Annotated in this window: 50 protein-coding genes, 1 pseudogene, 1 riboswitch and 1 other annotated feature (1 of these 53 cut by a window edge); of the genes and pseudogenes, 28 read left to right on the forward strand and 23 right to left on the reverse strand. The window is 68.4% G+C overall.

Features of this window, described 5'->3' with window-relative positions; all coding sequences use genetic code 11:
- The 7 genes and pseudogenes from C8N38_RS21640 to C8N38_RS10495 form a co-directional block, all read right to left on the reverse strand.
- A pseudogene (locus tag C8N38_RS21640) lies at positions 1 to 197 on the reverse strand (IS3 family transposase); the annotation flags it as partial.
- Positions 123 to 239, reverse strand: a sequence feature (AL1L pseudoknot). It overlaps the preceding pseudogene by 75 nt.
- On the reverse strand, positions 194 to 550 hold the full coding sequence (locus C8N38_RS10470; protein ID WP_108027075.1) for a hypothetical protein: 357 nt from the start codon (positions 548 to 550) through the stop codon (positions 194 to 196). Its footprint overlaps the feature before it by 46 nt. The pseudogene C8N38_RS21640 and the gene C8N38_RS10470, both read right to left, overlap by 4 nt.
- Before the next feature lie 417 nt (positions 551 to 967).
- Positions 968 to 2,086: an ABC transporter permease gene (locus C8N38_RS10475; RefSeq protein WP_108027077.1), complete on the reverse strand. Its 1,119-nt coding sequence runs from the start codon at positions 2,084 to 2,086 to the stop codon at positions 968 to 970.
- Positions 2,087 to 2,090: 4 nt separating this feature from the next.
- Entirely contained in the window at positions 2,091 to 4,832 is a 2,742-nt protein-coding gene (rbbA, locus tag C8N38_RS10480) for a ribosome-associated ATPase/putative transporter RbbA (protein WP_108027079.1), read from the reverse strand.
- Between the two features lie 3 nt (positions 4,833 to 4,835).
- On the reverse strand, positions 4,836 to 5,888 hold the full coding sequence (locus C8N38_RS10485; protein ID WP_108027081.1) for an HlyD family secretion protein: 1,053 nt from the start codon (positions 5,886 to 5,888) through the stop codon (positions 4,836 to 4,838).
- A gap of 156 nt (positions 5,889 to 6,044) precedes the next feature.
- Positions 6,045 to 7,682 carry an MFS transporter gene (locus C8N38_RS10490; protein ID WP_108027314.1) on the reverse strand — a complete coding sequence of 546 codons (1,638 nt, stop codon included), beginning with the start codon at positions 7,680 to 7,682 and terminating at the stop codon, positions 6,045 to 6,047.
- A 138-nt stretch (positions 7,683 to 7,820) separates the two neighbouring features.
- Entirely contained in the window at positions 7,821 to 9,683 is a 1,863-nt protein-coding gene (locus C8N38_RS10495; protein WP_108027083.1) for a c-type cytochrome, read from the reverse strand.
- A 208-nt stretch (positions 9,684 to 9,891) separates the two neighbouring features.
- Between C8N38_RS10495 and C8N38_RS10500 the strand changes: the two genes are divergently transcribed.
- On the forward strand, positions 9,892 to 11,559 hold the full coding sequence (locus C8N38_RS10500) for an FAD/NAD(P)-binding protein (RefSeq protein WP_158272337.1): 1,668 nt from the start codon (positions 9,892 to 9,894) through the stop codon (positions 11,557 to 11,559).
- Here C8N38_RS10500 and betA read toward each other — a convergent pair.
- Genes betA through betI form a run of 4 tightly spaced genes read right to left on the reverse strand, consistent with a single transcriptional unit; the run spans position 11,528 to position 16,728 of the window.
- The gene (betA, locus tag C8N38_RS10505) at positions 11,528 to 13,183 is read right to left on the reverse strand and encodes a choline dehydrogenase (RefSeq protein ID WP_108027086.1); all 1,656 of its coding nucleotides are present in this window, start codon (positions 13,181 to 13,183) and stop codon (positions 11,528 to 11,530) included. The genes C8N38_RS10500 and betA overlap by 32 nt on opposite strands.
- Complete coding sequence (betB, locus tag C8N38_RS10510; RefSeq protein ID WP_108027088.1) at positions 13,183 to 14,640, reverse strand: betaine-aldehyde dehydrogenase; 1,458 nt, start codon at positions 14,638 to 14,640, stop codon at positions 13,183 to 13,185. The genes betA and betB overlap by 1 nt, the downstream gene beginning before the upstream one ends.
- Positions 14,641 to 14,653: 13 nt before the next feature.
- Entirely contained in the window at positions 14,654 to 16,159 is a 1,506-nt protein-coding gene (betC, locus tag C8N38_RS10515) for a choline-sulfatase (protein ID WP_108027090.1), read from the reverse strand.
- Positions 16,156 to 16,728 carry a transcriptional regulator BetI gene (gene betI / locus C8N38_RS10520; protein WP_108027092.1) on the reverse strand — a complete coding sequence of 191 codons (573 nt, stop codon included), beginning with the start codon at positions 16,726 to 16,728 and terminating at the stop codon, positions 16,156 to 16,158. Before betI ends, betC begins: the two co-directional genes overlap by 4 nt.
- A gap of 102 nt (positions 16,729 to 16,830) precedes the next feature.
- Between betI and choX the strand changes: the two genes are divergently transcribed.
- From choX to C8N38_RS10555, 7 genes are all read left to right on the forward strand, one after another.
- Complete coding sequence (gene choX / locus C8N38_RS10525; protein ID WP_108027095.1) at positions 16,831 to 17,745, forward strand: choline ABC transporter substrate-binding protein; 915 nt, start codon at positions 16,831 to 16,833, stop codon at positions 17,743 to 17,745.
- A gap of 96 nt (positions 17,746 to 17,841) precedes the next feature.
- Positions 17,842 to 18,678 carry a choline ABC transporter permease subunit gene (gene choW, locus C8N38_RS10530; RefSeq protein ID WP_108027097.1) on the forward strand — a complete coding sequence of 279 codons (837 nt, stop codon included), beginning with the start codon at positions 17,842 to 17,844 and terminating at the stop codon, positions 18,676 to 18,678.
- A complete protein-coding gene (gene choV / locus C8N38_RS10535; RefSeq protein WP_108027099.1) occupies positions 18,675 to 19,703 on the forward strand; it encodes a choline ABC transporter ATP-binding protein in 1,029 nt (342 codons plus the stop codon). The genes choW and choV overlap by 4 nt, the downstream gene beginning before the upstream one ends.
- A 473-nt stretch (positions 19,704 to 20,176) precedes the next feature.
- On the forward strand, positions 20,177 to 21,199 hold the full coding sequence (locus tag C8N38_RS10540; RefSeq protein ID WP_108027101.1) for a TRAP transporter substrate-binding protein: 1,023 nt from the start codon (positions 20,177 to 20,179) through the stop codon (positions 21,197 to 21,199).
- A 217-nt stretch (positions 21,200 to 21,416) separates the two neighbouring features.
- Entirely contained in the window at positions 21,417 to 21,974 is a 558-nt protein-coding gene (locus C8N38_RS10545) for a TRAP transporter small permease (protein ID WP_215731129.1), read from the forward strand.
- 3 nt (positions 21,975 to 21,977) lie between these two features.
- A complete protein-coding gene (locus tag C8N38_RS10550; protein WP_108027104.1) occupies positions 21,978 to 23,273 on the forward strand; it encodes a TRAP transporter large permease in 1,296 nt (431 codons plus the stop codon).
- Between the two features lie 19 nt (positions 23,274 to 23,292).
- Positions 23,293 to 23,730, forward strand: a complete 438-nt coding sequence (locus tag C8N38_RS10555) for a universal stress protein (RefSeq protein ID WP_108027106.1) — start codon at positions 23,293 to 23,295, stop codon at positions 23,728 to 23,730.
- Positions 23,731 to 23,740: 10 nt separating this feature from the next.
- On the opposite strand, the gene C8N38_RS10560 is transcribed toward C8N38_RS10555, so the two are convergent.
- Both C8N38_RS10560 and C8N38_RS10565 read right to left on the reverse strand, forming a co-directional pair.
- A complete protein-coding gene (locus C8N38_RS10560; RefSeq protein WP_108027108.1) occupies positions 23,741 to 24,439 on the reverse strand; it encodes a histidine utilization transcriptional repressor HutC in 699 nt (232 codons plus the stop codon).
- Positions 24,440 to 24,441: 2 nt separating this feature from the next.
- Positions 24,442 to 25,812: a formimidoylglutamate deiminase gene (locus C8N38_RS10565; protein ID WP_108027110.1), complete on the reverse strand. Its 1,371-nt coding sequence runs from the start codon at positions 25,810 to 25,812 to the stop codon at positions 24,442 to 24,444.
- 72 nt (positions 25,813 to 25,884) lie between these two features.
- Here C8N38_RS10565 and hutI point away from each other — a divergent pair, with 72 nt between their 5' ends.
- From hutI to C8N38_RS10620, 11 genes are all read left to right on the forward strand, one after another.
- Positions 25,885 to 27,075, forward strand: a complete 1,191-nt coding sequence (gene hutI, locus C8N38_RS10570) for an imidazolonepropionase (protein ID WP_108027112.1) — start codon at positions 25,885 to 25,887, stop codon at positions 27,073 to 27,075.
- Positions 27,069 to 28,589 carry a histidine ammonia-lyase gene (gene hutH, locus C8N38_RS10575; RefSeq protein WP_108027114.1) on the forward strand — a complete coding sequence of 507 codons (1,521 nt, stop codon included), beginning with the start codon at positions 27,069 to 27,071 and terminating at the stop codon, positions 28,587 to 28,589. Before hutI ends, hutH begins: the two co-directional genes overlap by 7 nt.
- Positions 28,586 to 29,380: an N-formylglutamate deformylase gene (gene hutG, locus C8N38_RS10580; protein WP_108027116.1), complete on the forward strand. Its 795-nt coding sequence runs from the start codon at positions 28,586 to 28,588 to the stop codon at positions 29,378 to 29,380. The genes hutH and hutG overlap by 4 nt, the downstream gene beginning before the upstream one ends.
- Positions 29,377 to 30,573 (forward strand): CaiB/BaiF CoA transferase family protein, encoded by a 1,197-nt coding sequence (locus C8N38_RS10585; protein ID WP_108027118.1) that lies wholly within the window; start codon positions 29,377 to 29,379, stop codon positions 30,571 to 30,573. The genes hutG and C8N38_RS10585 overlap by 4 nt, the downstream gene beginning before the upstream one ends.
- The gene (locus C8N38_RS10590) at positions 30,566 to 31,708 is read left to right on the forward strand and encodes an acyl-CoA dehydrogenase family protein (protein WP_108027120.1); all 1,143 of its coding nucleotides are present in this window, start codon (positions 30,566 to 30,568) and stop codon (positions 31,706 to 31,708) included. The genes C8N38_RS10585 and C8N38_RS10590 overlap by 8 nt, the downstream gene beginning before the upstream one ends.
- 21 nt (positions 31,709 to 31,729) lie before the next feature.
- On the forward strand, positions 31,730 to 33,424 hold the full coding sequence (hutU, locus tag C8N38_RS10595) for a urocanate hydratase (protein WP_108027128.1): 1,695 nt from the start codon (positions 31,730 to 31,732) through the stop codon (positions 33,422 to 33,424).
- Positions 33,421 to 33,969, forward strand: coding sequence for a HutD/Ves family protein (locus C8N38_RS10600; RefSeq protein ID WP_108027130.1), 549 nt, complete (start codon positions 33,421 to 33,423; stop codon positions 33,967 to 33,969). Before hutU ends, C8N38_RS10600 begins: the two co-directional genes overlap by 4 nt.
- Before the next feature lie 101 nt (positions 33,970 to 34,070).
- Positions 34,071 to 34,883 (forward strand): transporter substrate-binding domain-containing protein, encoded by an 813-nt coding sequence (locus C8N38_RS10605; protein WP_108027132.1) that lies wholly within the window; start codon positions 34,071 to 34,073, stop codon positions 34,881 to 34,883.
- Between the two features lie 76 nt (positions 34,884 to 34,959).
- Positions 34,960 to 35,607, forward strand: a complete 648-nt coding sequence (locus C8N38_RS10610) for an amino acid ABC transporter permease (protein ID WP_108027134.1) — start codon at positions 34,960 to 34,962, stop codon at positions 35,605 to 35,607.
- The gene (locus tag C8N38_RS10615; protein WP_245895674.1) at positions 35,607 to 36,269 is read left to right on the forward strand and encodes an amino acid ABC transporter permease; all 663 of its coding nucleotides are present in this window, start codon (positions 35,607 to 35,609) and stop codon (positions 36,267 to 36,269) included. The genes C8N38_RS10610 and C8N38_RS10615 overlap by 1 nt, the downstream gene beginning before the upstream one ends.
- A 3-nt stretch (positions 36,270 to 36,272) precedes the next feature.
- On the forward strand, positions 36,273 to 37,067 hold the full coding sequence (locus C8N38_RS10620) for an amino acid ABC transporter ATP-binding protein (protein WP_108027136.1): 795 nt from the start codon (positions 36,273 to 36,275) through the stop codon (positions 37,065 to 37,067).
- 57 nt (positions 37,068 to 37,124) lie between these two features.
- Here the strand turns inward: C8N38_RS10620 and C8N38_RS22135 are convergent, their stop codons facing one another.
- Both C8N38_RS22135 and C8N38_RS10630 read right to left on the reverse strand, forming a co-directional pair.
- Positions 37,125 to 38,465 (reverse strand): calcium-binding protein, encoded by a 1,341-nt coding sequence (locus C8N38_RS22135; protein ID WP_108027138.1) that lies wholly within the window; start codon positions 38,463 to 38,465, stop codon positions 37,125 to 37,127.
- A 358-nt stretch (positions 38,466 to 38,823) separates the two neighbouring features.
- Positions 38,824 to 39,177, reverse strand: coding sequence for a cysteine-rich small domain-containing protein (locus C8N38_RS10630; RefSeq protein WP_108027140.1), 354 nt, complete (start codon positions 39,175 to 39,177; stop codon positions 38,824 to 38,826).
- Positions 39,178 to 39,356: 179 nt separating this feature from the next.
- Positions 39,357 to 39,553: riboswitch (cobalamin riboswitch) on the reverse strand.
- Positions 39,554 to 39,674: 121 nt separating this feature from the next.
- Between C8N38_RS10630 and C8N38_RS10635 the strand changes: the two genes are divergently transcribed.
- Positions 39,675 to 40,718 (forward strand): succinylglutamate desuccinylase/aspartoacylase family protein, encoded by a 1,044-nt coding sequence (locus tag C8N38_RS10635; protein ID WP_108027317.1) that lies wholly within the window; start codon positions 39,675 to 39,677, stop codon positions 40,716 to 40,718.
- A gap of 18 nt (positions 40,719 to 40,736) precedes the next feature.
- Here the strand turns inward: C8N38_RS10635 and C8N38_RS10640 are convergent, their stop codons facing one another.
- Genes C8N38_RS10640 through C8N38_RS10650 form a run of 3 tightly spaced genes read right to left on the reverse strand, consistent with a single transcriptional unit; the run spans position 40,737 to position 43,022 of the window.
- Positions 40,737 to 42,092, reverse strand: a complete 1,356-nt coding sequence (locus tag C8N38_RS10640; RefSeq protein ID WP_108027142.1) for an MATE family efflux transporter — start codon at positions 42,090 to 42,092, stop codon at positions 40,737 to 40,739.
- Positions 42,085 to 42,594, reverse strand: a complete 510-nt coding sequence (locus C8N38_RS10645; protein WP_108027144.1) for a PaaI family thioesterase — start codon at positions 42,592 to 42,594, stop codon at positions 42,085 to 42,087. Before C8N38_RS10645 ends, C8N38_RS10640 begins: the two co-directional genes overlap by 8 nt.
- Complete coding sequence (locus C8N38_RS10650; RefSeq protein ID WP_108027318.1) at positions 42,591 to 43,022, reverse strand: PaaI family thioesterase; 432 nt, start codon at positions 43,020 to 43,022, stop codon at positions 42,591 to 42,593. Before C8N38_RS10650 ends, C8N38_RS10645 begins: the two co-directional genes overlap by 4 nt.
- A 440-nt stretch (positions 43,023 to 43,462) precedes the next feature.
- Here C8N38_RS10650 and C8N38_RS10655 point away from each other — a divergent pair, with 440 nt between their 5' ends.
- From C8N38_RS10655 to C8N38_RS10680, 6 genes are all read left to right on the forward strand, one after another.
- On the forward strand, positions 43,463 to 43,831 hold the full coding sequence (locus C8N38_RS10655) for a MerR family transcriptional regulator (protein WP_108027147.1): 369 nt from the start codon (positions 43,463 to 43,465) through the stop codon (positions 43,829 to 43,831).
- A 121-nt stretch (positions 43,832 to 43,952) separates the two neighbouring features.
- Positions 43,953 to 44,354, forward strand: a complete 402-nt coding sequence (locus C8N38_RS10660) for a MerR family transcriptional regulator (RefSeq protein WP_108027149.1) — start codon at positions 43,953 to 43,955, stop codon at positions 44,352 to 44,354.
- Between the two features lie 36 nt (positions 44,355 to 44,390).
- Positions 44,391 to 46,169: an acyl-CoA dehydrogenase C-terminal domain-containing protein gene (locus tag C8N38_RS10665; protein ID WP_108027151.1), complete on the forward strand. Its 1,779-nt coding sequence runs from the start codon at positions 44,391 to 44,393 to the stop codon at positions 46,167 to 46,169.
- Positions 46,170 to 46,595: 426 nt separating this feature from the next.
- Entirely contained in the window at positions 46,596 to 47,231 is a 636-nt protein-coding gene (locus C8N38_RS10670; RefSeq protein ID WP_108027153.1) for a glutathione S-transferase family protein, read from the forward strand.
- A gap of 20 nt (positions 47,232 to 47,251) precedes the next feature.
- Positions 47,252 to 48,463, forward strand: coding sequence for an acetyl-CoA C-acetyltransferase (locus tag C8N38_RS10675; protein ID WP_108027155.1), 1,212 nt, complete (start codon positions 47,252 to 47,254; stop codon positions 48,461 to 48,463).
- Positions 48,464 to 48,474: 11 nt separating this feature from the next.
- A complete protein-coding gene (locus C8N38_RS10680) occupies positions 48,475 to 50,664 on the forward strand; it encodes a 3-hydroxyacyl-CoA dehydrogenase NAD-binding domain-containing protein (protein WP_108027157.1) in 2,190 nt (729 codons plus the stop codon).
- Here C8N38_RS10680 and C8N38_RS10685 read toward each other — a convergent pair.
- Entirely contained in the window at positions 50,652 to 51,386 is a 735-nt protein-coding gene (locus C8N38_RS10685; protein WP_108027159.1) for a Hint domain-containing protein, read from the reverse strand. The genes C8N38_RS10680 and C8N38_RS10685 overlap by 13 nt on opposite strands.
- Positions 51,387 to 51,741: 355 nt before the next feature.
- On the opposite strand from C8N38_RS10685, the gene C8N38_RS10690 reads away from it, so the two are divergent.
- The gene (locus C8N38_RS10690) at positions 51,742 to 53,373 is read left to right on the forward strand and encodes an AMP-binding protein (RefSeq protein WP_108027162.1); all 1,632 of its coding nucleotides are present in this window, start codon (positions 51,742 to 51,744) and stop codon (positions 53,371 to 53,373) included.
- A gap of 122 nt (positions 53,374 to 53,495) precedes the next feature.
- On the forward strand, positions 53,496 to 54,512 hold the full coding sequence (locus tag C8N38_RS10695; RefSeq protein ID WP_108027164.1) for a hypothetical protein: 1,017 nt from the start codon (positions 53,496 to 53,498) through the stop codon (positions 54,510 to 54,512).
- 25 nt (positions 54,513 to 54,537) lie between these two features.
- Here the strand turns inward: C8N38_RS10695 and C8N38_RS10700 are convergent, their stop codons facing one another.
- The 4 genes from C8N38_RS10700 to C8N38_RS21895 all read right to left on the reverse strand — a co-directional run.
- The gene (locus tag C8N38_RS10700) at positions 54,538 to 55,065 is read right to left on the reverse strand and encodes an SPOR domain-containing protein (protein WP_108027166.1); all 528 of its coding nucleotides are present in this window, start codon (positions 55,063 to 55,065) and stop codon (positions 54,538 to 54,540) included.
- A gap of 63 nt (positions 55,066 to 55,128) precedes the next feature.
- Positions 55,129 to 55,761: a uracil phosphoribosyltransferase gene (gene upp / locus C8N38_RS10705; protein WP_108027170.1), complete on the reverse strand. Its 633-nt coding sequence runs from the start codon at positions 55,759 to 55,761 to the stop codon at positions 55,129 to 55,131.
- Positions 55,754 to 56,737, reverse strand: coding sequence for an adenosine deaminase (locus tag C8N38_RS10710; RefSeq protein ID WP_108027172.1), 984 nt, complete (start codon positions 56,735 to 56,737; stop codon positions 55,754 to 55,756). The genes upp and C8N38_RS10710 overlap by 8 nt, the downstream gene beginning before the upstream one ends.
- Positions 56,734 to 57,235, reverse strand: partial view of a phosphopentomutase gene (locus C8N38_RS21895; RefSeq protein ID WP_108027174.1) — the end only. The gene runs 710 nt beyond the window's last position; only the last 502 of its 1,212 coding nucleotides appear in the window; its start codon lies beyond the right edge, outside the window — the gene reads right to left on this strand; it ends in the stop codon at positions 56,734 to 56,736. Before C8N38_RS21895 ends, C8N38_RS10710 begins: the two co-directional genes overlap by 4 nt.

Genomic DNA, 57,235 nt, shown 5'->3' on the forward strand with positions numbered 1-57,235 from the left:
TGCCGGCCCCGGCTGTCATCGAAGGCCGTCCTGATGGCGGCCATGTCCAGCCGATCCTGCCTGGCGCGATCCGATGCCAAGTCCGGATCACGCTCCACGGCCTTGAAGGCGTAATACGTCGAAGGTGCGATCCCCAGACCCCGGCAGATCGGCCCGACGCCAAAGACGCCACGTTGGCCTTCGAGAAATGCGATCACTTGCGAAACGGGCGATCGAGCTCCGCCGCCGCGAAATATGCGCTTGCCCTCTTCAGGATCTCATTGGCTTGGCGCAGATGACGAACCTCCTGCTCCAGCTCCTTGAGCCGATCCTTCTCGGCACTCGTCGGGCCAACTCGCTGCCCGGCATCGCGCTCGGCCTGCTGAGACCTGACACGAAGGCTGTCGGGCGAACAGCCAAGCTTGGGCGCGATTGCACGGTATGCCGCGCTGTCACTGGCATAATCAGCGCGGTTCTCCCGAAACAGCCGAACGCCACGCTCGCGTAGCTCAGCCGCATAGGCGGGGTGAATCGTCTCGTCGTCATAGGGCTCATCCTTTGAGTGCTTCACTCTCCGCTAAACCCGGGGCGGTTCAGTCCGGATCTTGCCCCCAGACTTCGCGTTCCGCCATAATCGCCTCCGATCGCAGTTCGGATGCAGACTGGCAGACGAGAAGCGATCAAGTTGAGAGGGCAATCAGGGGGGCAGATGCAACGCTTGCGACCGGGCGCCACCGCGTCCTTCGAAGACCGGAGCCGGGGGCGGCCGGAAATGTGGCAAGCTTGAGGGACGGCATTTGCCGCACGGCGCAGACGACAAGCTCGACGATCCTGGGATTGGGATCGCGGGCGATCCGCGCCGCAGTTCGGATCTCAGAGCCCGCCGCGGGATCGGGCAATGGCTTTCCCTGCCCGTCGACGGGCCGGGCAGGCCGGGACGAACGAACCGGGCGCCGGATTTCACCCGGCTCGCGGACAGGGACCGGTTTCAGCCCGCCAGAACCTTGCGGAACCGGACCAGCACCACGGCCAGTGCCACCGCCGCCATCGCCGCCATCCGCAAAAGCTCGCCCGCGACCAGCGCAAGGCCCGCATCGCGGTAAAGGACCGATTGCGCGAAGGCCACGAAATGCGGCGCCGGGCTGACGATGCCGACGGCAACCTGCATCCAGTCCGGCATCGATTCCATCGGCGTCATGCCGCCCGACAACAGCAGCATGACGATGATGACCGGAATGACCAGCAACCCGAACTGGCCCATGTTGCGCGTGAAAGTGGCCAGCAACAGCCCGATACTGCCCACCGAAATCACATAGACCGCAGCGCCCAGCGCATAGAGCCCCAGCGAGTCCGTCACCGGCACCCCAAGCCCCCAATGGATCACCGCCACAAGGCTGGAAATCGAGGCCAGCAGGATGACCAGACCGGTGGCCAGGATCTTCGACAGCACGATTTCGTGCGGGCGGACCGGCATCACCAGCACATGCTCGATGGTGCCCTGCTCGCGCTCGCGGATCATCGCGGCTCCCGAGAGGATCAGGGTCAGGATCGTCACGTTGTTCATCAGTTGCATGACCGAGGTGAACCAGGTTGCGGTCAGGTTCGGGTTGAAGCGGTTGCGGAACACCACATCGACCGGGTCCGAGGCGCCGCCGCCGGGATCGGCATAGCGCTGCAGTTCGTCCGCCAGAAGCCGCTGCAGGAAGGCCGCACCGTTGCCCGCCTGGGCCATGGCGGTGGCATCGACCAGCACCATCAGCGCGGGCGCCTGCCCCGCACGCAGATCGCGCTCGAACCCGGGCGGGATCGACAGCACCAGCACATAGCGGCCCTCTTCCTGGGCGCGCGCCGCCTCGGCGGGGCTCAGCACCTCGGGTTCGGCGAAAAGCGGCGGCCGGATCGCGTCGGTCAGCCGGTGCGACAGCGGGCTGCGATCCTCGTCGACCACGGCCACCGCCAGATCGCGGATCTCGGTCGAGGCCGCGTTCGACACCAGCCAGGTCGCCGCGGTGAAGACATAGATGATCAGGACCACCATGACCCGGTCGCGACGGATCGCGCTCAGTTCTTTCAGGGTCAGGCGCAGGGTGTTCAGAAGGCTCCGCATGAGATCAGGCCTCCTGCTTGCGCAATCCGAGGATCGCGAGCCCCAGATAGGCCAGACAGAACGCCGCCAGCACCGCCGCCGCGGGCGCGACCTCGGCCCAACCGAAGCCCTTGAGGAAGGTCCCCGAGGTCACCTGTTGATACCAGGCCGAGGGAAAGCCCTGCCCCACGGCGCGCCCCGCCGGATCGAGCGAGGAAACCGGCAGGATCAGGCCCGAGAAATTGACCGTCGGGATGATCGCCAGCACCGAGGTGGCAAAGACCGCCGCCACCTGGCTTCGGGTGAAGGATGAAATCAACTGGCCGAAGCCCGTGGTGGCGAAGACATAGAGGAAGGACACCGCCGCCAGCGCCCCGAGACTGCCCGTGAAGGGAACCCCGAAGACGCCGCGCCCGACCGCGAACAGCATCCAGAAACTGACCCAGGCGATGGCCAGGTAGGGCAGCTGCTTGCCCAGCAGGAATTCGGCCCGCGAGACCGGGGTCGCGCGAAAATTGGCAATGGTGCCGGTCTCCTTCTCGCGCACCACGCTGATCGCCGACATGATCGACGGGATCAGCATCAGGATCACCATCATCATCGAGGGCACCATGGCATGGGCGCTCTTGAAGGACTGGTTGAAGAGAAAGCGGGTCTCGATGTTGACGCCGGCTTGCCCCGCACCCGACGCGGCGGCGTAATCCGACAGCACGCCCAGCGCATAGCTGCGCGCGGTCTCGGCCCGGAACGGCATCGCCCCGTCGATCCAGACCGAAATCTCGGGCCGGTCGCCCCGGGTGAGGTCGCGGCCGAAGCCGTCGGGAATTTCGAGCGCCACCGCCAGATCGCCCCTCCCCATCCGGGCGCGCAGATCCGCGATGCCGGTCAGCGGCGGGGTTTCCGCGAATTGCCGGATCGCGGTGAACTGTTCGGCCAGCGCGCGGCTTTCGGGGGTGCGGTCCTGATCGTGGACGGCAAAGCTCAGCCGGTCGACATCGAAGGAGATGCCGTAGCCCATGGTCAGCAGCAGGATCACCGGCCCCGCGAGGGCAAAGAAGACCCGGATCGGATCGCGCGTCAGCTCCAGCATCTCGCGCCAGCATTGGGCCCAGAGCCGGGTCAGCCCGGCCAGCCGCGGCGCGGTCCCGGACGCCCCCGCCACGGGCAGGGCTGCGGGCGCGGCGGCCGGGGCCGGGTCGGGCGGCAGCTCGGCCTCGAGGCACGAGATGAAGGCCGCCTCGAGGCTGTCGGCGCCGTGCCGGGCCACGATCTCGGCCGGCGCCCCTACCTCCAGCACCCGGCCCGCATGCATCAGCGAAATCCGGTCGCAGCGTTCGGCCTCGTTCATGAAATGGGTCGAGACGAAGATCGTCACGCCCTTGTCGCGCGACAGTGACAGAAGCGTGTGCCAGAACCCGTCGCGGGCCACCGGATCGACCCCCGAGGTCGGCTCGTCGAGGATCAGCACCTGCGGGTCATGCAGCACCGCCACGGCCAGCTGCAGCCGCTGGCGCTGGCCCAGGGGCAGGTCCCAGGGCATGCGGTCGGCCAGCGGCGTCAGTTCGAAATCGTCCAGCACCTCGTCGACCCGCGCCTGACGGCGGTCGCGCGGCAGATGGTAAAGGTCGGCATGCAGCGCGAGGTTCTGCCGGACCGTCAGCTCGGAATACAGCGAAAAGCCCTGGGACATGTAGCCGATGCGCATCCGGCTTTCGATATCCGAGGCGCGCAGCGGCTGGCCGAAAAGTTCGGCCTCGCCCTCGCTCGGGTCGAGAAGCCCGGTCAGCATCTTCATCGTTGTGGACTTGCCGCAGCCGTTCGAGCCGAGAAAGCCGAAGATCTCGCCCTCGGGGATGGTGAAGCTGACGTCGTCGACCGCCGTGAAATCGCCGAAGCGCCGGGTCAGGTGGCTGGCCTTGATGGCGGTCCGGCCCCGGCCTGCGTCCAGCGGCCGGATGTCCAGCGGCGGGGCGGCCGGACGGTCGGGCAGCAGCCGCACGAAGGCGTCTTCAAGCGTCGCGGCCCCGGCCCGGGCCTTCAGTTCGGCCGGGCTGCCCGAGGAGATCACCCGGCCAGCATCCATCGCCGCGAGCCAGTCGAACCGGTCGGCCTCTTCCATATAGGCGGTCGCGACCAGCACGCTCATGCCAGGGGTGCCCTCGCGCACCCGGTCGATCAGGTCCCAGAACTGGCGTCGCGACAGCGGATCGACGCCGGTCGTGGGCTCGTCGAGGATCAGCAATTCGGGGTCGTGGATCAGCGCCGAACAGAGGCTCAGCTTTTGCTTCATCCCGCCCGACAACTTGCCCGCCGGACGGTCGGGAAAGGGCGCAAGCCCGGTCGCCTCCAGCAGCATGTCGATCCGGCGGGCGCGGTCGGCCGCACCCTGCCCGAAGAGACGGCCGAAGAAATCGAGGTTCTCGCGGACCGACAGCGTGGGGTAGAGGTTCCGCCCCAGCCCCTGCGGCATGTAGGCCAGCCGGGGCGCGATCTCGCGCCGGGCGGCGGGGTCGGCCATGTCCCGGCCAAGGGTCGAAACCCGCCCCTCCTGCAGGCGCCGGACCCCGGCGATCAGCCCCAGAAGCGTCGACTTGCCGACCCCGTCGGGGCCGATCAGCCCGGCCATGCAGCCCGGGGGCACGGTCAGCTCGATGCCATCGAGCGCCGCCTTGCCGCCATAGCGGTGGGTCAGCCCGGCGATCTCGGCGGCCGCCCGGGGGGGGCCGGGCGGGTTCGGGCCGGGCGGGTTCGGGGAAACCGGCGCCATGGCCTAGTCCGGCACGTTGACCTGAAGGTTTTCGGGCCAGGGCCGGTCCGGATCCGTGCGCACGAATCCCTGCCCGCGGACGCCGGTCTTGACCTTGTCCTCGAACTTCACCAGCAGATCGCGCGGGATGGTCAGCTTGACCCGGAACACCAGATCCTCGCGCTCGGACAGGGTTTCGACGCTTTTCGGCGTGAACTGGCTTTCGGGCGAGATGAAGGTGACCCGCGCCGGCACGATGTAATCGGGGATCGGGTCGAGGATCAGCCGCGCCTCGTCATTGGCCGAAACGAGCCCGACGACCGGCGCGGGCAGGTAGATGTTCATGTAGACATCGGTCAGGTCCAGCAGGGTGACGACCGGCGTGCCCGCGGCCACCACCTCGCCCGGCTCGTGCAGGCGATACAGCACCCGGCCGCGGATCGGGGTCAGGATGGTCAGGTCGTCCAGCGCGATCTGCAGCCGTTCGACCTCGGCATTGCTCGAGGCGATCAGTGCCTCGGCATCGCTGACCTGCGCCCGGGCCGAGGCCAGCGTCGCCTCGGCAGAGGTCAGGGCGTTGCGCGCATCGTCGAAGCTGCTGTCGCTGGCATGGCCGTCCTCATGCAGCCGCGCCACCCGGTCGCGATTGGTCCGCGCGACATCGAGCGCGCTTTGCGCCTGCATGACGGCGGCCTTTGCCACTTCCCTTGCGGCCTCTGCGCGCAGCACCGCCGCCTTCGCCCCCAAAAGCTGGGCCTGGGCGTCGCGGTCGTCGATCCGGGCGATCACCTGTCCCGCCTCGACGGTGCTGCCCTCCTCGACCAGAACCTCGGCGATCCGGCCCGCATATTTGGTCGCGACCTCGACGCTTTGCGCCTCGATCCGGCCATTCGAACTGGCGATCCCCTGGGTGTCGTCGCCGCCGAAAAGCCCCTGCCAGAAGGCCGCGAACCCGCCATCGGCCAGGGCCGGTCGGGCGCCGGGCGGCAGCGCGAGGCTCAGCCCCGCCGCCAGCAGGACAGCGCCCGCCCGGGCGGGACGTCTCGGAATTCGGGGGAAGATCGGTCGGTCGGTCATGGGATCACCTTCGCGCGGCCGCCGCTGGCCCGGACGGGTGGGCGCAAGTGGCCCACAGGCACGGGCGGCACCGGCCGCATGTCGCCTTTCGGGGTGGTGTCGCATGGCGGGTGGCCGGGGGCAAGGGATCACCTTGCGGCCGGTCGCGGCCCGCCCTCAGACCATGTCGTCGGGCTTCAGCGGCAGGTCGTCCCTCCGCGGCACGGTCTGCCGCTCGATCATCCGGCGGACCCGCGGCTTGCCCGCCCCCCGATGCAGCGCCAGCAGACGGTCGGAGACCTCGGCATCGGCCATGGTGCGGCGTTCGTGATGGCGCAGGTATTCGGCCCAGGTCGCGACGTGATAGCTTTCGGCCCAGACCGTCGGGCGTTCGAGATCCCTCAGCAGCACCCATTGCCGGGCTCCGTCGCGAATGCGGATCCGGCGCCGTTCGGTCATCGCGGCCAGAAACGCGGTCACGTCCTCGGGCGCGATATCGTATTCGACGGTGATGACGATCGGCCCCGAGCGGGCGCGCAGATCGACGCCCAGCCGGGGCTCGACAAAGCGGCCCAGCGGCGCCAGATCGTCCGTGCCGAAATTCGGCAGCGGCAGGCGCAGCCCGACCAGCGCGCCCAGAACCAGCACCGCCGCAGCCGCCCAAAGCGCCTCGGCCAGCCCCGCCCGGCCTGCCACATGCCCCCAGAGGAAACTGCCCGTCGCCATGCCGCCGAAGGTGCAAGTCTGGTAAAGCGACAGCGCCCGTCCGACCACCCAGCGCGGGGTCGAAAGCTGCACCGACACGTTGAACAGCGACAGCGACAGCACCCAGGAGGCGCCCGCAGGCAGCAGCAACAGACCCGAGATCCAGAGATCGCGCGACAGAGACAGCCCCACCAGCGCCGCCCCGAAGCCCAGAAAGCCCGCGCGGACGATGGTTTCATTGGCAAAGCGGTCGCGCAGCCGCGCCCCCGAGACCGCGCCGCCGATGGCGCCCGCGCCGAAACAGCCCAGCAGCAGGCCATAGGCGAAGGCGCCCCCGCCCAGCATGTCGCGCGCGACGATGGGCAAAAGCGCAAGCAGCCCGACCGCGGCCACCCCGAACAGGAAGCCGCGAAAGAGCACACGCAAGAGCACCGGCGACATCGAGACATAGCGCAGCCCCGCCGCCACCGCCGGTCCCAGCGCCTCGCGCGGCAGCCGCCGCTCGGGCAGGGCCGGACGCCAGAGATAAAGCGACAGCGAAAGCGGCAGGTAGCTTGCGGCATTGACCGCGAAGGCCGCCGCCGCCCCGCCTGCGGCGACGATCAGCCCGCCGACGGCCGGGCCCACGCTGCGCATCAGGTTGAACCCCATGCTGTTCAGCGCGACCGCCGCCGGAAGATCCGAGCGCGCCACGATATCGCCGACCGAGGCCTGCCAGGACGGGTTGTAAAGCGCCATCCCGAAGCCGATCAGGAAGGTGAACGCCAAAAGCAGCCAGGGCGTCAGCATGCCGGCGAAGGCCGCCGCCGCCAGGGCCGCCGAGACGACCAGCATGAAGGTCTGCGCGCCCAGCATGATGCGGCGGCGGTTGTAGTTGTCGGCCAGGGCTCCGGCGATCAGCGAGACCAGCATGATCGGCAGGGTGTTCGAGGCCTGGACCATCGCCACCATGACCGGCGAATGGGTCAGCTCGGTCATCATCCAGCCCGCGCCGACCGTCTGCACCAGCCCCCCGAAATTCGACACGTTGGAGGCCAGCCAGAGATTGCGGAAAGTCGCCTTGCGGAACGGCGCGAGCGACGAGGGGCGGACGGGAACTGGGTCGGGCACGGAGCGGCTTTCGGGACGGTCGATGTCAAAGGGATAGGGCGCAGTCGCCAACCGGCAAGGCAGCCCGGTACGGTCTGGCCCCCTGCGGCCGGTCCCTGCCGGTCTGGCGGGGCGTGGCCAGCCCCGACACCGAAGGCGCTACTTTTCCAGCGGCGGGCGCGCCGCGAACCAGTCGGCCAGCGCCGCGCGCTCGCTGTCGGTCAGACGCGCCGCGATGGCGGTCATCGGCGCCAGCACCTCGGGCGCCTTCTCTTCGGCGAAATAGTCCAGACGATCCTGCAGATACCCGGCGCGCTGCCCGTCGAGCCGCGGGATGAGCCCGATCGCCCCGGTCGGCGCCGCGCCGTGACAGCTCAGGCAGGCGGGGACCCCTCGGCCCGGATCGCCATCGCGCGCCAGCGCTCCAGCCTCGGAGAGTTCGAAATCGGGGGGCATACGGCGTTCCGGGTCGGGTCCCGAGAGGCTGGCATGGGCGGTCCCGAAGACTGCGGCCAGCGCCCCGATCTCGGTCTCGGTCAGTTCGTGGGCGGCCTGTTGCATGGTCGTCACCGGCCGCCGCCCGGAATCGAACAGCGCCATCTGATGGGCGATATAGGCGGGCGATTGCAGCGTCAGGTTGGGCGACAGATCCCGGTCGGCGCCCAGCGCAGGCCCGGGATCGTGGCAGGCGGTGCAGCTTTGGGCCAGCGCGATCGCCTTTTCCGTCGCCTGCTCAAGCCCCGGGGCCGCAGCGGCATCGGGCGACAGCGGATCGCCGGCCGGCAGAGCGGCCAGATAGGCCGCGACGGCGCTGCGGTCGGCGGGGCTCAGCGCGCGGGCGATGGCGGGCATCGGGTTCCAGCCGTCGCGGTCCGGCCCCTGCCCCGACGCGAAGCCGTCGAGACGCCGTTTCAGGAAGGCGGCGCCCTGCCCGGCCAGAGGCGGCACGCCCAGCCCCGCCTTTTCAGCACCGGTTCCGTGGCAAAGTCCGCAGGCGGGCAGCGCCTGGGCAAAGTCGCCATGCCGCACAAGCGCCGCCCCGCGTTCGGTATCTGCCTCTATGTCGGCCGAGGGCGGCACGCCAAGGGTCCGGTCGGGAAGCCCCGCGAAATGCTCGGCCAGCGCGTCGATCTGCGGCCCCGACAGGCTGGTGGCCACGGTCGCCATGATCCCGCTTTGACGAGCGCCGCTGGCATAGTCGCGCAACCGCGTGGCGATGGTGTCGGCATCGAGAATGGCCAGGTTGGGCGCCTGTCCGCCGGTTGGCGCGCCGGTGCCGTCGGTCCCGTGGCAGGCCACGCAATAACGCAAGGGCGTATCGCCAAGACCGATCGGGCGCCAGCCGGTCGAGGGCGCGGAATAGAGATAGTCCTCGAGCGGGTCGGCGCGGGCATGCAGCTTGAGTTCCATCGCCGCGCCCCGGCGGTCCCAGGCCATCGCGGGCAGCGCGGCCTCTGCGGCCCCCCGCGACGCCTCGGTGGCGTCGCGATAGGCGTCGGGCGTCATGTCGGGCAACTGGCGCAGAAAGGCGACCACTGCCCAGATCTCGCCGAAATTGCCATCGGCGGGCCAGCTTGGCATCGCGGTAAAGCGGACCCCGTCGCGCAGGATGACGTAAAGCTCTGTCTCGGAAAATTCGCCCACCACGGCGGGCAGGCTTTGCGGGCGGGGCCGCATCGACAGCGCGACCGGGCTTTGCCCCAGCCCCGGGCCGCCATGGCAGGAGGAACAGACCTGGTCGTAGTGCTGCGCGCCCAGCGCGATCAGCCCGGGATCGTCCAGATCGGGCACCTCCAGGCCCGCCTCGGTCAGCTGGCGGGCGCTTCGTTCGACCGAGGCGCGAAAGGTTTCGTGCAGCACGGCGGCGGTGGCGGCGGCATGGGGCGGGCGGGCCGAGACCGGCACCAGCCCGGCCTTGAGCGCCGCGGCGGCCCCCAGAACCAGCGCGACAGCGACAGCGCCAAGACCGATCAGAAGGCGGGAGCGGCGCGGGTTTGAGAGGGACAGGCGGGGGCGGGACAAGAGCGGGTCTCCTTTCAGCGAACCCGCCGGAACCCGGCGGGTGGCATCCGCTCAACGCAGGCGCGCCATTCGGGTTCCGAACGCGCTTGCGCGGACCGGATCGGCGGCCCGCCGACTGTCGCGGCACGGCTTTCGGGAACCCGGAAGGGGCCTTCGGGCTTGTCCCGCAATGGACCCTCAGATCGCCCCCACCGCACATCGCCCCGCCATGCCCCACCAAAGCCCGCCGCTTCGCCTTGCCATCATCGGTCTCGGACCGCGCGGTCTGGGGGCGCTGGAAGCGCTTGCCGCCCGGCTGGCCGACACCGGCAGGCCGGTTGCCATCGACATCTTCGAACCCGGCCCCTGGCCCGGGGCCGGGCCGAATTTCGATCCCGCCCAGAGCCCCTTGATGCTTCTGAACATCCCGATCCGGGCCATCGACATCGACCCGCCCGCGCCAGCGCCGCGCCGGATCGCGTCTTTCGCCGCCTGGCTGATGTCGCCGCCCGATGGCGAGCGGTTTCCGGCGCGGGCCGAGCTTGGCGCCTATATGGCGGCACGTTTCCGGGCGCTGACCGCGAGCCTGCCCGAGGGCACCGAGCTGAGCCGCCATGAAACCGCCATCCGCCGGATCGAGGCCAGCGAGGCGGGCTGGCGGCTTGACGGCGCGGGGGCGCGTTTCGGCCCCTATGACGAGGTGCTGCTGGCGCCGGGCCAGCCCGCCACCCGGCCCGACCCGCAACTGGCGCGCTGGCAGGACCATGCCCGGCGCTGCGGTGCCGAGCTTTTGCCCGCCTATCCCGCCGACCGCCTGCTGGAGGCGGCCGAGGGCTGGGCCGGCAAGGCGGTGGCGATCCGCGGGCTTGGGCTGTCGACGCTGGATGCGGTGCGGCTTCTGACGCTGGGTCTCGGCGGCCGGTTCGAGGACGATCGTTACATTGCCTCGGGGCGCGAACCCGCGCGCCTCCTGCCCTTTTCGCTGAACGGCTTGCCGCCCTGGCCGAAACCGGCGAGCGAAGCCATCGACGCGCGCCTGGCCCCCCTGCCCGCCGAGACCCGCGCCTTTGAGGCGGCCTTGAGCCGGGCCCTGACCCAGCCGCCCGAGGCCGCGCTGGTCACCCTTTGCACCCCGCTCGCGCGGGCCGCCCGGCGGATGCTGGCGGCCACCGGCGCAGGGCCCGGTGGCGTCGAAGAGTGGCTGAGCGCAGAACGCGAGGCACCGGCCGCGCAGGAGGACCCGAACCCGACCGCCCCCCTGCGGGACGGGCTGGCCATGGCGCGGGGCGTCCGCCCGCCCTCGCCAGGCTATGCCATCGGGCAGATCTGGCGGCACTGGCAGAATGCGCTGCGCCGGGGCGTGAACCCGGGCTCGGCCGCTCCGGGAACGGCCGAGGCGCTGATCGGCTTCGACGAGGGGCTGAAACGCTATTCCTACGGCCCCCCCGCCGCCGCCGCCGAAGAGCTGTCGATCCTGATCGAGACCGGGATCGTCGATCTGCGCATTGTGGACGACCCCGACATCCTGCTGACCGACAACGGCTGGCAACTGGTCGAGGGCGACGAGGGCGCCCGGGCCGAGGTTATGGTCGACGCGGTGCTGCCCTCGCCCGCCCTTCAGGGCATCGAGGCGCCGGTCATCGCCGCACTGAGGGACGAAGGCCGGATCGTGCCGGTGGCCAAGGGTCAGGGGGCGCGCATCCGCCCCGACGGCCAGCTGATCGGGGCCGACGGGCGGGTGCAGCCGGGGCTGGCGCTGCTGGGCCGGGCCGCGCTGGGCAGCGTGATCGCGGTCGACTCGATCCACGACTGTTTCGGCGCCTCGGCCGACCGCTGGGCCGAGGGCGTGTTGACCCGTGCAGCGCTTAGCGCTGCGCCTGCCGCCAGTCCGGGTTGATCCAGGGGCCGCGCGTGTCGGCGGGCAGGCGGCGGCCGAGGATGTGATCGGCTGCCTTCTCGCCCACCATGATCGAGGGCGCGTTGAGATTGCCGTTCGGGATGCGCGGAAAGACCGAGCTGTCGGCAAGCCTGAGCCCCTCGACCCCGATCACCCTCAGATCGGGATCGACCACCGCCATCGGATCGTCCGCAGCCCCCATCCGGGCGGTGCCGCAGGGATGATAGGCGCTTTCCACATGCTCGCGGATGAACCCGTTCAGTTCGTCGTCGGATTGAACCGCGGCGCCGGGCTGGATCTCGTGGCTGACGAAGGGAGCGAAGGCCTCTTGCGCGAAGATCTCGCGCGTGAGCCGGATGCAGGTCCGGAAATCCGCCCAGTCCTTCTCGTGGCTCATGTAGTTGAACAGGATCTTCGGCGGCTCGTTCGGATTGGCCGAGCCCAGCGTGACCGCGCCGCGCGACGGGCTGCGCATCGGGCCGACATGGGCCTGAAAGCCATGCCCCTCGGCCGCCGCCTGCCCGTCATAGCGCACCGCGATGGGCAGGAAATGATACTGGATGTCGGGATAGTCGACGCCTGCACCCGACCGGAGGAAGGCTGCGCTTTCGAACTGGTTCGAGGCGCCGGGGCCGTCCCTCGTCAAGAGCCATTGCAGCCCCACCCGGGCCTTGCCCAGAAGGTTCCAGTACTTGAAGAGGCTGATCGGCTGGCTCGCCGCCATCTGCAGGTAGAGTTCCAGATGGTCCTGCAGGTTCTGACCCACGCCCGGACGGTCGGCCACGACGCCGATGCCATGGTCCGCCAGATGCGCGGCGGGGCCGATCCCGGACAGCATCAGAAGCTTCGGCGAGTTGATCGAGGACGCCGCCAGGATCACCTCGGCCCCGGCGCGGACGACTTCCGTAAAGCCGTCGCGGTCGATCTCGACGCCCGTGGCGCGGCCGTTCTCGATGACGACGCGGCGGGCAAACCCCCGGATCAGATCGCAATTGCGCCGCTTCAGCGCGGGCCGCAGATAGGCGCGCGCGGCGGACCAGCGCTCGCCCTTCCAGACGGTCATGTCATAGGGGCCGAAGCCCTCCTGCTGATGGCCGTTATAGTCCCTGGTCACGGGATAGCCCGCCTGACGCCCGGCCTCGACAAAGGCCTGCACCAGAGGGTTGTCGCGCCGCCCGCGGGTGACGTGCAGCGGCCCGCCCTGCCCGCGCCAGGCCGGATCGCCGCCATGCCCGCCCGGATGCCAGTCCTCCATCCGCCGGAAATAGGGCAGCACGTCCGCATAGCCCCAGCCCTCCGCCCCCTGATCGCGCCAGTGGTCGTAGTCGCGGGCATGGCCACGCACATAGACCATGCCGTTGATCGAGGAGGACCCGCCGATCACCTTGCCGCGCGGGGTCGCAAGACGCCGCCCGCCCAGATGCGGCTCCGGTTCCGTCCGGAAGCCCCAGTCATAGCGGGGCATGTTCATCGGATAGCTGAGCGCGCCCGGCATCCGGATCAGCGGCCCGGCATCGGAGCCGCCATGTTCGATCACCAGAACCGACTTGCCGGCCTCGGCCAGACGGTAGGCGATGGCGCAACCGGCGCTGCCCGCGCCGACAATGACGTAATCGGCCTGCATCAGTAGGGGGCCTCCACGTCGCCCATGCGCACATAGACGGATTTGAGCTGGCTGTAATGCTCGATCGCGGCCTTGGCGTTCTCGCGGCCGACGCCCGACATCCTGACGCCGCCGAAGGGCATCTCGACCGGCGCGTCATTGTAGGAATTGATGAAGCAGGTGCCCGCCTTCAGCGCGCCGATCACCCGGTGCGCCCGCGAGATGTCGCGGGTAAAGACCCCGGCGGACAGCCCGAATTCGGTGGCATTGGCGCGCGCGACGGCCTCGTCCTCGTCCTCGAAATCGAAGACCGCCATCACCGGGCCGAAGATCTCTTCGCGGGCGATGGTCATGTCGTCGGTGACATCGGCAAAGACCGTGGGTTCGAGGAAGAAGCCCTCGCGATCCGCGCGCCTGCCCCCGGTGACAAGCCGCGCCCCCTCCTCGACGCCCTTCGCGATATAGCCCTCGACGATCTCAATCTGGCGCGCGCTGACCATCGGGCCGAAATTGGTGGCCTCGTCCAGCGGGTCGCCCATCACGACGCCTTTCAGACGGTCGGTCAGGCGGGCGAGGAAGGCCTGCTTGACGCTTTTCTGAATGAAAACGCGGGTGCCGTTCGAACAGATCTGGCCCGAGGAGTAGAAATTCGCGAGGATGGCGCCGCTGACGGCGTTGTCGAGATCGGCATCCTCGAAGATCAGCAGGGGCGACTTGCCGCCCAGTTCCATCGTGACGTGTTTCATGTCGGCGGCGGCGGCGGCATAGACCTTGCGCCCCGTGGGCACCGATCCCGTCAACGACACCTTGGCCACGCGCGGATCGGAAATCAGCGCCTGTCCGGCCTCGCCCGCGCCCTGCACGACGTTGAAAAGCCCGGCGGGCGCACCGGCCTCGGTCAGGATCTCGGCCAATTTCAGCGCGCAAAGCGGCGTTACTTCGGAGGGCTTGAAGACCATCGCATTGCCGCAGGCGAGCGCGGGCGCCGCCTTCCAGGCCGCGATCTGGGTCGGGTAGTTCCAGGCGCCGATGCCGACGCAGACGCCCAGCGGCTCGCGCATCGTATAGGCCCAGTCGCCGCCCAGGGGGATATGCTCGCCCGTCAGACTGCCCGCGAGCCCGCCGAAATATTCCAGCGCGTCGGCGGCAGAGGCGGCATCGGCCACCAGCGTTTCCTGCAAGGGTTTGCCGGTGTCGAAGGTTTCCAGAACCGACATCTCGCGGTTCCGCTCGCGCAGGATCTGCGCCGCGCGGATCAGCACCCGGCCCCGCTCGCGCCCCGGAAGGCGGGCCCAATCGGACTGGGCGCGCGCGGCGGCGGCCAGCGCCTTGTCGATCACGGCGGGGGTCGCCGCGTGGACGGTCGCGATCCGCACGCCGGTCGCGGCATAGATCACCGGGATCGGTGTGCCGTCGGTATCTTCGAGATAGGCGCCGTCCACATAGTGGCTGGCGACGGGTTGGGTGTCTTGGGTCATTGTCATTCTCCGGTCATTCGCCGCGCGGGTAGCGCGCCCGGCCTTCGACCTCGTTCAGGTCCATGTGGTTGCGCATGAAGCGGTCGCTGGCGCGCTGCAGGGGCTGGTAATCCCAGGGGAAATAGGCGCCGTTCCGCAGCGCCTCGTAGACCACCCAGCGCCGGGCCTGGCTTTTGCGCACCTCGGCATCGAAGCGGTCCAGATCCCAGCGCGCCTCCGCCTCGGCCCGCAACCGGGCAAGGGGTTCGGCGCAAGCCGGGTCGGCGACAAGATCGATCAGCTCCTGGGGATCGGCCTTGAGATCGAAAAGCTGATCGGGGTCGAGCGCGCAGCGGGTCAGCTTGTAGCGCCCGTCGCGCAGCGCCACCAGCGGCGCATAGGACGCCTCGGCCGCGTATTCCATCGGCACCGGGCCGCGCGGCGCGCCGCCCGCGACCGGCAGCAGCGACTGGCCTTCGGTCCAGGGCACGACCTCGTCCATCGAGATCCCGGCCAGATCGCAAAGCGTCGGGCAGACATCGAGGGTCGAGACGGGCGTGTCGATCCGCCCCGGCGCAACGCCCGGCGCCGCGATCATCAGCGGCACCCGAGACGATCCCTCGTAGAAGGTCATCTTGAACCACAGCCCGCGCTCGCCCAGCATGTCGCCATGGTCCGACACGAAGAGGATCGCGGCCTCCTGACCGGTCGCCTCGAGAATGTCGAGGAAGGCGCCGATCTTCTCGTCGAGATAGGAGATATTGGCGAAATAGGCCCGGCGCGACCGCCGGATGTCGTCCTCGGTGATGTCGAAGCTGCGCCAGTCGTTGGCGTCGAAGATCCGTTTCGAATGCGGGTCCTGATCGGCGTAGGGGATCGCCGGGACCTCGGGCAGCAGGTGGTCGCAGTCCTCGTAGAGGTCCCAGAACTTTTTGCGGGCCACGTAGGGATCGTGGGGATGGGTAAAGCTGACGGTCAGGCACCAGGGCCGGTCATCCTTGCGGCGCGCCAGATCGTAAAGCTTCTGCCCGGCGCAATGGGCAACCTCGTCGTCATATTCCATCTGGTTGGTGATCTCGGCCACGCCCGCGCCGGTGACCGAGCCCATGTTGTGATACCACCAGTCGATCCGCTCGCCGGGCTTGCGGTAATCGGGCGTCCAGCCGAAATCGGCGGGGTAGATGTCGGTGGTCAGCCGCTCCTCGAAGCCATGAAGCTGATCGGGGCCGACGAAATGCATCTTGCCGCTGAGGCAGGTATGATAGCCCGCCCGGCGCAGGTGATGGGCGAAGGTCGGCAGGTCCGAGGGAAACTCGGCCGCGTTGTCATAGACGCCGGTGACCGAGGGCAACTGCCCCGACATGAAGCTGGCCCGGCCCGGCGCGCAAAGCGGCGAGGCGGTGTAGCAGTTGGAAAACCGCGCCGACCGGGCGGCCAGCCGTTTCAGGTTCGGCGCGTGCAGCCAGTCGGCCGGGCCGTCGGGAAAGAGCGTCCCGTTCAGCTGGTCGACCATCAGGATCAGAAGATTGGGCTGTGTCATGGCAGGGCCTTCAGTTCGGCATCGAGCGCCGCAAGGACATGGGCCGAGGCGCTGTCTTCGGCCTCGTCGCGAGGGAAATGCACGAATCGCAGGTAAAGCCCGTCGATCAGCGCCGCGAGCCTCCGCGCGATCTCGGGGGCGCGGGAGCCTGCCAGCGGGCGCAGGTCGTGAACGAGGTTCGCATGCAGCCGCCGGTGATAGACCCCCAACAGCCGCCGCGCCTCGTCCGACCGGTGCGCCAGCACATAGAAGTTCAGCCAGGCGGCGATCACGTCATGGCGGAAGCTCGTCTTGCTGAAACTGGCGCGGATCGTGCCGTCAAGTCGCTCACGGGGTGAGCCGGCCTCTTTCAGAGCGGCCCGGACCTCGGCGCCGTAGACCGCGAGGATATGGCGCATCGCGGCCAGGAACAGGCGGTCCTTGTCGCCGAAATAGTGGAACGCCAGAGCCGACGAGACCCCGGCCCGCTTGGCGATCTGGCCCACTGTCACGCTGAGCGAGCCGGTCGCGCCGAGTTCCTGGATCGTCGCGTCGATCAGTTGCGCCTTGCGCTCGGGTTGGGCGGTCATCTGGGGCGTTTCCCGAAAAAGTGGTTGCAAACCGGAGATAATCAGGCACTGTTTGACTGGTCAATCAATAAATCTGCAACTCAAGTCGATCAGGGAATTGCCATGAAACTGACTTCTGCCGTCGCTGCCGTTGCCATGCTGGCCGCGGGCGCGGCATTCGCCGATTGCGATTCTGTCGTGATGTCCGATGTCGGCTGGACCGACATCACCACCACCACCGCCACCGCCCGCCATGTGCTGGAAGGGCTGGGCTACAAGGTCGACGTCAAGGTGCTGTCGGTGCCGGTGACCTTCGCCTCGCTCGACAGTGACGACGTGGACGTGTTCCTCGGCAACTGGATGCCGGCGCAGGCGGGTGCCATCGGCCCCTATCTCGACAGTGGCGAGATCGAGGATATCAACGTCAACCTCGAAGGCACCAAATACACGCTGGCCACGCCCACCTATGCCTGGGAGGCCGGGCTGAAAAGCTATGCCGACATCGCCAAGTTCGCCGATGAGCTGGACCACAAGATCTACGGGATCGAGCCCGGCAACGAGGGCAACGCCTATCTCGTCGGCCTGACCGAGGAAGACAAGTTCGGGCTGGGCGACTTCAAGATCGTCGAAAGCTCGGAACAGGGCATGCTGGCCCAGGTCGCGCGGTTCTACCGCAAGCAGGAACCGGTGGTGTTCCTCGGCTGGGAACCGCACCCGATGAACGCCAATTTCGACCTGAAATACCTGCCCGGCGGCGAGGATTTCTTTGGCGGCGAGGGCGTCGTGCATACGGTGACCCGCAAGGGCTATTCGGCGGAATGCCCGAACCTCGGCAAGCTTTTCGCCAACATGGATTTCAGCCTCGATATGGAAAACAAGATCATGGGCGAGATCCTCGACGACGGCGCCGATCCGGCCGAGGCGACCGAAGCCTGGCTGAAGGAGAACCCGCAGGTTCTCGACACCTGGCTTGCGGGCGTGACAACCAGGGACGGCGGCGACGGCCTGGCCGCGGTCAGGCAAAGCCTCGGGCTCTAGTCCCGGCCGGACCGCCCGCCCGGCGCGGGCGGTCCCCGGCGGCGGTCCCGCCGCCCTGCCCCGTTCCAGACCGTCAATGCAGGAGGGAGTGCCGCCGTGGAGTGGCTGACCGATCACAAGATTCCCGTGGGCCATGTCGCCAGCACGATCTTCGACTGGCTCAGGGACAATGCCGAGGTCGTGCTGGACGCCATCGCCGCGGTGATGGAGGCGATGATCGACGCGATCCTCTGGGTGCTGCAGACGCCGCATCCGGCAGTGGTCACGCTGGGGTTCGTCGCGCTGACCTATGCGCTGCAGCGCAGCTGGAAGACCTGCCTTGCGGTGGCGCTGGGCTTTCTCTTCATCCTCAACCAGGGCTATTGGGAAGAGACCACCGAAAGCCTGACGCTGGTGCTGTCGGCCTGCGTGGTCTGCATGGCGATCGGGGTACCCATCGGCATCGGCGCGGCGCACCGGCCGAAGCTTTACACCTATCTGCGGCCGATCCTCGATCTGATGCAGACCCTGCCGACCTTCGTCTACCTGATCCCGGCCATCGTCTTCTTCGGTATCGGCATGGTGCCGGGGCTGATCGCCACGGTGATCTTCGTGCTGCCCGCGCCGATCCGGCTGACCTATCTGGGGGTGTCCTCGACGCCGAAGGCCCTGCTGGAAGCCGCGACCGCCTTTGGCGCCACGCGCGGGCAGACGCTGTTCAAGGTCGAGCTGCCCTATGCCTTTCCGCAGATCATGGCGGGGCTCAACCAGACCATCATGCTGTCGCTGTCGATGGTGGTGGTCGCGGCCCTGGTCGGCGCCGACGGGCTGGGCGTGCCGGTGGTGCGCGCGCTCAATCAGGTCAACACCGCGCTTGGCTTCGAATCCGGCTTCGTGATCGTCGTGGTGGCGATCATGCTCGACCGCATCCTGCATGTGAGGGCGCGCAAATGACCCCGACCGCGCTTCGTATCGACAACGTCTCGATCGTCTTCGGGTCCCATCCCGACCGCGCCCTGCCGCTGATGGACCAGGGCAAGACCCGGGCCGAGGTGCAGGCCGCGACCGGCCAGGTGCTGGGGGTGCACGATTGCAGCCTGACCGTCGAGACCGGCGAGATCCTGGTGCTGATGGGGCTTTCGGGGTCCGGCAAGTCGACGCTTCTGCGCGCGGTGAACGGGCTGAACCCCGTCGTGCGCGGCAAGGTCGAGGTCAATGACGGCACCGGCATGGTCGACGTGACCCATGCCGATGCCGCCACCCTGCGCCGCATCCGCATGCATCACGTCGCGATGGTCTTCCAGCAATTCGGCCTGCTGCCCTGGCGCACGGTACGCGAGAATGTGGGGCTCGGGCTCGAATTGTCGGGGGTCGGGCGCCGCGAGGCGCGCGAGCGGATCGACGAGCAGCTGTCGCTGGTCGGGCTGGCCGACTGGGGCGACCGCCGCGTGGGCGAGCTGTCGGGCGGCATGCAACAGCGCGTGGGGCTTGCCCGCGCCTTCGTCACCCAGGCGCCGATCCTGCTGATGGACGAACCGTTCTCGGCGCTCGATCCGCTGATCCGGGCCAAGCTGCAGGACGAGTTGCTGGAGCTGCAGCAGCGGCTGAAGCGCACCATCCTTTTCGTCAGCCACGATCTCGACGAGGCGTTCAAGCTGGGCAACCACATCTCGATCATGGAGGGCGGCCGGATCGTCCAGACCGGCGCCCCGCCCGAGATCTTCCGCGACCCGAAGAACGACTATGTCGCCGATTTCGTCCAGCACATGAACCCGCTGGGCGTGCTGCGCGCGCGCGATCTGATGCAGCCCGCGACCGGCAGCCCCGAGGTCACCATCGAGGCCGACGCGCTGATCCGCGACGGCATGGACCGGCTGATCGGCGCGACCGTCCCGCTGGGCGTGGTCGAGGACGGCCGCCTGATCGGCCAGATCGGCAAGGACGACGTGCTGCGCGGGCTCTGCCGGCCCGCCGTCTAGCGCCTGCGGTCCAGCGCCCGGCGTCTGGACCCCATCCAGCCATCCCCCGTCCGGCGCCGGCCTGACGCGGCAAGGCCCTGTCCGGTCCGCCGGGCGGGGCCGATGCGCCATCGGCCGACGCCCGACAGGGTCCGATACATCGGCCACACCCGGGTTCCCCCGGGCACGGTCATCTTTTTTCACTTTTTTCGGAACCGGGCGCCCCCGGCTGCGTTTACCAACCACAGGTGGCGCGCCGTGGGCGGAGACCGGCCTGCGGGGGATCGCGAGGAGACCCCCCGCAGGCCTGCGTTTTCCCGGCTTGCCCGGGGCGCGGGTCCAGGACCGGCCCCGGGATGGTGCGTTTCCGGGGGCTGCGGCCGCTTCGGCCGCGCGAAGGTGCCACCCTGGCGCCGTATCTCTCCCGGATCACCGACAGCCCCGAAGGTTCGGGCCGTTGCGGCCCGTGCGCAAGCAACCAGAGGAGACCGTCCATGAGTTTCAAGACCCGCGTGCTGACCCTGTCCGTCGCCGCCTTCGCGCTTGGCGCAGGCATGGCCCAGGCCGATACATGGCGCTATGCCTTCGAGGAGGCGCTGGACGAGGTGCAGGGCATCTATGCCCAGAAGTTCAAGGAAGAGATCGAGGCCAATACCGATCACGAGATCCAGCTTTTCCCCTATGGCACGCTCGGCGAATCCGCCGACATCATGGAACAGGCGCAGGACGGCATCCTGCAATTCGTCGACCAGTCGCCGGGGTTCACCGGTTCGCTGATCCCCGAGGCGCAAGTCTTCTTCGTGCCCTACCTGCTGCCGCAGGAGCCTGAAACGCTGGCCAGCTTCTTCAAGAATTCGAAGGCCATCAACGAGATGTTCCCCAAGCTTTACGCGGATCAGGGGCTGGAGCTTCTGACCATGTTCCCCGAGGGCGAGGTGGCGATCACCACCAAGGAGCCGTTCAAGACGCCCGAGGATCTGGACGAGGTCAAGGTCCGCACGATGACCAACCCGCTTCTGGTGGAAAGCTACAAGGCCTTCGGTGCGACGCCGACGCCGCTGCCCTGGGGCGAGGTTTATGGCGCGCTGCAGACCAATATCATCCAGGGCCAGGAAAACCCGATGTTCTTCATCGAGTCGACGAAGATGTACGAGGTCACCGATTACGTGACCCGGATCGGGCATAACAACTTCACGACCGCGGTGATGGCCAACAAGGACTTCTTCGAGGACCTTTCGGATGAGGACCGGCAGGCGATCCGCGACGCGGCCGACGCCGCCTTCGCCCATATCATCGACTATCAGAAGGGCCTGACCGAAGCCTCGGTCGAGAAGATCAAGGAGGCCAAGCCTTCGATGACCTTCACCACGCTGTCCGAGGAAGAGCGCCAGCCCTTCAAGGACGCGGCCGGCGAGGTCGAGGCCAAGTTCCTCGAAATGACCGGCGACAGCGGCAAGGAGATCCTCGATCAGATGAAAGAGGACCTGAAGACCGCCGAGGACGCCACCCAGAGCTGATCCCACGGTCACCGAAGCGCGCGGGCCGCATCCCGCGCGCTCCGGCCATTTCCCCGCCCCTTGCCCGCCCCGCACCCGGCACCCGCCCGCAGGGAGGAACGGAAGGAAGCTGCCCTTGTCCTCGGACCAATCGCTTCGCGCCCAGGTCAGCCCTGCTCAGGGCCCCACGCAGGCCCAGTCCCAGACCGACACCACCGCCGCCGACGATCCCGACGAGGTGGCCTATGTCTCGAGCCTCCCCGGGGTTCTGGGGACGATCGACGCGGCCATCGCCCGGGCCGAATCCGCGCTGCTGGCGGCGGGCGTCCTGTTGATGGCGCTGAACACGGTCGCCAATGTGGTCGGCCGCTACCTCTTCCAGTCCAGCCTCTTCTTCACCGAGGAACTGAACCGCATCCTGATCGTGGTGATCACCTTCGCGGGCATCAGCTATGCCGCGCGCCAGGGCCGCCATATCCGGATGTCGGCGATCTACGATGCGCTGCCGCCGAGGGCGCGCAAGATCCTGATGATCGCCATCGCGCTGATCACGGCGGCGCTGATGTTCGGCCTGTGCTGGTTCGCGGTCGCGTATCTGCTGACCCAGGCGGGGCGCGGCCGGGTGCTGCCGGCGTTGCAGATCCCGGTCTGGACGACGCTGGTGATCGTGCCCATCGGCCTTTTCATGACCGGCATGCAATACCTGCTGACCGCGGTGAAGAACGCGATCTCGCGCGATGTCTATCTCTCGACGGTCGTGCTGGAAGGCTATGACGACGAAGAGACGGAGGTCTGAGCGATGGCGGCTGCAATCTTCTCGATCATGATCGTGCTGCTTTTGCTGGGCTTTCCGATGATGGTTCCGCTGATCGCGGGGGCGCTGGTAGGGTTCGTGACGCTGTTCGGCGGTCTCGGCCAGCTCGAGACCATGATCCAGCAGATGATGGCGGGCATCCGTCCCGCCTCGCTGATCGCGGTGCCGATGTTCATCTTCGCCGCCGACATCATGACCCGCGGGCAATCGGCGGGACGGCTTATCGACATGGTGATGGCCTTTGTCGGGCATCTGAAGGGTGGGCTCGCGATCTCGACCGCCGCCGCCTGCACGATGTTCGGCGCGGTCTCGGGCTCGACCCAGGCCACCGTGGTGGCCATCGGCGGCCCGCTGCGCCCCCGGATGCAGAAGGCAGGCTATGGCGACAGCTTCATCCTGGCACTCATCGTCAATGCCTCGGACATCGCCTTCCTGATCCCGCCCTCGATCGGGATGATCATCTATGGCGTGGTCTCGAACACCTCGATTGCCGAGCTGTTCATCGCGGGTATCGGGCCGGGGCTGCTGATCCTCGTGCTGTTCGCGGTCTATTCCTGGGCCTATGCGGTCCGGAACGGGGTCCCGACCGAACCCCGCGCGAGTTGGGGCGAGCGTCTGCGCGCGGTCCGGGCCGCGCTCTGGCCGCTGGGCTTTCCGGTGATCATCATCGGCGGCATCTATGGCGGGATCTTCAGCCCGACCGAGGCGGCCGCGGCCTGCGTGCTCTATGCGCTGATCCTCGAAACCCTCGTCTTCCGCGAAATGGGCCTGCGCGACATCTACCGCACCGCCAAGTCGACCGGGCTGATCACCGGGGTCGTCTTCATCCTGGTGGCGGCAGGCGCGGCCTTTTCCTGGGTGATCTCCTTCGCCCAGATCCCGCAGGCCATCCTGTCGGGCGCGGGCATCGACCAGATGGGCCAGATCGGCGTGCTCTTCGCGATCTCGATCGCCTTCTTCATCGGCTGCATGTTCGTCGACCCGATCGTGGTGATCCTGATCCTGGTGCCGATCTTCGCGCCGGTCGTCGCCGATGTCGGGCTCGATCCCGTTCTGGTCGGCACGCTGATCACGCTGCAGGTTGCCATCGGCTCGGCCACGCCGCCCTTCGGCTGCGATATCTTCACCGCCATCGCCGTCTTCAAGCGCCCCTACATGGAGGTCATCCGGGGCACGCCGCCCTTCATCCTGATCCTGCTCGGCGTCTCGGTGGCGCTGATCTTCTTCCCCCAGATCGCGCTGTTCTTCCGCGATCTCGCCTTCCCCGGCGAGGCCGGGTGAGGGCCGAAAGGAGACCGGTTTGTTCAAGTCGATCCTCGTTCCCTATGACGGCTCGGCCGGCGCCGAGCGCGCGCTGCGCCAGGCGGTCGGGCTGGCCAGGCTGTGCGACGCCCAGCTGTCGGTGCTGACCGTGTTCCGGCATCATTCGATGCTGGAGGCCTCGCTCTCGATGGTCCGGAAGGACGAGCCGGGCCCCGTTGACGACGCGATGCGCGGCTATGCTCGCGAGGTGGCGGAATACGCCAAGCGGCTCGCGCGCGAGGCCGGGGCCGAGGGGGCGCGCGCCTTCATCAAGGCCGGGCCGCCCGCCCGCACCATCGTCCGCTTTGCCCGCGAGCACGGGAACGACCTGATCGTGATCGGCAGCCGCGGGCTCGGCTCGGTCGAGAACTACCTGCTGGGCAGCGTCTCGCACAAGGTCACGGGGCTCGCGGACTGCCCGGTTCTGGTGGTCTGAGCCGCAGCGCTCAGAGCCCGAGGCACAGCCGGTAGCTTTGCGCGAAATGCTCGCGCGCATAGGTGATCGGCGCCTCGTGCAGCCAGGTCTGCCGCTCCATCACCAGGACCGGATCGGTGGGCGAACAGCCCAGCGCGGCGGCGGCGGCGCCCGCGGGTTCGGCGTGAAACTCCATCCCGCCATGGGTATAGGGCGCCTCGCGCACCAGCCATTCATTCGGGTTGACCGCCGCAAGATCCGCCGCAGCAATGGCAGGCACCGTCCGCAACACCACCCAGCGCCGTTCGAACATGTGGGGGGCGCCATCCGCGAGATGCAGGCTTTCCAGATAAAGCGTCTCTTCCACCTCAGGCAGCCTCAGCCGCGCGCGCACATCCTCCGGCGCGGGGCCGGTCGCGCGCGCCAGCAGCCGGTAGCCATAGGCCTGCCCGCGCGCCTCGACCTCGCGGCGGATCTGCGGAATGTCCAGCGTCGCCTTGCGCTGCGGTGCCTCGATCACCCGGGTTCCGGCCTTGCGGCGCCGGTCGAGGAACCCCGCCTCGGCCAGGTCGCGCAGTGCGCGGTTCACCGTCGCCCGGGCACAGCCGAATTCGGTTGCGATGTCGGCCTCGTTCGGGATCAGCTCGCCCGGCGGATAGGTCCGGTCGCGGATCCGCAGCATGATGGTGTCGCGGATCGACTGCCACGAGGCGGCCCGGTCCCCGGCCATGCTCACAGCCCGTCCCGCAGACGGCGCATCGCGGCCGCGTAGCCCGCCACGATCTCGTCACGCCGGACATGCCGCCCGCCCTGTACCACATGGCGCCCGGCCGACCAGACATCGCTGACGGCGCGGTCGTCGCCCGCGAAGATCCAGGTATCGAGCAGCAGATCGCCCTGCCGCCCGATCCCGTCGGGCCCCATGTCGCCCAGCGCCAGCAGATCGGCCCAGTTGCCAACCGCAAGCCCGCCGCTGGCCCGCCCCGCCGCCTGCGCCCCGCCCTCGACCGCGCCCTGAAAGAGCACCCTCCCGGTCGAGCGGTCTTCGGAGGCCAGCGCCGCGCGGGTCCGGTCGCGCAGCCGCTGCGAATAGTCGAGCGTGCGCAGCTCTTCGCTCAGCGAGATCCGGATATTGCTGTCCGAACCGACGCCGAAACGACCGCCCGCCTGCACCCAGCGCACCCCGTCGAAGATGCCGTCGCCAAGGCTCGATTCGGTGATCGGGCAAAGCCCCGCGACCGCGCCGGTGGCGGCCAGCGCCAGCGTCTCGGCAGGCTCCATTTGCGTCGCGTGGATCGGGCACCAGCGGGCATCGACAGGCGCGTTCTCCAGCAACCATTCGACCGGACGCCGGCCGGTCGCGGCCAGCACCTCGTCGACCTCGGCCTGCTGCTCGGCGATATGGATATGGATCGGTCCGTCGGGCGCCAGGGCCTCGGCCGCCGCCAGCCCCGCCGCATCGACCGCGCGCAGTGAATGCGGCGCGACGCCCATCCGGCAATCGGGGGCCAGGGCCGCGACATGGGTCGCCGCGCCCTCGAAAAGCCGCGCGAACCGGTCGGGATCGTTGCCGAAGCGGTCCTGCCCCGCGACCAGCGCCCGCCGGTCGAGCCCGCCATAGGTGTAAAGCACCGGCAGCAGCGTCAGACCGATGCCCGAGACAGCCGCCGCCGCCGCGATCCGGCCCGACATCTCGGCCGGATCGGCATAGGGCGCGCCGCCGGGGCCATGATGCAGGTAGTGGAACTCGACATTGGCGGCATAGCCCGCCTCCAGCATCTCCATCTGCACGAAGGCGGCGATGGCCTCGACATCCTCGGGGCCGAGCCGGTCGAGAAAACGGTACATCAGCCGCCGCCAGGTCCAGAAACTGTCGCGCGGATCGGGACCGCGGGATTCGGTCAGCCCCGCCATCGCCCGCTGAAAGGCATGGCTGTGCAGGTTCGCGGGCGCGGGCAGAAGCGTCTCGACAACCGTCGCACCGGGCGGACAGGGCGCGTTTTCACGCAATTCCGCGATCTTTCCGCCGCTTTCGACGGCGATTTCCACATTTTCCGCCCAGGAATTCATCACAAGCGCATGGCGCGCCCAGACCCGTTGCATCGCCTGATCCTCCGCGTTGACTTGATTATTATGTGCAGACATATACCCTGCAATCAAGGAGGAGGCGATACCATGACTGATCTCACCCTTGCCAATGCGGCGTTGCTGCCACTCGGGCAGGACGGCCCGCGGCGGATCGAACGGGGCTGGCTCAGGATCGAAAACGACCGCATCGCGGCGCTCGGCGAGGGCCCGGCCCCCGAGGGCGGCGCGATCGAGGATCTGGGCGGCCGTCTGATCACGCCCGCGCTGGTCGATTGCCACACCCATCTGGTCTATGGCGGCAGCCGCGCCCGCGAATTCGAGATGCGGCTGGAAGGCGCCAGCTATGAAGAGATCGCCCGGGCGGGCGGCGGGATTCTTGCGACCGTCACCGCGACACGCGCCGCCTCCGAGGACGATCTGGTGGCCTCGGCCCTGCCCCGGCTGGATTGCCTGCTGGCCGAGGGCGCGGGTACGGTCGAGGTCAAGTCGGGCTACGGGCTGACCGTCGAGGACGAGCTGAAGATGCTGCGCGCGGCACGGCGGCTGGGCCGCGAACGCCCGGTGCGCATCGTCACCAGCTGGCTCGCGGCCCATGCCCTGCCGCCCGAATACACGGGCCGCGCCGAGGCCTATATCGACGAGGTCGCGATTGCCGGGCTGCGCGCCGCGCATGCCGAGGGACTGGTCGATGCGGTCGACGGCTTCTGCGAGGGCATCGCCTTCTCGCCCGCACAAATGGCGCGGATCTTCGATGTCGCGGCCGAGCTGGGCCTGCCGGTCAAGCTGCATGCCGAGCAGCTCTCGCATCTGGGAGGCAGCCAGTTGGTGGCCGAACGCGGAGGGCTCTCGGCCGATCATGTCGAGCATGCCGATGCCGCCGATGCCGCGGCGCTCGCGCGCGCGGGCGCGGCCGCAGTGCTGCTGCCCGGCGCCTTCTATACGCTCCGCGAGACGCAGATGCCTCCCGTCGCCGCCTTCCGCGAGGCGGGCACCGCGATGGCGCTGGCGACCGACTGCAACCCCGGCACCTCGCCGCTGACCTCGCTTCTGCTGACCATGAACATGGCCGCGACGCTGTTCCGGCTGACCCCCGACGAATGCCTGCGCGGGGTCACGGCGAACGGCGCCCAGGCGCTGGGGCTTGCCGATTGCGGTCGGCTTGAGCCCGGGATGCGCGCCGATCTTGCCGTCTGGGACATCGCCCAACCCGCCGAACTGACCTACCGGATCGGCTTCAACCCGCTTCACGCCCGTTATTTTGAGGGACGCAAATGCTGACGCTGACGCCGGGCGAGGCCACGCTCGCCCAACTGGAAACGCTCTGGCGCGAGGGAACGCCCGCGCGGCTGGCCGAAACCACCGGCCCCGCCATCGCCGCCTCGGCCGCCCGCATCGCCGCCGCCGCCCAAGGCGATCAGGCGGTCTACGGGGTCAATACCGGCTTCGGCAAGCTTGCCTCGGTCCGCATTCCACCCGAGGACACTGCCACGCTGCAGCGCAACCTGATCCTGTCGCATTGCTGCGGCGTCGGCGCGCCTCTCGACATCGCGACCGCGCGGCTGGTGATGGCGCTGAAACTGCTGAGCGTCGGCCGCGGCGCCTCGGGCGTCCGTCCCGAGATCGTCGCGCTGATCGAGGCGATGCTGGCGGCGGGCGTGACCCCTGCCATCCCGGAACAGGGCTCGGTCGGGGCCTCGGGCGATCTGGCGCCGCTCGCGCATATGGCCGCCGTCATGATCGGCGCGGGCGAGGCCATCTATCAGGGCGAGACCCTGCCCGGGGCCGAGGCCCTGGCCCGCGCGGGGCTGAGCCCCGTCACGCTCGGCGCCAAGGAGGGGCTCGCGCTCATCAATGGCACCCAGGTCTCGACCGCGCTGGCGCTGACCGGCTGGTTCCGCGCCATGGCGTGCCTGCGCGCCGCCATCGTCACCGGCGCGATGTCGACCGACGCCATCATGGGCTCGACCGCGCCGACCCGCGCCGAGATCCACACCCTGCGCGGCCATCGCGGCCAGATCGACGTCGCCGCCGCGATGCGGGGGCTCCTGAAGGGCAGCGAGATCCGCGAAAGCCACCGCGAGGACGATGCCCGGGTGCAGGACCCCTACTGCATCCGCTGCCAGCCACAGGTGACGGGCGCGGCGCTCGATCTGCTGCGTTTTGCCGGGCAGACGCTTGAGACCGAGGCCAATGCGGTGACCGACAACCCGCTGGTGCTGTCGGACGGCTCGATCGTCTCGGGCGGCAATTTTCACGCCGAACCCGTGGCCTTCGCCGCCGACCAGATCGCGCTTGCCGTGGCCGAGATCGGTGCCATCGCCCAGCGCCGGGTCGCGCTGATGGTCGATCCGGCGCTCAGCTTCGGCCTCCCGCCCTTCCTGACGCCCGAACCGGGACTGAACAGCGGGCTGATGATCGCCGAGGTCACCACCGCCGCGCTGATGAGCGAGAACAAGCATCTGGCTGCGCCCTGCTCGGTCGACAGCACCCCCACCAGCGCCAATCAGGAAGACCATGTCAGCATGGCCGCCCATGCCGCGCGCCGTCTGGGCGGCATGACCCGCAACCTTGCCGTGATCCTCGGCGTCGAGGCGCTTTGCGCGGGCCAGGGCATCGAGTTCCGCGCGCCACTGACGACCTCCGAGCCGCTGAAACGCGCGCTGGCTGCGATCCGCGCCGAGGTCGCGACGATGGGGGCGGACCGCTACCTCGCCCCCGACCTTGCCCGGGCGCAGGCCCTGATCGAAACCGGCAGCCTCGTCGCAGCCGCAGGACTGGAGATGCCCGAATGAGCCCCGTCGACGTGACCCGGGGCGACAGCCCCGTCATCCTCGGACTGCCCCATACCGGCACCCATGTGCCTTCGGATATCCTTGCCCGGCTGAATGACCGGGGGCGCGAGCTGACCGATACCGACTGGCATGTGCACGAGCTGTATGCCGACCTCCTGCCCGGGGCGACAACGGTGCGCGCCACCTTCCACCGCTACGTGATCGACGCGAACCGCCCGCCCGAAGATGAAAGCCTCTATCCCGGGCAGAACACCACCGGTCTGGTGCCGCTGACCGATTTCGACGGCGAACCGATCTGGGAAACCGCCCCCGACGCGGCCGAGACCGCCCGGCGGCTCGCAGCCTTCCACGCCCCCTACCACGCCGCCCTTGCGGCCGAGATCGAGCGCGTCCGCGCCCGCCATGGCGTCGCGATCCTCTATGACTGCCACTCGATCCGCTCGGTCATTCCCTATCTCTTCAAGGGCACCCTGCCCGATTTCAACATCGGCACCGCCAATGGCACGACCTGCGCGCCCGGGATCGCCGAGGCCGTTGCAGATGCCTGCGCCAGGGCCGAGGGCTATACCCATGTGCAGAACGGCCGTTTCAAGGGCGGCTGGACCACGCGCCATTACGGGCGGCCCGAGACCGGGGTTCACGCGATCCAGATGGAACTGGCGCAATCGACCCATCTGACCGCCGAGGCCGCGCCCTTCGCGCTCGACCCCGACAAGGCCGCGCGGCTGCGCCCGCATCTGGCCGGGATCCTTGCCCGGATCGAGGCGCTGACGCCGGAGCTGGCCCTGTGAAGCCGCTGGAAGGCCTCCGCATCCTCGATCTGACCCGGGTTCTCGCAGGGCCCTTCGCGACCGCGATCCTTGCCGATCTGGGCGCCGAGGTGATCAAGATCGAGCCGCCCCGGGGGGACGAATACCGCCATATCGGCCCCTTCCGCGACGGCGAATCCGCGCTGTTCTCGCTGAGCAATCGCGGCAAGCACTCGGTCGTTCTGGACCTCAAGGCGCCCGAGGGGCAGGCCCTGGCGCGTCGGCTCGCCGCCGGCTGCGACGTGGTGGTCGAGAATTTCCGCCCCGGCGTCGCCGCAAGGCTGGGGCTTGGCGCCGAGGATCTGCGCCGCGACAATCCCGGCCTCGTCCATTGCGCGATTTCGGGTTTCGGGCAATCGGGGCCCGCGGCGGACCTGCCCGCCTATGACATCGTCGTGCAGGCGATGTCGGGATGGATGGCCGCGACCGGCGAGGAAGGCGGCGCGCCCCTGAAGGTGGGCGAGGCGCTGGGCGATGTCGCGGCCGGGCTTTACGCCGTCATCGCGATCCTCGCGGCGCTGGTCGGCCGGGGCCGCAGCGGCAAGGGCGCGACGCTCGATGTCGCGATGCTCGATTGTCTGGTGGCGATGCTGCCGACGAGCCACGCGCTTCATCTTTACGCGAATGCCCCGGTGCCCCGCGTCGGCAACCGCCATCCGTTCTCGACCCCCTTCGGCGCCTTCCGCACCGCCGACGGCCATGTCGTCATCGCCGTGCTGAGCCCGCGCCAGTTCGCGGGGCTTTGTGCCGCGATCGGCCGGCCCGAAGCGGCCGAGGATCCGCGCTTTGCCACCGACGAACTGCGCACCGCGCATGAGCCCGAGATCCGCGCCATGATCGAGGCCTGGACCGGCCCCCTCCCTGCCGCCGAAGCGGTCGCAGCGCTGTCGGCCGCCAAGGTGCCTGCCGCGCCGATCCTGACGCTGGCCGATCAGCTCGGCTCGGATCATGCCGCAGCGCGCGGGCTGGTGAGCGAGCTGCCCCATCCCCGGCTGGGCAAGGCCCCGGTGGTGGGCCAGCCGGTCCGCTTCGACGGGCAGGCGCCGCGGGCCGGGACCGGCGCGCCCGCACTGGGCAGCGGCACCCGCGCGGTGCTGGAAGGGCTCGGGCTCGATCGGGACCAGATCGCGGGGCTCGTGGCCGCCGGAATTGTCAGGGAGTATGAGGATGCGTGAGTTCGACCATCTGCTGAGCGCCGAGGAATGCCAGTTCCTCGACATGCTGGAGAGGTTTGCCGCCGAGGTGCTGACCCCGCAGGCGGGCGAGACCGACCGCACGGGCGCCTTCGTCCATGCCCAGCTGGCGGCGCTGGCCGAGACCGGAATGATGGGCGCGAACGTGCCAGAGCGCTGGGGCGGTGCCGACATCTCGGCCCATGCCCTGTTCGAGGCGGTCGCGGCGGTCGCGGGCGGCTGCGGCTCGACGGTCTCGGCGCTGACCGCGCATTACCTCGCGACCGACAGCCTGCTGCTGGGCGGCGATGACGCGATCCGCGCGCGCTTCCTTCCGGCGGCGGCCGAGGGCCGGATGCTGGGCGCCTTCGGGCTGACCGAACCCAATGCCGGCTCGGACCCGGCCGACATGCGCAGCCGCGCCACGCGGGACGGCGAGAGCTGGCATATCAAGGGCCGGAAGTGCTTCATCTCGAATGGCGGCGTTGCCGATTTCGTCGTCGTCTTCTGCGTGACCGACCCCGAGGCGGGCCATCGCGGGATCTCGGCCTTCGTGGTCGAGAAGGGCACGCCCGGACTGGTGCCCGGCCGGGTCGAGCAGACCATGGGGCTGAAGGGCGGCCATGTCTGGGAACTCGATCTCGACGTGACCGTGCCCGATGCCAACCGCGTCGGCCCCGAGGGCTCGGGCTTCAAGACCGCGATGAAGGTGCTCGACAACGGCCGGACCGAGGTCGCGGCCATGGCCGTCGGCATCGCCCGCGCGGCCCTCGCCGAGGCCCGCGACTGGGCGAAGACCCGCATCATCGGCGGCGAGCCGCTCGCCAGCCGGCAGGGCATCCAGTGGATGCTGGCCGACATGGCGACCGAACTGTCGGCGGCCGAGCTTCTGGGCCACGAGGCCGCCCGGCAGCGGCAGGCGGGGCTGCGCTTCACCACCGCCGCCTCGAAGGCCAAGCTCTACGCCTCCGAGGCCGCCGGCCGGATCGCCGATACCGCGCTCCAGATCCATGGCGGCTATGGCTTCACCCACGATTTCCCGCTCGAACGTCATGCCCGCGACCTGCGCATCATGCGCATCTACGAGGGCTCGTCCGAAATTCAGCGCAACATCATTGCCGGCCGTCTTCTGGCCTGAGCTTCCGAAAGGACCCGATCCATGACCAATCCGCGCCACAATACCCGCGACATCTTCCCGCCGACGGGGCCCGAGATCACCGCGAAGAGCTGGCAGACCGAGGCCCCGATGCGGATGCTGATGAACAACCTGCATCCCGACGTGGCCGAGAACCCGCATGAGCTGGTGGTCTATGGCGGCATCGGCCGCGCCGCGCGCACCTGGCAGGATTTCGACCTGATGGTCGAGACCCTGAAATCGCTCGAGGACGACCAGACCATGCTGGTGCAGTCGGGCAAGCCCGTGGGCGTCTTCCGCACCCATCGCGACGCCCCGCGCGTGCTGATCGCCAACTCGAACCTCGTGCCGCACTGGGCCACCTGGGAGCATTTCAACGAGCTCGACCGCAAGGGCCTGGCGATGTACGGCCAGATGACGGCCGGGTCCTGGATCTATATCGGCGCGCAGGGCATCGTGCAGGGCACCTACGAGACCTTCGCCGAGGCCGGGCGCCAGCATTATGACGGCGATCTCAAGGGCAAATGGATCCTCACGGGCGGTCTTGGCGGTATGGGCGGCGCGCAGCCGCTGGCCGCGGTGATGGCAGGGGCCTGTTGTCTGGCGGTCGAATGCGACGAGGATCATGCCGATTTCCGCATCCGCACCCGCTATTGCGACGAGAAGACCCACAGCCTTGACGAGGCGCTGGCGATGATCGGGCGCTGGACCGAAGCGGGCGAGGCCAAGTCGGTCGCGCTGATCGGCAATGCCGCCGATGTCTTCCCCGAGATCCTGCGCCGGATGAAGGCGGGCGAGGCGCTGCCGAACGGGCGCCCCGACATCGTCACCGACCAGACCTCGGCGCATGACCCGTTCCACGGCTACCTGCCCAAGGGCTGGACCGTGGCCGAGTGGCGCGCCAGGCAGGAGAGCGACCCGAAGGGCGTCGCCAAGGCAGCGCGGGCCAGCATGAAGGAGCATGTCGCCGCGATGGTGGGGTTCTGGAACGCGGGCATCCCGACCCTCGATTACGGCAACAACATCCGCCAGATGGCGCTGGAAGAGGGGCTCGAGGATGCCTTCGCCTTCCCGGGCTTCGTGCCGGCCTATATCCGCCCGCTCTTCTGCCGCGGCGTGGGGCCGTTCCGCTGGGCGGCGCTGTCGGGCGATCCCGAGGACATCTACAAGACCGACGCCAAGATGAAGGAGCTGTTCCCGGAAAATGCCGGGCTGCATCGCTGGCTCGACATGGCGCGCGAGCGGATCGCCTTCCAGGGCCTGCCCGCGCGGATCATGTGGATCGGGCTTGGCGACCGCCACCGGGCGGGGCTTGCGATCAACGAGATGGTGCGCAATGGCGAGCTGAAGGCCCCCGTCGTGATCGGCCGCGACCATCTAGACAGCGGCTCGGTCGCCTCGCCCAACCGCGAGACCGAGGCGATGAAGGACGGCTCGGACGCGGTCAGCGACTGGCCGCTCCTGAACGCGCTGCTCAATACCGCCTCGGGCGCTACCTGGGTGTCGCTGCATCATGGCGGCGGCGTCGGCATGGGGTTCAGCCAGCATGCGGGCATGGTGATCTGCTGCGATGGCACGGAAGAGGCCGACCGCAGGCTTGAACGCGTGCTCTGGAACGACCCGGCGACCGGCGTCATGCGCCATGCCGATGCGGGCTATGAGATCGCGATCGACTGCGCGCGCGAGCACGGGCTGACCCTGCCGGGCATCCTGAAATGAGGCAGATCCGCCGCAGCGATCTGACGCCCGCGCCCTGGAAGAACGGGGGCGGGCTGACCTGGGAACTGGCCGCCTTCCCCGAAGGCGCGGGCTTTCCGGACATGCTGTGGCGGATGAGCCTGGCCGAGGTCGCCTCTGACGGCCCGTTCTCGGCCTTTCCCGGGATCGACCGCACCCTGACGGTGCTGTCCGGGCAGGGCATGGTCCTTGATTTCGGCGGGGGCAGCGTGACGCTGGGCGAAGACTCGGGCCCGCTGTCCTTCCCGGGCGAGGCACCGGTGACGGCCCGGCTGGGCGCCGGACCGATCCTCGATTTCAACGTGATGACCCGGCGCGGCCGGGCCGCGCATGCGGTTATTGCCGTTTCGGCAGGCGTTCCGGCCCCGCCGGACACGCGCGCGTTGATCGCACGGCAAAAGGCCGTGACGGTCGCCGGTTTTGCCCTTGCACCCGGCGAGGCGCTCATGTCCGATCCGGGCCGGGACCTGGGCGGCACTGCCGGAGACGGGCCGATGCTTGCCATCTGCCTGCGCATGACGCCATGAACCGCCCGGTGCCGGCTTTTCCGGCGCCGGGCCAGACCTTTCCGGCGCCCTCGGGGCGGGACGCCGGCCAACGCGACCAGCCCCGCCAACAGGAGAGAATCATGACGCTTCGTCTTTCGCTGAAATCCGCCCTTTTCGGGCTCAGCGCCCTGGCTCTGACCGCGTCGGGCGCGCTGGCCGACCAGCTGTCCGACATCAAGGCCGCGGGCAAGATCGTCGCCGCGACCGAGATGCACTATGCCCCCTTCGACATGCTGGAGAAGGGCGAATATGTGGGCTTCGACCGCGACCTCTTCGACGAGATCGCCAAGGAACTGGGCGTCACCCCCGAATATCAGGACCTGCCCTGGACCTCGATCCTGCCGGGCCTCGAGGTCAACAAGTTCGATTTCGTGCTGGCCCCGGTGACGATGACGGCCGAGCGCGCCGAACGCTATGCCTTCACCCTGCCGATCTCGGATTCGACCGTGGCCTTCGTGCAGCGCACCGGCGGCGACATGACCGCGCCCGAAGACGCCAAGGGCAAGACCGTGGGCGTGCAGAAGGGCACCGCCCAACAGGCCCAGCTTGAGGCCTATGGCGAAAAGATCGGCGGCATCAAGATCAAGGAATACGGCACCCCCGACGAGGCCTATGCCGACCTGATGACCGGCCGTCTCGACGCGGTGGCGGGCTCGGCGCCGCTTCTGGACTATATGGCCAAGTCCCGTCCGGAACAGTTCTCGGTCGTCAAGCCGCCCTTCGGCAAGCCCACCTATTTCGCCTGGGTCGCGCGCAAGGGCGAGGGCGACAGCCTCGTCGCCGCGGTCAACGAGGCGCTGATCAAGATCCAGGATGACGGCCGCATGGCCGCGCTGCAGGAGAAATGGTTCGGCGCCGCAACCGAGCTGCCGCAGGAAATGCCCGAGCTTTGAGGCGCACCGCGTCTGACGCGACCGATGCGGGCCGGATCGCTTCCGGCCCGCCCACCAGACAGGGAGCGGCCCGCCCGTGTTTTCCTTTCAGACCATCGTCGAGAACCTGCCGACGCTTCTGGGCGCCGCGCGCTACACGCTGCTGATTTCCGTGCTCGGCTGTGCACAGGGGCTGATCCTCGGCGCGCTGCTTTGCGCGGCGGCGCTGTCGAAACGGACCGCGCTGCGCCGGGCCGCCGGGCTTTACGTCAGCTTCTTTCGCGGCGTGCCGCTGCTGATCCAGCTGCTGGTGGCCTATTACCTGCTGCCGGTCGTGGGCATCAACGTGCCGCCGCTGGCCGCCGCCGTTCTGACCGTCGGGCTTTGCGCGGCCGCCTATCTATCCGAGGTACTGCGCGGGTCCATCAACGCGATCCCGAAAGGCCAGGCCGAAGCCGCGCTGGCCATCGGCATGACGCCCCGCGATCTCTGGGTCCGGGTCTTGCTGCCGCAGGCGCTGAAGATCGGCCTGCCCGCCATCGTCAACGAGCTGATCCTGCTTGTGAAGGCCAGTTCGCTGGTGACCGTCGTCGGCATCGTCGAAATCACCCGGATGAGCCAGTCGATCGCCTCCTCGACCTATCGATACCTCGAAATCTACCTGGCCGCCGCCTTCCTCTATCTCGCGATCAACCTGGTGATCGCCGCGGCCGGGCGGCTTCTGGAACGGAGGCTGACGGTCTGATGCTGGAGATGCTGCACCGCTACGGCCCCGACCTGTTGACCGGCTTCGGGCTGACGCTTCTGACCTGGATGCTGGGCACCGCGGGCGGGCTCGTGCTTGGGTTCCTGCTGGAAATGGCCCGGCGCTTCGGACCCCGGTTCTGGGTCGGCTGGCCGATCCGGGCCTATGTCGAATTCATCCGCGGCACGCCCTTCCTCGTCCAGCTTTTCGTGCTGTACTACGGCGGACCGCTGATCGGACTGAGGCTCGACGCGCTGCCCGCGGGCGTGCTGGGCCTGTCGCTTTACGGCGCCGCCTATTTCACCGAGATCCTGCGCGCGGGCTTCGATGCGGTCCCGAAGGGCCAGATCGAGGCGGCCCGCGCCATCGGCCTGCCCGGGCGCACCATCGTCTGGCGCATCATGCTGCCGGTGATGATGGTCTCGGCCCTGCCCGCGCTGGTGAATTTCGCGATCATCCTGACCAAGGAAACCGTCATCCTGTCGATGATCACCGTGCCCGAGATCATGTTCCAGACCCAGACGATGATGAGCGAGACCTTCGAATTCGTCCTGCCGATCCTGATCCTCGCGCTGTTCTTCTGGGGCTTCGTCGAGGTGATTTCGCGGTTCGGCCGCCGCCTCGAACGCCGCTTCACCCACTATCTTCTCGAAGAAAGCTGACCGATGTCCCTCGAGCCCACCGCCCCTGCTTCCGCGCATCTGCGGAATGTCGACAAGTTCTATGGCGACTTCCAGGCGCTGAAGAACGTCACGCTCGACATCCCGCCCGGCAAGGTGACCTGCCTGATCGGGCCGTCCGGGTCGGGCAAGTCGACGCTTTTGCGCTGCATCAACTTCCTTGAGGAATATGACAGCGGCGAGGTCCGCATCGACGACCGGCTGATCGGCTACGAGACCCCCGGAGGGCGGCGGATGTCCGGGCGGCGGCTGCGCGAGATGCGGCGCGACATCGGCATGGTGTTCCAGCAGTTCAACCTCTGGCCGCACATGACCGCGCTGCAGAACGTGGCCGAGGGGCTGGAACGGGTGCGCGGGCTGAAGCGCGCCGAGGCGACCGAACGCGCGCGCGAGGCGCTGGCCAAGGTCGGGCTGGCCGACAAGGAAGCCAACCATCCCAGCCGTCTGTCCGGCGGCCAGCAGCAGCGCGTGGCCATCGCCCGCGCCATCGCCATGCAGCCCCGGATCATGCTGTTCGACGAGCCGACCAGCGCGCTCGACCCGGAACTGGTGGGCGAGGTGCTGGCGGTGATGAAACAGCTTGCCGCCGAGGGCATGACCATGGTCGTCGTCACCCACGAGATGGGCTTTGCCGCCCATGTGGCCGACCGCGTGGTGTTCATGGAGCGCGGCGAGCTGGTCGCCGCCGGCGCCCCGCGCGAGATTTTCCAGAACCCCGCCGATCAGCGGCTTGCCAGCTTCCTGCAGGGCTACCGCGAACGGAACTCGCTGGATTTCTAGACCGCGCCGCGCGCGACCCACGGGACTCCCCTGTGGGCCGCGCGCCCGTCCGCGGCCTCAGAGGAAGTCAAGCTGGGTGTCGAGCATGTGGTCGAGGGCGTGGGCGCTGACGCCAAGGAAGAAGATCCCGTTGCCCGCGCCCAGATCGAGATAGCTGCCGACCGGCGTCGCGGTGATCCGTGCCTCCAGATCGGCGGCGTCGAAATCGCCGAGCCCGTTGATCCCCTGCTGGATATGCAGCCGGTCAGTGGCGCCGAAATCGGCGATGGTGTCGACCCCGGAGGCGCCGCGAAACTCGAACACATCGGCCCCCGGGCCCCCGATCAGCAGATCGCGCCCGGCGCCGCCGTTCAGCCGGTCGTTGCCGGACCCGCCCGACAGCTTGTCGTCACCCCGCCCGCCATGGATCCAGTCATTGCCGGCCCCGCCATAGATCTGGTCGTCGCCACGCCCGAAGTCGTCGCTCGCGGCCACGAAATCGTCGCCCGCGCCCAGCATCACCACGTCGTCGCCCGCACCCGGATCGACCCAGTCATTGCCGGACCCGGCCATGATATGATCGTTGCCGTTGCCGCCATAAATCACGTCGCGGCCGGCGCCACCATCGATCTCGTCATCGCCGTTGCCCGCCTCGATCCGGTCCTCGCCCGCGCCGCCCTCGAGCGTGTCGTCGCCGAGATTGCCGCTGAGCGTGTCGCGCCCGTCGCCGCCCGCCAGCCGGTCGTTGCCATTGTCGCCGGTCAGCCAGTCGTCACCCGCGCCGCCCACCAGCAAGTCGTCGCCGTCCCAGCCGCGCAGCACGTCGTTGCCCGCGTCGCCGTAAAGCCGGTCGTCGCCATACGAGCTGTCCAGCGTGTCGTTGCCCGCACCCCCGAAAAGCACATCGCCCGCGGCAAGCTTGCCCGCGCGGAAGGCGGCCCAGTCGCTTTGGCCGGGGGCAAGCTGCGATCCGGAGCGGGTGTCGAGCACGTCGTCGCCGTCGCCGCCGCTCAGCAGGTTGGCCCCGGCCCCGCCGACCAGAAGATCGTTGCCCCCGCCGCCGAACAGCACGTCATTGCCGTCGCCGCCATAAAGCACGTCATCGTCGTCGCCGCCCGCCAGGGAGTCGTCGCCGCCCATACCGCAGATCCGGTCGCGATCGCCATTCCCGAACAGGACATCGGCGCCCCAGCCACCGGTGATCGTGTCATCGCCGTCGTTCATCCAGGCAAAGTACGCCGGAAAATAGGCGTTGGGGATCACGAGAAAATTGTTGGGCCCGTCGTAGCCCACGCTGAATGCCCCGGTTTCGGCAAGCTGGACCGGCGCTGCGGGCAAGGAGCGACCGATAGCGCGGAATTCGGCCGCAAGCTCGGCCAGAAGATAGGGATAGTCCTTGTCGGAGCGGAAATATGCCATGGTTTGCCCTTGGGCCCGGATGTTGCGCGAAGAGGCCCCCGCCCCCGCCGGCGCCCCGGGCGGCAGATTTGGTCAACATTCCTTGCCAGCCGGTTAAACCCGATGCCGCGACACGGTCCTGAATGCGGCGAATTCTTGAACACCTCGACCGAAGCGGGTCCCTGCGGCGCCCGAACAGTGCCGGAACGATGCCCGGAGCGTGCCCGGAGCATGCCCGGAGCATGCCCGGAGCATGTCGGTGCGCCCCACGTCCGCCCCGGTCCGCAGGACCGGCCCCGCCACGATCCGCAGGCCCCGGACAGCTGCTGCCCGGCAGTCGGTCCCGGCGAAACGGCAGGGCCCCGGGGCTGACAGCCCGTCAGTCGCCGGCGTCCTCGCCAGCGCCGCCCTGGGGGCGCGGGCGGCGCATCGGCGGATCGGTCTGCGGCTTGCCCGACCAGGGCTGCGGATATTCCAGCCAGCGCTGGATGAAACCCCACGACTGCCGGTAGCCGTCATGGGGCAGCGTGCAGGCCGAACAGTCCTTGCGCGTCAGCCCGTTGGCATCGGTGTAGACCTGATACGGCCCGGGACACTCGTAGGCGATCAGCGGGCAGTAGCAGAACAGGCAGTTGAATTCGCGCTCGACGCCCGGATGGCAGGGCAGGAACGGGCATTGGGTATTGGTGAAGCCCTTGAAGGCCTCGTTCGAGGTCAGGTCCTTGGGTTGCACGGCGCAACTCCTTCCGGTCGGCACCCCTGGCCGGGCCCGCCCCGGGCCGGTCAGGGACAAGGTGAAGGCCGCGCCCCATGTCGCAGGCAAAACGCGGCCACTGGCCCCGAGGGCATCGGCGGGCCGACAGGCAAGGGGCGCATGACAGATGCGCCCGGCCTCCGGACCCGCCGCCCGGGGGGCGGTTCGGCGCGCTGGCAGGTCTCCTGGCTTGCGGGTCTCGGCCGATCCGCCCGCCTTCCCGGCCGGGCGGATGCCGGGGCCGGTGGCGGTTCGGGGCGGGGGCTCGCCGCTGACAGTTGCGGGGGCAGCGCCGGACTTGCACCGGCTTCCCTTTTCACTCCCTCGCGGGAGCACCAGAACGCCTCTCATCAATGGGGACCGCGCCCGCCGCTGTCAATGCATCGCCCAAGGGGCGGCCGCGCGCCGAGGCCCTTGCCAGCGCCCCCGGCGCGGCGCTATCCCGTGACGATGAGGTCCTTTTCCCCAGACGCCAGATGACCCCGCGCGAGGGCTTCACGCTTGGCAACGCAACCGTGCCGCCGGGCACCCGCCGCACGGTGGACCTGCCAGTATCGGTGCTGTCGGACCATACCCCCGTCACCATGTCGGCCCATGTCGTGCATGGCCGCCGCCCCGGCCCCGCGATGTTCGTGACCGCGGGCGTGCATGGCGACGAGGTGATCGGGGTCGAGATCGTCCGGCGGCTTCTGAGCCTGCCCGCGCTCGGGGCGCTGCGCGGCACGCTGATCGCCATTCCCATCGTCAATGCCTTCGGCTTTCTCAACCTGTCGCGCTACCTGCCCGACCGGCGCGACCTCAACCGCTGCTTTCCCGGGTCGTCGGGCGGCTCGATGGCCTCGCGGCTGGCGCATCTTCTGGTCGACGAGGTGGTCGCGCGCTGCGAAATCGGCATCGACCTGCATTCGGCCGCGGTGCATCGCACGAACCTGCCGCAGGTCCGCGTGGTGCCGGACGATCCCGAGCTGACCCGGCTGGCCCGGGTTTTCGCGGCGCCGGTGGTGCTGACCTCTGCGGCGCGGCATGGCTCGCTGCGCGAGACGGCGGCGCGGATGGGCGTGCAGATGCTGCTGTATGAGGGCGGCGAGGGGCTGCGCTTCGACGAGGTCGCGGTCCGGGCCGGTCTGTCGGGCGTGCTGCGGGTGATGTTCGACCGGGGCATGATCCCGGCCAAGGGCGTGCCGAAGGCGCGGCGCGCGCCGCTGGACTGCCGGGTGTCGCGCTGGCTCAGGGCGCCGCAGGGCGGCTTGCTGCGCACCTACCGGTCCGAAGGCGACGTCGTCGAGGCGGGCGAGCTGCTGGCCGTGGTCTCGGACCCGTTCGGCGAGATCGAGGCCGAGATCCGCGCCGCCGAACCCGGCATCATCGTCGGCCGCGCCATCCTGCCGGTGGTGAACGAGGGCAATGCGGTCTTTCACCTGGCCGCGATCGCGGCTGCCGACCGGGCCGAAGACCGGATCGGCACCTGGGCCAGCGAGGTCGCGGCCGAGCCGCTGTTTGACGAGGACGAGATCCTCTAGTCCGACGGCATCGGGCCGTCAGGCCGCCTGCCGGCTTCGCGCCGCGGCCTCGAGCGCCGGATAGCGCAGCCCCAGCGTGACGCCGCGCGCGACATAGGACAGCAAAAGCGCGAGCCACAGCCCGTGATTGCCAAAAAGCGGCAACAGCAGGGCTACGGCGGCGGCATAGATCGCGGCCGAGATCACCATCATGTTGCGCATGTCCGCGGTCCGGGTGGCGCCAATGAAGATGCCGTCAAGCATCCAGGCGCCGATGCCTGCGACCGGGACGGCCACCATATAGGGCAGGAACACCCGCGCCTCGGCCCGGACCTCGGGCGCGGTCGTCATCAGATCGACGATGGCGCCGCCCCATCCGGCGAAGACCGCGGCCAGAACGACGACCGACAGCAGGCCCCAGAGGCTGGTCAGCACCGCGCTTCGGCGCAGCGCCAACACCGATGCCGCGCCCATCGCCTGGCCGACCAGCGACTCGGCAGCAAAGGCGAACCCGTCCAGCGCATAGGAGGTGATGTTCAGAAACTGCAGCAACACCTGATTGGCCGCCAGCGACACGTCGCCGAAGCCCGCCCCGAGGAAGAGGAAGGACAGCACGATCCCCTGCAGCAGCAGCGACCGGATCAGGATGTCGCTATTCACCCCGGCGATATGGCGCAGCCGCGCCCGGTCGAACACCCGCGCCCAGGCCCGCCAGGCGGTGCCGCGAAACGCGTCTCGGCAGAACCAGAGCCCCAGCGCAAGGCCCGACCATTCGGCCAGGAAAGTCGCCAGTGCAACGCCCGGCACTCCCCAGCCCAGCGTCAGCACGAAAAGCAGGTCGAGCCCGACATTGAGCCCGTTCATCCAGAGCTGGATCGCCAGAACCGCGCGGGTGCGTTCCTGCCCGATCAGCCAGCCATTGATGCCGTAAAGCGCGATGGTGGCCGGGGCCGACCAGATCCGGATCGCCATATACTGGCGGGCCATGTCCTCGACCTCGGCGCTGGCGGGGGCGAGGCCCAGCGCGGCGGCGATCAGCGGCATCTGCAGGGCCATCAGGGCAAGTCCCGCGACCAGCCCGATCATCAGCACGCGCGACAGCATCGCGGCAACCTCGGCCGCATCGCCCGCGCCCCGCGCCTGGGCGGTCAGTCCGGTCGTGCCCATGCGCAGGAAACCGAACACCCAGTAGACCGAGGCCAGCGCCACCGCGCCCACGCCGACCGCGCCGATCGGGGCCGCCGCGCCGATCTGACCGACCACGGCGGTATCGACCGCGCCAAGGATCGGAACGGTCAGGTTCGACAGCACGATGGGCAGCGCGATGGCCAGCACCCGGCGATGGCCGAGATCCGCGATCGCGTCCCGGTCCGGGCGCAGCACCGCCTCAGTCATCGCGCGGCGGCATCAGGAAATGGCCGGTCGCCTGCGCAAAAATCCGGGCGCGGTTGTCCTGCCAGGCCTCGACATGGACGCTGGCATAACGCCGCCCCGACCGGTTGACGCGGGCCCTCGCATAGGCGTCGCGCGGCAGGCCGGGCCGCAGGTAATCGACGGTGAAGTCGATGGTCTTTGGCAGCCGCGGCAGGGTTTCGGGGGTCAGCGTCGCGGCATCGAGCATCCCGCGTTCGAGATCGTCCCAGATCATCGCCCAGGACAGCCCGACAATGGCCGTGACCTCCAGAAAGGCGGCGGTCGCGCCGCCATGGAGCGCCGGCAGTTCGGGATTGCCGATCAGGGCCTCGTGAAACCCCAGAACGCCGGTCAGCTCGTCGCCGCGCCGGTCGAACGAGATCCCGAGGAAGCGCGCATAGGGCAGCCCGTCGACCAGCGCCGACAGCGCGGCGTCGCGCCGCTGCTTGACGACCTGAACGGGTTCGGGCGCGGCGCGGCTCATTCGGCGCCTCCATCGGCGGTGAAGGTGCCGGTCGCAGTCGCCACCGGATGGCCGCGGTCGTCATCGGTCGCGGTCGCCCGCACGAAGGCCACCGAGCGGGTCACATGATAGCATTCCGCCCGCGCCACCAGCCGCTGACCCGGGGTCGCGGCGCGCATGTAGTCGATCCGCAGCGAAATCGTCGCCGTCTGCGCCGGCCCTTCGGGATGGCTGAGAACGGCAGTGCCGCCGCAGGTGTCCAGAAGCGCCGAAACCGCGCCGCCGTGGATCACCCCGTTGCGCGGGTCGCCCACCAGGCGCGAATCGTAGGGCATCGACAGTTCGGCCCGGCCGTCGCCCAGCTGATCGACCCGCATCGACAGCGCATGGGCATGGGGGATCTGCTCGATGAACCGCCGCGCCACATCCGCCTTTGCCCCTGCCGCCATATCTTCGGTGGCATCCCGCGCCCCTTCGGGCGCCGCGTCCGAGCCGGTGTCGCTCACCTCTGTCTCCCTCTGGTCATCGCCCCGGTTATTGGGTCTGCCCTCCCTGCCCTGCAAGTGTAAAAATCCGCGGGCTGTCGCTAATTGGCGACACCCGTCCGGCACGGGGACCGCAGGGTGGACAGCCCGCCCCGGATTGCCCGCGTTTTCCGGGACTTCGCCGTCCTTCTGCCGCTATTTCGGGCAGAGATGAGACCCATCCGCAGCCCGGCAGGATGTCACTCGTTCCGGTTTTCGGAACCTTCGGAAGCGACCTGCCGCTACGGAACCACCATTTTTGGCGGTGCGTCAAAAAACAAGCCTTATGAAGCATATAACCGAATTGATCCGCCCCCCGGATTTGCCTTAGCTAGTAGCACGGAAGTGGCTGGTAGTTTTAGGCGATGGCGGACGAACGTCTGAATTTCAAGGAGATGTGCGCCCGGTTCGATGTGACTCCGCGCACGTTGCGGTACTACGAATACATCGAACTGCTGAGCCCCACCAAGGACGGACGCGCCCGCTTCTATGGTCCGCGGGAAGTGGCCCGCATGACTCTGATCCTCCGGGCACGCCGCTTCGGCTTCAGCCTCGAGGAAATCCGGCAATGGCTGCTGATCTATGACGAGAAAGGCAGCGCGGCGCAGATGGCCGCTCTGGTCCAGATGGCCGACCGCCAGCTCGGGGTCCTCAGGGAACAGCGCGACCAGCTCGACAGCTCGATCGAAGAGCTGCGGACCCTGCGCGACGCCGCATCCGCCGGCAAGATCTGACCCGTCTTACCATCTCGACATTTCGCGACGCAGCGTTACGTTTACGTAAACGTCAGCGGGCCTTGTCTTGCCGTCCGAAAGGGCGCAGGTCTGAGGTCTGAGTGACGTATCCGGACGACCAATGACCGACGAGTTAATGACTATTCGCCAGATGTGCGATGCTTTCGAAGTGACCGCGCGTACCTTGCGGTTCTACGAGTCCAAGGAGTTGATCTCCCCCCTGCGCGACGGCCAGCGGCGGCTTTACGGCCGGCGCGACCGGGCCAGGCTCAAGCTGATCCTGCGCGGCAAGCGCTTCGGCTTCAGCCTCGAGGAGATCCGGCAGATGCTGGACCTTTACGATCTTGACGACGGACAGGAGACACAATTCCGCCGCACCTGCGAGCTGGCCCGGGAACGGCTGGCGGTCATGGAACGGCAGCGTCTGGAACTGGACGACGCCATTGCAGAACTGAGAGGCCAGATCTCCTGGGGAGAGAGGAAGCTGGCCGATTTCGACAAGAGGAAACCCGCCGCCGAGTAACCGATGCGGTTGGGATGACGTTCAAGGGAGGAACGCATGCCGATCTACACCCCACCGACCGAGGACATGCAGTATCTGCTGCATGACGTGCTGAAGATCAGCGCGTCCGACATCCCCGGTTATGCCGAGCTTGACCCTGATTTCACCGGGGCGATCCTGGGCGAGGCCGGCAAGCTCGCCGCCGAAGTGCTGGCGCCGCTGAACGCGACCGGCGACGCCGAGGGCTGCCACTGGGACAATGGCGTCGTGCGCACGCCCAAGGGCTTCAAGGACGCCTACGACCAGATCTGCGCGGGCGGCTGGATCGGGCTCGACATGCCCGGAGAGGTCGGCGGCCAGAACATGCCCTACCTGATCAATTCGGCGGTCGGCGAGTTGTTCGTTTCGGCCAACATGGCCTTCAACATGTATCAGGGGCTGAGCCACGGCGCGATGTCGGCGATCCTCGCCCATGGCTCGGACCAGCAGAAGGCAACCTATGTGCCCAAGATGGTCGCGGGCACCTGGTCGGGCACGATGAACCTGACCGAGCCGCAATGCGGCACCGATCTGGGCCTGATCCGGACCAGGGCCGAGCCGCAGGTCGATGGCAGCTATGCGATCACCGGCACCAAGATCTGGATCTCGGCGGGCGAACACGACCTGACCGAGAACATCGTCCATCTGGTGCTGGCGCGCATCCCCGGCGGACCCGAGGGCATCAAGGGCATCTCGCTCTTCATCGTGCCGAAATTCCTGCCCGACGAGGACGGCAATCCGGGCCGGCGCAACGCCCTGATGTGCGGCGGGCTGGAACACAAGATGGGCATCCATGCCAACGCCACCTGCGTGATGAACTACGACGGCGCGACCGGCTTCCTCGTCGGCGAGGAACACAAGGGCATGCGCGCCATGTTCACCATGATGAACGAGGCCCGGCTGGGCGTGGGCCTGCAGGGCTATGCGCAAGGGGCGGTCGCGTATCAAAACGCGCTGGCCTTCGCGCAGGAGCGGCTGCAGGGCCGGGCGCTGGGCGATCCATCGAACCCCGAAGGCCCGGCCGACCCGATCCTCGTGCACCCCGACGTGCGGCGCAACCTGATGGATCAGAAAAGCTTCGTCGAGGGCGCCCGGGCGCTGACCTTCTGGGGCGCGCAGATGATCGACCGCGCCCACCGGATGCAGGACCCTGACGCCGAGGCGATGATCTCGCTTCTGACCCCTGTCATCAAGGGCTTCCTGACCGACAAGGGGTTCGAGACGACGGTTCTGGCGCAGCAGACCTATGGCGGCACCGGTTTCACCCGCGCGGCGGGCGCCGAACAGTTCGTGCGCGATGCCAGGATCACCATGATCTACGAAGGCACCAACGGGGTGCAGTCTCTGGATCTGGTCGGCCGCAAGATCGGGCAGAATGGCGGCAAGGCGCTGATGGCCTTCTTCGACATGGTCAAGAGCTTCGCCAAGGCGCACGAGGCCGACGAGGCGCTGAAAGAGGGCTTCCTCGATCCGCTGAAGGCGGCCTCGAAGGACCTGCAGGCGGCGGCGATGTATTTCATGGCCGAAGGCATGAAATCCCCGGCCAACGCGCTCGCGGGAAGCTACGACTTCATGCATCTCTTCGGCCATGTCTGCCTTGGGCTCATGTGGTCGAAGATGGCCGTGGCCTCGCAGGCGGCACTGGCCGCGGGCGACGATCCCCGCGCCTTCCACGAGGCGAAGCTGGCGACCGGGCGTTATTACATGGCGCGGCAACTGCCCGCCACGGCGCTGCACCTTGCGCGCATCCGCAGCGGGGCAGAGCCGGTCATGGCGCTCGACGCGGCGAACTTCTAGGGGGTGCGGCCCTTCGGGGCCGTCCCCTCCCGCATCATCGGACACGGATCATCGGATCACGGACATGCAGACGCGTCTTTGCCCGCGCCTTCCCGTCCTGCCCTGCCCGGACGACGACTGCCGGGTGGCAGGCGATGCGTCATGGGTATTTTCACCAAGAAGAAAATGCAGGGTCAGCCCTCCATCCCCGCGGCGCCCCCGGGCGGCCCCGGAGGGTAGGCGCGGGATGGAGGGCCTTCTCCTTGGGCGGTCATCGGCTCCCCAGCCTGTACCGCGCGCCCAGATTGCCCGAAGCCTCCCTAACGCCCGGTTATCCATAACGGCGTTTCGGGCTTCTTCTTGGAAAAAATACCCATTGCCCGACAGGACGAACAGGCGCGGCGCCCGGTCGGCCCGCCCCCTCAAGACAAGAAGGACGCGCGGAAAATGATGATCAAGCTCTATTGCTTCGGGGAAAGCGGCAATGCCTACAAGGCGGCGCTGACCTTGACCCTCGCCGGGCTCGACTGGACGCCCGTCTATGTCGACTTCTTCAATGGCGGCGCGCGAAGCCCAGAGTTTCTGGCCCTGAACCCGATGGGCGAGGTGCCGGTGATGGTGGCGGACGATCTGGTTCTCAGCCAGTCGGGCGTGATGCAGACCTGGGTCACAGAAACCACCGGCCGGTTCGGCGGGCGCGACACGGCCGAGGCGCGCGAGGTGCTGCGCTGGATGTTCTGGGACAATCACAAGATGTCGGGCCAGGCCGGAAGCCTGCGCTTCATGATGAACTTCCTGCCCGAGGAGAAACGCCCGCAAGAGGCGATCCGCTGGCTGTCCGGCCGGGTGAAGGCCTCGTTGCAGACGCTCGAGCGGGTCTTGCGGGACCGCGACTGGCTGGTGGGCGACGGCCCCACCACGGCCGATTTCGCCTGCTGCGGCTATCTGTTCTATCCCGAGCCCTTCGGCTTCGACCGCCGGGCCCTGCCGGCCATCGACGCCTGGCTCGGCCGGATCGAGGCGCTGCCCGGCTGGAAACACCCCTATGACATGATGCCCGGCTCGCCCGCCGACCGGGCCTGAAAGTTTGACGAGGAGGACATATGACAGACGCTTTCATCTACGACGCCGTCCGCACCCCGCGCGGCAAGGGCCGCAAGGACGGCAGCCTGCACGAAGTGACCTCGCTGCGGCTGTCGGCGGTGGTTCTGGACGCGCTGAAGGACCGGAACGGGCTCGAGGGCCATGCGGTCGAGGACGTGATCTGGGGCAACGCGACCCAGGTCGGCGAACAGGGCGGCTGCCTTGCGCGCAGCGCGGTGCTGGCCTCCGGGCTCGATGAATCGATCCCGGGGCTGTCGATCAACCGCTTCTGCGCCAGCGGGCTCGAGGCGGTGAACCTTGCCGCCAACCAGGTGCAGGGTGGTGCGGGCCACGCCTATATCGCGGGCGGGGTCGAGATGATGGGCCGGGTCGCCATGGGCAGCGACGGGGCCGCCATCGCCGTCGACCCGAGCCTGGCGATGAAGACCTATTTCGTCCCCCAAGGCATCTCGGCCGACATCATCGCGACCGAATATGGGTTCTCGCGCGACGATGTCGACGGGCTGGCTGTCGAAAGCCAGAAGCGGGCGGCGCGGTCCTGGGAGGAGGACCGCTTTGCCCGCTCGATCGTGCCGGTGAAGGACGTGAACGGGCTGACCATCCTCGGGCGCGACGAATACATGCGCCCGGGCACCGACATGCAGACGTTGGGCGCACTGAAACCCTCGTTCAAGGACATGGGCGAGATGATGCCCGGCTTCGATCAGCTGGCGCTGATGAAATACCCGCATCTTGAACGGATCGAACATGTGCATCATGCGGGCAACTCGTCAGGCATCGTCGATGGCGCGGCGGGCATCCTGATCGGCAGCGCCGAGTTCGGTCAGGCGCACGGGCTGAAACCCCGGGCGCGGATCCGGGCCACCTGCAAGATCGGCACCGATCCGACCATCATGCTGACCGGCCCCGTGCCCGCGACGCAGAAGATCCTCAAGGATGCGGGCATGCAGATTTCCGACATCGACCTGTTCGAAGTGAACGAAGCCTTCGCGGCCGTCGTCTTGCGCTTTATGCAGGCCTTCGATGTGGACCCGAGCGTGGTGAACCCCTGCGGCGGGGCCATCGCGCTGGGTCACCCGCTGGGCGCGACCGGGTCGATCATCCTCGGCACGCTGCTCGACGAGCTCGAGCGGACCGGCAAGGGCACCGGGCTGGCGACGCTTTGCGTGGCCTCCGGCATGGGCGCCGCAACCATCATCGAACGGGTCTGAGGGAGGCGAGAATGGCTGAATTTCACTTTGCGACCGACGCGGACGGCATCGCCACGATCACCTGGGACGTGCCCGGCAAAAGCATGAACGTGCTTAGCTTTACCGGCATCGAAGAGCTGAACGCCCATATCGACAGCGCGTTGGCCGACGAGGCCGTGAAGGGCGTGGTCATCACCTCGGGCAAGAAGGACTTCGCGGGCGGGATGGACCTGAATGTCATCGCCCGGATGAAAGAGGAGGCAGGCGACGACCCGGCGCGCGGGCTTTTCGAGGGCACCATGCGGCTGCACGGCCTGCTTCGAAAGATCGAGCGGGCGGGCATGGATGATCGCAACAAGGGCGGCAAGCCGATTGCCGCCGCCCTGCCCGGCACCGCGCTGGGGATCGGGCTGGAACTGCCGCTGGCCTGTCACCGGATCTTTGCCGCCGACAATCCCAAGGCCAAGATCGGCCTGCCCGAAATCATGGTCGGCATCTTCCCGGGCGGCGGCGGCACCACGCGGCTGGTGCGCAAGCTGGGCGCGATGGGCGCCTCGTCCTTCCTGCTGGAGGGCAAGCTGTCGGACCCGAAGAAGGCAAAGGCCGCGGGCCTGATCGACGAGGTGGCCGAAGACCCGGTGGCCGCGGCCCGCGCCTGGGTCTTGTCCGAACCGAACATCGTCAAGCCCTGGGACGAGAAGGGCTACAAGATGCCGGGCGGCGCGCCCTATCACCCGGCGGGCTTCATGACCTTCGTCGGCGCCTCTGCCATGGTGCATGGCAAGACCAAGGGGGTCTATCCGGCCGCCAAGGCCCTGTTGTCGGCGGTCTATGAAGGCGCGCTTGTGCCCTTCGACACCGCGCTGAAGATCGAGGCGCGCTGGTTCACCCATGTGCTGATGAACCCGTCCTCATCGGCGATGATCCGGTCGCTCTTCATCAACAAGGAGGCGCTGGAAAAGGGCGCGGTGCGCCCTGAGGGCGTGCCCGATCAGTCGGTGAAGAAGCTCGGCATCCTCGGCGCGGGGATGATGGGTGCGGGCATCGCGCTGGTCTCGGCCCAGGCCGGGATCGAGGTGGTGCTGGTCGATCAGAGCCAGGAGGCCGCCGACAAGGGCCGCGCCTATACCGAATCCTACATGGACAAGGGCATCAAGCGCGGCAAGGCAACCCCCGAGAAGAAGGCCGAGATCCTCGGTCGCATCACCGCAACCACCGATTATGACGCGCTGAAAGGCGCCGATCTGATCGTCGAGGCGGTGTTCGAGGACCCGGGCATCAAGGCCGAGGTCACGAAGAAGGTGCAGGCCGTGGTGGGCGAGAATTGCATCATTGCAACCAACACCTCGACCCTGCCGATCACCGATCTGGCCAAGGCGGCGGACCGGCCCGAGGACTTCATCGGCATCCACTTCTTCAGCCCGGTCGAAAAGATGCTGTTGGTCGAGATCATCAAGGGCAAGGCCACGGGCGACCGGGCCGTGGCCAAGGCGCTCGATTTCGTGCGCCAGATCCGCAAGACCCCCATCGTGGTCAACGATGCGCGCTTCTTCTACGCCAACCGCTGCATCATCCCCTATCTCAACGAAGGGATCCGCATGGTGGCCGAAGGCGTCTCGCCCGCGCTGATCGAGAACGCGGCCAAGCTCGTGGGCATGCCGCTGGGGCCGCTGCAACTGGTCGACGAGACCTCGATCGATCTGGGCGTGAAGATCGCGAAGGCCACGAAGGCCGCGATGGGCGAGGCCTATCCCGACGGGGCGGTGGACGAGGTGATCTTCTGGCTGGCCGACGAGGGACGCCTGGGCCGGAAGGCCAAGGCGGGCTTTTATGCCTATGACGAGGCGGGCAAGCGGACCGGGCTTTGGGACGGGCTATCGTCGAAATTCCCGCCCGCGGAGGATCAGCCGGATGTGCACGAGGTGCAGCACCGTCTTCTCTTCGCGCAAGTGCTGGAGGCGGTGCGAGCGCTTCAGGAGGGCGTACTGATGGACATTCGCGAAGGCGATGTCGGGGCGATCCTTGGCTGGGGCTTTGCGCCCTGGTCGGGCGGGCCGTTGTCCTGGCTCGATATGATCGGGGCCGCAAAAGCGGTCACGCTCTGCGAGGACCTGGCCCAGCGCCATGGCGACCGCTTTGCCCCGCCCGCCCTGCTGCGCGAGATGGCAGAGGCGGGCGAAAGCTTCTATGCGCGCTTCGCGCCCGACGCTCAGGCGGCGTGAATCAGAAGCGCGTCGAGCAGAGGAACGGTCTGCACCATCGGCAGCCGGGGCGGAGTGGCCGCCCCGGCATGCGCGCTTTCCAGCGCCGCGACGATGCGGCGGGCATCGTCCAGCGTGGGGATGACGCCGCAGGTCAGCGACTCGAGGTGAAGTTCGTGCAGGCGGTCGATGGACACCGTCTCGCCCACCTTGCGCGACGGGCAATGCACCAGGGCCGCGCCATTGGCATAGACGATCTCGGGCGACTCGAACGCGATCGAGACGACCGGCACCGACGATCCCAGAAGCGGCGCCGTCCGCCGGATGCCCAGCACGCCGTCGAGGATGCTGGCCGGAAGAAGAACGAACGGATCGCCGTAAATCTCTTCGGCGAGATCGGACTCAATCAACAGGGTCTGTTCGGGCAAGAGCATCAGCGGCTGCGTGTTGTCGAGCACGCCCTGCGGCACTTCGAGCGGCCAGAGCGGCAGAGGGCAGGCCGTGGGACCGCGCCACAGGAAGCCGCGCTCGACCGACCGGATCGGCTGCGAGCCGCGGTCGAAGGTCAGCACCATGTCTCCGGGCACAAGCGCCTCGACCGGGCGCCAGCCGTCGCGGGTCGCAAGCCGCGTGCCCGCGCTGAACCCGCAGGCAAGCCCGGCCAGGGGCTGCGAGGACGGGTCCGCAAGCCCGCCCTCTTCGGGGACCGGCTGGCTGCCATGAAAGTTGATTCTGAATCCCATTGCGGTTACTCCCCCTTTCTGGGCGGCCGTGTTGCCAAGGGTTTGGGCAGCGTCGTCACGCCGCCGATGCGGCGCCAATCCGCGAGCGCCATTTGAGTTATTCTAAAGTGCAATGCCGTCCCCAATTGGGCTCGATCCCGACGGCAATGCGGCACATCCCATCGGTCCGGCGGCCAATTTCCTGCTCCGCCCAAGACTTGTGACCGGACACGAACGAAGGCCGAACGGGAAGATCCCGGTCCGCGCGCAGAAAAACGCGCATCGACTCGCCCGTCGAGACGCTGCCCCCTTCCCTCCGACGGCGGCTCTGGCCAAGATCGGGCCGGGAAATCGTATCGAGCGAGGGAGGTGGGCCATGGGATGGCTGTCCGATGAAACCGGTCTGGAGAAATGCGCGGCGAACTACGTTCCGCTGACGCCGCTGTCCTTTCTGAAACGCGCGGTGCGGGTCTTTCCCGACCGGGTGGCGCTGGTCTATGGCCAGCGTCGCTATACCTACCGGCAGTACCATGACCGGGTGACCCGGCTGGCCTCGGCGCTGGCGGCCATGGGGGTCAAACCCGGCGACGTGGTGGCGACGCTGCTGCCCAACGTGCCCGCGCAGGCAGAGGCGACCTGGGCCGTGCCCGCCTGCGGGGCGGTGCTGAACACCATCAACATCCGACTCGACGCCAATACGGTCAGCTACATTCTCGATCATGGCGGCGCCAAGGTGCTGCTGGTCGATCCGCAATTCCTGCCGCTCGCGGCCGACGCGCTGGAGGATATGGAGGGCGAGCGTCCCCTGATCATCGAGGTCGGCGACGACCCCGAGGGGGTGCACGACTTCGGCGACTTCCCGGAATACGAGGACATCCTGGCCGAGGCCGATCCCGATTTCGAGTGGATCCTGCCCGAGGACGAATGGGAAAGCCTCGCGCTGAACTATACCTCGGGCACCACCGGGCGCCCCAAGGGCGTGGTCTATCACCATCGCGGCGCCTATCTGAACGCGATGGGCCAGATCGTGAGCTGGCGTCTGGTGATGCACCCGGTCTATCTGACCATCGTGCCGCTGTTTCACTGCAACGGCTGGTGCCACACCTGGATGGTTCCGGCGCTGGGCGGCACTGTCGTCTGCTGCCGCGACATCACGCCCAAAGCCATCTACGACGCCATCGCCGACGAGGGCGTGACCCATTTCGGCGGCGCCCCCATCGTGATGAACATGATCGTCAACGCGAAGGACGAGGACCGGCGCGACTTCAAGCACACCGTCGAGGTCTTTACCGCCGGCGCCCCGCCCGCCGCCGCGACGCTGGCCGCGATCGAGCCGCTGGGCTTCAACATCACCCATGTCTACGGGCTGACCGAAACCTACGGTCCCGCCACCGAATGCACCTGGAATGCCGAAGCCTGGGACGACCTGCCGACCGAGGAACGTGCCCGGATGAAGGCGCGTCAGGGCGTGGCCATGCCGTTCATGGAAGAGGTGACCGTGCTCGACCCCAAAAGCCTCGACCAGGTGCCTATGGACGGCCAGCATCAGGGCGAGATCATGTTCCGCGGCAACGGGGTGATGAAGGGCTATCTCAAGAATCCCCGTGCCACCCGCGAAAGCTTTCAGGGCGGCTGGTTCCATTCGGGCGATCTGGCTCATCAATACGACGACGGCTATTTCGAGATCGCCGACCGCGCCAAGGACATCATCATCTCGGGCGGCGAGAATGTCAGTTCGGTCGAGGTCGAGGGTGTCCTGATGCACCATCCCGACGTGCTGTTGTGCGCGGTGGTGGCCAAGCCCGATGAAAAATGGGGCGAGGTGCCCTGTGCCTTCGTCGAATTGAAGGACGGCCATTCGGTCGATGGCGACGCGCTGATCGCCTTCGCCCGCGAACGGCTCGCGGGCTTCAAGACGCCCAAGCGGGTGGTGTTTCAGGACCTGCCCAAGACCTCGACCGGCAAGATCCAGAAATTCGAGTTGAGGAAGATCGCCAAGGCGCTGTGACGCCGCATTCGGTCCGCGGCGGCCACAGGCCGCAAGCGGGCGTTGTCTCATTGTGGGCGGCGGCCGGGTCGGCTATCGTCCGCCCGCAAACCCAGAGAACGTGCAGGCAAGACCGGCCGCCCATGACGGCGCTCAAGAAATTCCAACGCCTCGAAAGCCCTGGCCTCTGGCGCGAAAGCCCCACTGCCCAGCGGCGCGACGTGATCCTGTCCTTCGGCGACGCCTCGCTGGTGGTGTCGGACAGCGCCGAACGGGTGCTGACGCACTGGTCGCTGGCCGCGCTCGAGCGACTGAACCCCGGCCAGTTGCCGGCGCTTTATTCGCCGGGCGCCGATAGCGGCGAAACGCTCGAGATCGACGACGACCTGATGGTCGAGGCGCTTGAAACGGTGCGCCGGGCCATCGGCCGGGCGCGGCCGCGTCCGGGGCGGCTGCGGATCTGGATCGTCGCGGGGACGCTGGCGGGCCTTGCGGCGCTGGCGGTGTTCTGGCTGCCCGGGGCGCTGGTGCGCCAGACCGTGGCGGTCGCGCCGCCCGAGGTGCGCGCCGAGATCGGTCAGGCGTTGCTGGCCCGGATGGCCGACGCGGCCGGAACCCCCTGCGACCGGCCCGGCGGGCAGCGCGCGCTGGACCGGCTGGCCGCGCGGCTGCTGCCCGGCACGGCGCGGACGGTGCGGGTCCTGCCCGGCGGCCTGCCGCGTGCGCTGCATCTGCCCGGCGGGGTGATCCTCCTGAACCGGGCACTGGTCGAGGATTACGAGGACGTCGCCGCCGTGGCGGGCTTCATCCTGGCCGAGGATGCGCGCGCCGCCCGCTCGGACCCGCTGGCCGATCTGCTGCGCGCCGCCGGGCCCCTGGCCACCTTCCGCCTTCTGACCACCGGCACTCTGCCAGACAGGGCGCTGTCGGCCTATGCCCATGACGTGCTGGTGGCGCCCGAAGCCCCGCTGCCCGAGGCCGACCTGCTGGCGCGCTTCGCGGCCGCCGGTCTGCCCTCGACGCCTTACGCGCTGGCCCGGGACGTGACCGGCGACAGCGTGCGCGGGCTGATCCAGAATGACCCGTTGCAGGGACGCGAGACCGATGCGCCAATCTCCGATGGCGACTGGCTGAGGCTGCAGGCAATCTGCGGCGGCTGACAGGGGGCGCCCCCGAAAGGCGCTCTCAGCGCTTGGAGGACACGGGCGTATAGCCCGCCCGCCTCAAGACGCTTTGCGCGCGGCCATGGCTTTCGCGGTCGGCGAAGGGACCTGCGAAGATCACCGTCACCAGGTCTCCGTCCGCCATCACCCGGCCCTGTCGTACCGGCAGACCCAGACGGCGCAGATCGGCCACCGCATCGCCCGCCGCATCGGCCTCGGTGAAGGCGCCGACCTGAATATACCGGCTGCCCGCCGAGGGCGGCACCGCGACGGGCGCAACCGCTTGGGGCGGCCGAAGCGCCGGATCGACCAGGCGTTGCGGTACGCGCTCGGTCCAGACCGTCCGCATCTGGGCATCGCCCCAGTCGGTCCTGCGGCCCCGCAGCGGATTGAGCCGGTCGTCTTCCCAGACCGCGCGATAGCCCGGCAGCACCTGAAGCGGCACCGCGCCAACGGGGGCGGACTCGGCCCGGACCGGCGCGGCACCGGGACACCCGAGTCCCAGCGCCAGAACCGCGGCCACGGCCAGACGATATCGCTGATACGGCATGGCACCCTCACCTTTTCGCAAAAAGCGTGACACCGCACCCGGAGGGTGTAAAGACGAAAACCGCTACCGCGTGCCGAACATCCGGTCGCCCGCGTCACCCAGCCCGGGCACGATATAGCCCTGCTCGTTCAGCCGCTCGTCGATCGAGGCGGTGACGATCGGCACATCGGGATGGGCCTCCTTCATCCGGGCAACGCCCTCGGGCGCGGCCAGAAGGCACATGAAGCGGATGTCGTTGGCGCCCGCCTTTTTCAAAAGCTCGACCGCGGCGGCCGAGGAATTGCCGGTGGCCAGCATCGGGTCGACCACGATCACCAGCCGGTCCTTCAGATCCTGCGGCACCTTGAAATAATACTGCACCGGCTCCAGCGTGGTCTCGTCGCGATAAAGCCCGACAAAGCCGACCCGGGCCGAGGGCACCAGCTCCAGCACGCCGTCCAGCAAGCCGTTGCCCGCGCGCAGGATCGAGACCAGCACCAGCTTCTTGCCCTCCAGCACCGGCGCGTCCATCGTGCAGAGCGGGGTTTCGATCCGGCGGGTGGTCATTTCCAGCTCGCGGGTGATCTCGTAGGCCAAAAGCTGGCTGATCTCGCGCAGCAGCTGCCGGAACCCGGCGGTCGAGGTGTCCTTGTCCCGCATCAGCGTCAGCTTGTGCTGCACCAGCGGGTGGGTGACGACGGTCAGATGGTCATACATCGGCGGCCTCCAGGCGGGTCTTGAGCTTTGCGCGGGTTTCCGCATCGCAGAAGGCGGCGTCAAGGGCCACCCGGTTCATCGCGGCAAAATCGCTGTCCTCCCAGCCGAAGGTTTCGGCCAGCCGGGCATATTCGCGCCGCATCGTGGTATGAAAGAAGGGCGGGTCGTCGGTCGAAACCGTCAGCTTGACGCCAGCGCGCCTCAGCCGGTCGATCGGATGAGCCGCCAGCGACGGGTAAAGACCCAGCGCGACGTTGGAGCCGGGGCAGACCTCCAGCACGGTCCCCGTCTCGGCCAGATGCTCGACGAGCCCCGGGTCCTCGATGGCGCGCACGCCATGGCCGATGCGGTCGACCCGAAGATCCGACAGCGCCTCGCGCACCGAGGCCGGGCCGCTCCATTCGCCGGCATGGACCGTCAGCCCGAGACCGGCCTCGCGCGCCATGTCGAAGGCATAGGCAAAATCGCGCAGCCGCCCGCGGCGCTCGTCCCCCGCCATGCCGAAGCCCACGACGAAATCGCCCGCTGTCTCGGCCGCACAGCGCGCGGCCTCGCGCGCCCGGTCGGGGCCCAGATGGCGGATGCAGGTGACGGTGGCGCGCAGCAGGATGCCATCGCCTTCGGCGCGCTCCGCCGCCTCGCGGATCGCCTCGAGATGCTCGACCCAGGCCGCCAGATCGCAGCCGCCGCAAAAGTCGGGAGACAGGAAGGTTTCTAGGTAGATCACGCCTTCGGACGCCGTCTCTTCCAGCACGGCCGCGGTCAGGCGGGCATAATCCTCGGGCGTTGTCAGCGCCGAAGATGCCGCCTCGTAGATATCGAGAAACTGCAAGAACTCCGCGGAATAATAGGCCCCATCGGCATCGAAAATGCGGGAAATGTCCAAGTTTCGTGCCCGGGCCATATCGCGGATCAAGGCCGGAGGCGCGGCGCCCTCCAGATGGTGATGCAATTCGATCTTGGGCAGGTCGGTCACAGAAAACTCCGTCCGGGGCCTTGGGAGGGAACGCCGAGATGCGCCGCCACGCTGGCGCCGATATCGGCAAAGGCGCGAAGACCGGCCGCCCGCGCGCCGACCCCGGCACCGATGACCGGCACCCGTTCGCGGGTATGGTCGGTGCCGGTCCAGGTCGGATCGTTGCCATGATCGGCGGTGATCAGCACCAGATCGCCGGGCCGCATCCGCGCCAGAACGGGCGGCAGCGCCGCGTCGAACCATTCGAGCGCCCGGGCATAGCCCGCAACGTCGCGGCGGTGGCCATAGAGGCTGTCGAACTCGACGAAATTGGCGAAGGTCAGGCTGCCGTCGGGGGCCTCGTCCATCAGGTCGGTCCAATGCGCCATCAGCTCGGCATCGGGGCCGGTGCGGACCTCGTCGATGCCGCGCATCGAGAAGATGTCGCCGATCTTGCCGATGGCCTGCACCCGCCGCCCGGCCCCCTGAACCCAGTCGCACAGCGTCGGCGCGGGCGGC

Source organism: Rhodovulum kholense (genome assembly GCF_003053725.1).
GTDB lineage: Bacteria > Pseudomonadota > Alphaproteobacteria > Rhodobacterales > Rhodobacteraceae > Rhodovulum > Rhodovulum kholense.

Bases quoted from the DNA above. Each gene is read 5' to 3' on its own strand.
- choX (WP_108027095.1), top strand. From the start codon at position 16,831: ATGAAACTGACTTCTGCCGTCGCTGCCGTTGCCATGCTGGCCGCGGGC.
- C8N38_RS10500 (WP_158272337.1), top strand. From the start codon at position 9,892: ATGCCCCACCAAAGCCCGCCGCTTCGCCTTGCCATCATCGGTCTCGGA.
- C8N38_RS22135 (WP_108027138.1), bottom strand. From the start codon at position 38,465: ATGGCATATTTCCGCTCCGACAAGGACTATCCCTATCTTCTGGCCGAG.
- betI (WP_108027092.1), bottom strand. From the start codon at position 16,728: ATGACCGCCCAACCCGAGCGCAAGGCGCAACTGATCGACGCGACGATC.
- upp (WP_108027170.1), bottom strand. From the start codon at position 55,761: ATGTATGACCATCTGACCGTCGTCACCCACCCGCTGGTGCAGCACAAG.
- C8N38_RS10485 (WP_108027081.1), bottom strand. From the start codon at position 5,888: ATGACCGACCGACCGATCTTCCCCCGAATTCCGAGACGTCCCGCCCGG.
- C8N38_RS10640 (WP_108027142.1), bottom strand. From the start codon at position 42,092: ATGACTGAGGCGGTGCTGCGCCCGGACCGGGACGCGATCGCGGATCTC.
- C8N38_RS10675 (WP_108027155.1), top strand. From the start codon at position 47,252: ATGACAGACGCTTTCATCTACGACGCCGTCCGCACCCCGCGCGGCAAG.
- C8N38_RS10680 (WP_108027157.1), top strand. From the start codon at position 48,475: ATGGCTGAATTTCACTTTGCGACCGACGCGGACGGCATCGCCACGATC.
- hutG (WP_108027116.1), top strand. From the start codon at position 28,586: ATGAGCCCCGTCGACGTGACCCGGGGCGACAGCCCCGTCATCCTCGGA.
- C8N38_RS10475 (WP_108027077.1), bottom strand. From the start codon at position 2,086: ATGCGGAGCCTTCTGAACACCCTGCGCCTGACCCTGAAAGAACTGAGC.
- C8N38_RS10540 (WP_108027101.1), top strand. From the start codon at position 20,177: ATGAGTTTCAAGACCCGCGTGCTGACCCTGTCCGTCGCCGCCTTCGCG.
- C8N38_RS10665 (WP_108027151.1), top strand. From the start codon at position 44,391: ATGCCGATCTACACCCCACCGACCGAGGACATGCAGTATCTGCTGCAT.
- C8N38_RS10655 (WP_108027147.1), top strand. From the start codon at position 43,463: ATGGCGGACGAACGTCTGAATTTCAAGGAGATGTGCGCCCGGTTCGAT.
- C8N38_RS10650 (WP_108027318.1), bottom strand. From the start codon at position 43,022: ATGGCGGCAGGGGCAAAGGCGGATGTGGCGCGGCGGTTCATCGAGCAG.
- hutU (WP_108027128.1), top strand. From the start codon at position 31,730: ATGACCAATCCGCGCCACAATACCCGCGACATCTTCCCGCCGACGGGG.
- hutH (WP_108027114.1), top strand. From the start codon at position 27,069: ATGCTGACGCTGACGCCGGGCGAGGCCACGCTCGCCCAACTGGAAACG.
- C8N38_RS10620 (WP_108027136.1), top strand. From the start codon at position 36,273: ATGTCCCTCGAGCCCACCGCCCCTGCTTCCGCGCATCTGCGGAATGTC.
- C8N38_RS10700 (WP_108027166.1), bottom strand. From the start codon at position 55,065: ATGCCGTATCAGCGATATCGTCTGGCCGTGGCCGCGGTTCTGGCGCTG.
- C8N38_RS10690 (WP_108027162.1), top strand. From the start codon at position 51,742: ATGGGATGGCTGTCCGATGAAACCGGTCTGGAGAAATGCGCGGCGAAC.
- choV (WP_108027099.1), top strand. From the start codon at position 18,675: ATGACCCCGACCGCGCTTCGTATCGACAACGTCTCGATCGTCTTCGGG.
- hutI (WP_108027112.1), top strand. From the start codon at position 25,885: ATGACTGATCTCACCCTTGCCAATGCGGCGTTGCTGCCACTCGGGCAG.
- C8N38_RS10605 (WP_108027132.1), top strand. From the start codon at position 34,071: ATGACGCTTCGTCTTTCGCTGAAATCCGCCCTTTTCGGGCTCAGCGCC.
- C8N38_RS10635 (WP_108027317.1), top strand. From the start codon at position 39,675: ATGACCCCGCGCGAGGGCTTCACGCTTGGCAACGCAACCGTGCCGCCG.
- C8N38_RS10560 (WP_108027108.1), bottom strand. From the start codon at position 24,439: ATGGCCGGGGACCGGGCCGCCTCGTGGCAGTCGATCCGCGACACCATC.
- C8N38_RS10565 (WP_108027110.1), bottom strand. From the start codon at position 25,812: ATGCAACGGGTCTGGGCGCGCCATGCGCTTGTGATGAATTCCTGGGCG.
- C8N38_RS10600 (WP_108027130.1), top strand. From the start codon at position 33,421: ATGAGGCAGATCCGCCGCAGCGATCTGACGCCCGCGCCCTGGAAGAAC.
- C8N38_RS10645 (WP_108027144.1), bottom strand. From the start codon at position 42,594: ATGAGCCGCGCCGCGCCCGAACCCGTTCAGGTCGTCAAGCAGCGGCGC.
- C8N38_RS10590 (WP_108027120.1), top strand. From the start codon at position 30,566: ATGCGTGAGTTCGACCATCTGCTGAGCGCCGAGGAATGCCAGTTCCTC.
- betA (WP_108027086.1), bottom strand. From the start codon at position 13,183: ATGCAGGCCGATTACGTCATTGTCGGCGCGGGCAGCGCCGGTTGCGCC.
- betB (WP_108027088.1), bottom strand. From the start codon at position 14,640: ATGACCCAAGACACCCAACCCGTCGCCAGCCACTATGTGGACGGCGCC.
- C8N38_RS10550 (WP_108027104.1), top strand. From the start codon at position 21,978: ATGGCGGCTGCAATCTTCTCGATCATGATCGTGCTGCTTTTGCTGGGC.
- C8N38_RS10685 (WP_108027159.1), bottom strand. From the start codon at position 51,386: ATGGGATTCAGAATCAACTTTCATGGCAGCCAGCCGGTCCCCGAAGAG.
- rbbA (WP_108027079.1), bottom strand. From the start codon at position 4,832: ATGGCGCCGGTTTCCCCGAACCCGCCCGGCCCGAACCCGCCCGGCCCC.
- C8N38_RS10670 (WP_108027153.1), top strand. From the start codon at position 46,596: ATGATGATCAAGCTCTATTGCTTCGGGGAAAGCGGCAATGCCTACAAG.
- C8N38_RS10660 (WP_108027149.1), top strand. From the start codon at position 43,953: ATGACCGACGAGTTAATGACTATTCGCCAGATGTGCGATGCTTTCGAA.
- C8N38_RS10695 (WP_108027164.1), top strand. From the start codon at position 53,496: ATGACGGCGCTCAAGAAATTCCAACGCCTCGAAAGCCCTGGCCTCTGG.
- betC (WP_108027090.1), bottom strand. From the start codon at position 16,159: ATGACACAGCCCAATCTTCTGATCCTGATGGTCGACCAGCTGAACGGG.
- C8N38_RS10615 (WP_245895674.1), top strand. From the start codon at position 35,607: ATGCTGGAGATGCTGCACCGCTACGGCCCCGACCTGTTGACCGGCTTC.